The 57,671-nt window shown below is 72.7% G+C and carries 39 protein-coding genes and 1 rRNA gene (1 of these 40 running past the window's edge); 16 read left to right on the forward strand and 24 right to left on the reverse strand.

The features are described 5' to 3' along the window. Positions 1 to 8: 8 nt before the first annotated feature. Positions 9 to 125, forward strand: a 5S ribosomal RNA gene (gene rrf / locus FHS34_RS00005). A 110-nt stretch (positions 126 to 235) separates the two neighbouring features. Here the strand turns inward: rrf and FHS34_RS00010 are convergent. Genes FHS34_RS00010 through FHS34_RS00030 form a run of 5 tightly spaced genes read right to left on the reverse strand, consistent with a single transcriptional unit; the run spans position 236 to position 5,867 of the window. Continuing rightward, positions 236 to 1,546, reverse strand: coding sequence for a DUF58 domain-containing protein (locus tag FHS34_RS00010; RefSeq protein WP_184958094.1), 1,311 nt, complete (start codon positions 1,544 to 1,546; stop codon positions 236 to 238). Continuing rightward, positions 1,546 to 2,535, reverse strand: a complete 990-nt coding sequence (locus FHS34_RS00015) for an AAA family ATPase (RefSeq protein WP_184961229.1) — start codon at positions 2,533 to 2,535, stop codon at positions 1,546 to 1,548. Before FHS34_RS00015 ends, FHS34_RS00010 begins: the two co-directional genes overlap by 1 nt. Continuing rightward, positions 2,535 to 3,731 carry a DUF4350 domain-containing protein gene (locus FHS34_RS00020; RefSeq protein ID WP_184958096.1) on the reverse strand — a complete coding sequence of 399 codons (1,197 nt, stop codon included), beginning with the start codon at positions 3,729 to 3,731 and terminating at the stop codon, positions 2,535 to 2,537. The genes FHS34_RS00015 and FHS34_RS00020 overlap by 1 nt, the downstream gene beginning before the upstream one ends. Continuing rightward, the gene (locus FHS34_RS00025; RefSeq protein ID WP_372478646.1) at positions 3,728 to 4,507 is read right to left on the reverse strand and encodes a DUF4129 domain-containing protein; all 780 of its coding nucleotides are present in this window, start codon (positions 4,505 to 4,507) and stop codon (positions 3,728 to 3,730) included. The genes FHS34_RS00020 and FHS34_RS00025 overlap by 4 nt, the downstream gene beginning before the upstream one ends. Positions 4,508 to 4,511: 4 nt before the next feature. Next, a complete protein-coding gene (locus FHS34_RS00030; RefSeq protein ID WP_184958098.1) occupies positions 4,512 to 5,867 on the reverse strand; it encodes a glycerophosphoryl diester phosphodiesterase membrane domain-containing protein in 1,356 nt (451 codons plus the stop codon). Between the two features lie 140 nt (positions 5,868 to 6,007). On the opposite strand from FHS34_RS00030, the gene mtnA reads away from it, so the two are divergent. The 7 genes from mtnA (at position 6,008) to FHS34_RS00065 (ending at position 15,161) form a co-directional block, all read left to right on the forward strand. After that, complete coding sequence (mtnA, locus tag FHS34_RS00035) at positions 6,008 to 7,150, forward strand: S-methyl-5-thioribose-1-phosphate isomerase (RefSeq protein WP_184958108.1); 1,143 nt, start codon at positions 6,008 to 6,010, stop codon at positions 7,148 to 7,150. A gap of 304 nt (positions 7,151 to 7,454) precedes the next feature. After that, positions 7,455 to 8,144, forward strand: a complete 690-nt coding sequence (mtrA, locus tag FHS34_RS00040) for a two-component system response regulator MtrA (protein ID WP_187279108.1) — start codon at positions 7,455 to 7,457, stop codon at positions 8,142 to 8,144. Position 8,145: 1 nt separating this feature from the next. Next, positions 8,146 to 10,260 carry an MtrAB system histidine kinase MtrB gene (gene mtrB / locus FHS34_RS00045; protein WP_184958110.1) on the forward strand — a complete coding sequence of 705 codons (2,115 nt, stop codon included), beginning with the start codon at positions 8,146 to 8,148 and terminating at the stop codon, positions 10,258 to 10,260. Next, positions 10,250 to 12,106 (forward strand): LpqB family beta-propeller domain-containing protein, encoded by a 1,857-nt coding sequence (locus FHS34_RS00050; RefSeq protein ID WP_184958113.1) that lies wholly within the window; start codon positions 10,250 to 10,252, stop codon positions 12,104 to 12,106. The genes mtrB and FHS34_RS00050 overlap by 11 nt, the downstream gene beginning before the upstream one ends. A gap of 185 nt (positions 12,107 to 12,291) precedes the next feature. Further along, a complete protein-coding gene (locus tag FHS34_RS00055; RefSeq protein ID WP_184958117.1) occupies positions 12,292 to 13,206 on the forward strand; it encodes a ComF family protein in 915 nt (304 codons plus the stop codon). A gap of 312 nt (positions 13,207 to 13,518) precedes the next feature. Then, positions 13,519 to 14,211 (forward strand): ribosome hibernation-promoting factor, HPF/YfiA family, encoded by a 693-nt coding sequence (gene hpf / locus FHS34_RS00060; RefSeq protein WP_225817870.1) that lies wholly within the window; start codon positions 13,519 to 13,521, stop codon positions 14,209 to 14,211. A 203-nt stretch (positions 14,212 to 14,414) separates the two neighbouring features. Next, positions 14,415 to 15,161 (forward strand): response regulator, encoded by a 747-nt coding sequence (locus FHS34_RS00065; RefSeq protein WP_184958121.1) that lies wholly within the window; start codon positions 14,415 to 14,417, stop codon positions 15,159 to 15,161. A gap of 11 nt (positions 15,162 to 15,172) precedes the next feature. Here the strand turns inward: FHS34_RS00065 and FHS34_RS00070 are convergent, their stop codons facing one another. Both FHS34_RS00070 and FHS34_RS00075 read right to left on the reverse strand, forming a co-directional pair. Further along, the gene (locus tag FHS34_RS00070) at positions 15,173 to 16,348 is read right to left on the reverse strand and encodes a winged helix-turn-helix domain-containing protein (protein WP_184958133.1); all 1,176 of its coding nucleotides are present in this window, start codon (positions 16,346 to 16,348) and stop codon (positions 15,173 to 15,175) included. 188 nt (positions 16,349 to 16,536) lie between these two features. Continuing rightward, on the reverse strand, positions 16,537 to 17,106 hold the full coding sequence (locus tag FHS34_RS00075) for a GNAT family N-acetyltransferase (RefSeq protein ID WP_184958135.1): 570 nt from the start codon (positions 17,104 to 17,106) through the stop codon (positions 16,537 to 16,539). A gap of 252 nt (positions 17,107 to 17,358) precedes the next feature. Here FHS34_RS00075 and secA point away from each other — a divergent pair, with 252 nt between their 5' ends. Next, positions 17,359 to 20,169 (forward strand): preprotein translocase subunit SecA, encoded by a 2,811-nt coding sequence (secA, locus tag FHS34_RS00080; RefSeq protein WP_184958143.1) that lies wholly within the window; start codon positions 17,359 to 17,361, stop codon positions 20,167 to 20,169. Between the two features lie 302 nt (positions 20,170 to 20,471). Here the strand turns inward: secA and FHS34_RS00085 are convergent, their stop codons facing one another. Beyond that, positions 20,472 to 20,999 (reverse strand): Rv3235 family protein, encoded by a 528-nt coding sequence (locus tag FHS34_RS00085; protein ID WP_184958145.1) that lies wholly within the window; start codon positions 20,997 to 20,999, stop codon positions 20,472 to 20,474. A 331-nt stretch (positions 21,000 to 21,330) separates the two neighbouring features. On the opposite strand from FHS34_RS00085, the gene FHS34_RS00090 reads away from it, so the two are divergent. Beyond that, positions 21,331 to 21,843, forward strand: coding sequence for a DUF6912 family protein (locus FHS34_RS00090; protein ID WP_184958147.1), 513 nt, complete (start codon positions 21,331 to 21,333; stop codon positions 21,841 to 21,843). Positions 21,844 to 21,890: 47 nt separating this feature from the next. Continuing rightward, the gene (locus tag FHS34_RS00095; RefSeq protein WP_184958149.1) at positions 21,891 to 22,559 is read left to right on the forward strand and encodes an HAD family hydrolase; all 669 of its coding nucleotides are present in this window, start codon (positions 21,891 to 21,893) and stop codon (positions 22,557 to 22,559) included. Positions 22,560 to 22,899: 340 nt separating this feature from the next. Here FHS34_RS00095 and FHS34_RS00100 read toward each other — a convergent pair whose 3' ends face one another. Further along, positions 22,900 to 23,466, reverse strand: a complete 567-nt coding sequence (locus FHS34_RS00100) for a DJ-1/PfpI family protein (protein ID WP_184958151.1) — start codon at positions 23,464 to 23,466, stop codon at positions 22,900 to 22,902. Between the two features lie 601 nt (positions 23,467 to 24,067). Here FHS34_RS00100 and FHS34_RS00105 point away from each other — a divergent pair. Both FHS34_RS00105 and FHS34_RS00110 read left to right on the forward strand, forming a co-directional pair. Beyond that, positions 24,068 to 29,011, forward strand: coding sequence for an NAD-glutamate dehydrogenase (locus FHS34_RS00105; protein WP_184958153.1), 4,944 nt, complete (start codon positions 24,068 to 24,070; stop codon positions 29,009 to 29,011). Positions 29,012 to 29,094: 83 nt separating this feature from the next. Next, entirely contained in the window at positions 29,095 to 30,606 is a 1,512-nt protein-coding gene (locus tag FHS34_RS00110) for a hypothetical protein (RefSeq protein ID WP_372478647.1), read from the forward strand. Between the two features lie 180 nt (positions 30,607 to 30,786). Here the strand turns inward: FHS34_RS00110 and FHS34_RS00115 are convergent, their stop codons facing one another. The 4 genes from FHS34_RS00115 to FHS34_RS00130 form a co-directional block, all read right to left on the reverse strand. Beyond that, positions 30,787 to 32,433 (reverse strand): glycosyltransferase family 2 protein, encoded by a 1,647-nt coding sequence (locus FHS34_RS00115; protein ID WP_184958155.1) that lies wholly within the window; start codon positions 32,431 to 32,433, stop codon positions 30,787 to 30,789. Beyond that, on the reverse strand, positions 32,430 to 34,640 hold the full coding sequence (locus FHS34_RS00120; RefSeq protein ID WP_184958157.1) for a CDP-glycerol glycerophosphotransferase family protein: 2,211 nt from the start codon (positions 34,638 to 34,640) through the stop codon (positions 32,430 to 32,432). Before FHS34_RS00120 ends, FHS34_RS00115 begins: the two co-directional genes overlap by 4 nt. A 102-nt stretch (positions 34,641 to 34,742) precedes the next feature. Then, the gene (locus FHS34_RS00125; RefSeq protein ID WP_184958159.1) at positions 34,743 to 35,624 is read right to left on the reverse strand and encodes an ABC transporter ATP-binding protein; all 882 of its coding nucleotides are present in this window, start codon (positions 35,622 to 35,624) and stop codon (positions 34,743 to 34,745) included. Continuing rightward, positions 35,617 to 36,525, reverse strand: coding sequence for an ABC transporter permease (locus FHS34_RS00130; protein ID WP_184958161.1), 909 nt, complete (start codon positions 36,523 to 36,525; stop codon positions 35,617 to 35,619). The genes FHS34_RS00125 and FHS34_RS00130 overlap by 8 nt, the downstream gene beginning before the upstream one ends. Positions 36,526 to 36,731: 206 nt before the next feature. Between FHS34_RS00130 and FHS34_RS00135 the strand changes: the two genes are divergently transcribed. Beyond that, positions 36,732 to 37,370: a TetR/AcrR family transcriptional regulator gene (locus FHS34_RS00135; RefSeq protein ID WP_184958163.1), complete on the forward strand. Its 639-nt coding sequence runs from the start codon at positions 36,732 to 36,734 to the stop codon at positions 37,368 to 37,370. A gap of 65 nt (positions 37,371 to 37,435) precedes the next feature. Here FHS34_RS00135 and galE read toward each other — a convergent pair whose 3' ends face one another. Genes galE through FHS34_RS00150 form a run of 3 tightly spaced genes read right to left on the reverse strand, consistent with a single transcriptional unit; the run spans position 37,436 to position 41,453 of the window. Continuing rightward, complete coding sequence (gene galE, locus FHS34_RS00140; RefSeq protein ID WP_184958164.1) at positions 37,436 to 38,416, reverse strand: UDP-glucose 4-epimerase GalE; 981 nt, start codon at positions 38,414 to 38,416, stop codon at positions 37,436 to 37,438. 48 nt (positions 38,417 to 38,464) lie between these two features. Continuing rightward, the gene (locus FHS34_RS00145; RefSeq protein ID WP_184958166.1) at positions 38,465 to 40,138 is read right to left on the reverse strand and encodes a glycosyltransferase family A protein; all 1,674 of its coding nucleotides are present in this window, start codon (positions 40,136 to 40,138) and stop codon (positions 38,465 to 38,467) included. 40 nt (positions 40,139 to 40,178) lie between these two features. Beyond that, positions 40,179 to 41,453: a glycosyltransferase 87 family protein gene (locus FHS34_RS00150; RefSeq protein ID WP_184958168.1), complete on the reverse strand. Its 1,275-nt coding sequence runs from the start codon at positions 41,451 to 41,453 to the stop codon at positions 40,179 to 40,181. A gap of 252 nt (positions 41,454 to 41,705) precedes the next feature. Between FHS34_RS00150 and FHS34_RS42140 the strand changes: the two genes are divergently transcribed. Continuing rightward, positions 41,706 to 43,301 (forward strand): glycosyltransferase family 39 protein, encoded by a 1,596-nt coding sequence (locus FHS34_RS42140; RefSeq protein ID WP_225817872.1) that lies wholly within the window; start codon positions 41,706 to 41,708, stop codon positions 43,299 to 43,301. Here the strand turns inward: FHS34_RS42140 and FHS34_RS00165 are convergent. Continuing rightward, entirely contained in the window at positions 43,249 to 43,746 is a 498-nt protein-coding gene (locus FHS34_RS00165) for a MarR family winged helix-turn-helix transcriptional regulator (protein WP_225817874.1), read from the reverse strand. The genes FHS34_RS42140 and FHS34_RS00165 overlap by 53 nt on opposite strands. 125 nt (positions 43,747 to 43,871) lie before the next feature. Here FHS34_RS00165 and FHS34_RS00170 point away from each other — a divergent pair, with 125 nt between their 5' ends. Continuing rightward, entirely contained in the window at positions 43,872 to 44,285 is a 414-nt protein-coding gene (locus FHS34_RS00170) for an organic hydroperoxide resistance protein (protein WP_184958172.1), read from the forward strand. A 132-nt stretch (positions 44,286 to 44,417) separates the two neighbouring features. Here the strand turns inward: FHS34_RS00170 and FHS34_RS00175 are convergent, their stop codons facing one another. The 7 genes from FHS34_RS00175 to FHS34_RS00205 form a co-directional block, all read right to left on the reverse strand. Beyond that, positions 44,418 to 46,622 carry a bifunctional glycosyltransferase/CDP-glycerol:glycerophosphate glycerophosphotransferase gene (locus FHS34_RS00175; protein ID WP_184958177.1) on the reverse strand — a complete coding sequence of 735 codons (2,205 nt, stop codon included), beginning with the start codon at positions 46,620 to 46,622 and terminating at the stop codon, positions 44,418 to 44,420. A 6-nt stretch (positions 46,623 to 46,628) separates the two neighbouring features. Beyond that, positions 46,629 to 48,830 carry a bifunctional glycosyltransferase/CDP-glycerol:glycerophosphate glycerophosphotransferase gene (locus tag FHS34_RS00180; RefSeq protein WP_184958179.1) on the reverse strand — a complete coding sequence of 734 codons (2,202 nt, stop codon included), beginning with the start codon at positions 48,828 to 48,830 and terminating at the stop codon, positions 46,629 to 46,631. 125 nt (positions 48,831 to 48,955) lie between these two features. Continuing rightward, entirely contained in the window at positions 48,956 to 51,169 is a 2,214-nt protein-coding gene (locus FHS34_RS00185; protein WP_184958181.1) for a bifunctional glycosyltransferase/CDP-glycerol:glycerophosphate glycerophosphotransferase, read from the reverse strand. Between the two features lie 155 nt (positions 51,170 to 51,324). After that, entirely contained in the window at positions 51,325 to 52,233 is a 909-nt protein-coding gene (locus FHS34_RS00190) for a carbohydrate ABC transporter permease (RefSeq protein WP_184958183.1), read from the reverse strand. Further along, positions 52,230 to 53,510 (reverse strand): carbohydrate ABC transporter permease, encoded by a 1,281-nt coding sequence (locus FHS34_RS00195; RefSeq protein WP_184958185.1) that lies wholly within the window; start codon positions 53,508 to 53,510, stop codon positions 52,230 to 52,232. Before FHS34_RS00195 ends, FHS34_RS00190 begins: the two co-directional genes overlap by 4 nt. Before the next feature lie 70 nt (positions 53,511 to 53,580). Further along, on the reverse strand, positions 53,581 to 54,960 hold the full coding sequence (locus FHS34_RS00200; RefSeq protein ID WP_184958187.1) for an ABC transporter substrate-binding protein: 1,380 nt from the start codon (positions 54,958 to 54,960) through the stop codon (positions 53,581 to 53,583). A gap of 190 nt (positions 54,961 to 55,150) precedes the next feature. Further along, positions 55,151 to 57,671: the 3' portion of an FtsK/SpoIIIE domain-containing protein gene (locus FHS34_RS00205; RefSeq protein WP_184958189.1), read on the reverse strand. 1,340 nt of this gene lie beyond the right edge of the window; the window shows 2,521 of its 3,861 coding nt (coding positions 1,341-3,861); its start codon lies beyond the right edge, outside the window; the stop codon is at positions 55,151 to 55,153.

Consider the following 57,671-nt stretch of genomic DNA (forward strand, 5'->3'; position numbering starts at 1 on the left):
CATAGTGTTTCGGTGGTCATAGCGTGAGGGAAACGCCCGGTTACATTCCGAACCCGGAAGCTAAGCCTCACAGCGCCGATGGTACTGCAGGGGGGACCCTGTGGGAGAGTAGGACGCCGCCGAACAAATTTTGAGAAAACCCCCGCACCTCAGGTGCGGGGGTTTTCTGCGTTCAGGGCCTTCTGGAGCCCCCAAGGGGACAAGGCCTATAAGAACGGCCGGAGGCGCCGGCTCCTCAGAGCCGGCCCGCCGCTTTCAGCGCCAGATAGGCATCCGCGAGCGCGGGCGCCAACTCCTCAGGGGTCGCGTCCACCACCGTCACGCCGTGCCGACGGAGCTGCTCCGCAGTACGCCGGCGTTCGCTCTGGGCCTGAGCCGCTGCCGCCGCTTCGTACACGGCCTCCGCGTCGCCCCGGGCCTGCGCCATACGCGCGATGTGGGGATCGGCCACCGAAGCGATCAGAACCGTGTGACGTCGAGTGAGCTGCGGAAGCACCGGAAGCAGGCCCTGTTCCACCGGCGCCGCGTCCAACGTCGTGAGGAGGACGATCAGGGAACGCCGGGGGGCGGTGCGCAGAGCGGTGGCGGTGAGGCCGCGGGCATCGGTCTCGACCAGTTCCGGTTCGAGCATCGCCATCGCGTTGACCAAGGAAGGCAGTACATCGCCGGCCGAACGCCCCTGGACCAGGGCTCGTACCCGGCGGTCGTAGGCGAGCAGGGCCACGCGGTCGCCGGCGCGCGAGGCGAGGGCCGCGAGCAGCAGGGCCGCGTCCAGGGAAGCGTCCAGGCGTGGGGCGTCGTCGACTCGGCCGGCCGAGGTGCGGCCGGTGTCCAGGACCAGCAGGATGTGCCGGTCGCGCTCGGGACGCCAGGTGCGGACGGCGACGGCGGACTGCCGGGCCGTGGCTCGCCAGTCGATCGTGCGAGTGTCGTCCCCGGGGACGTACTCGCGCAGACTGTCGAACTCCGTTCCCTCACCCCGCGTCAGCACGCTGGTGCGGCCGTCGAGTTCACGCAGCCGGGCCAGCTTCGACGGAAGATGCTTGCGGCTGGTGAACGGAGGCAGGACCCGTACAGTCCAGGGCACCCGGTGGGCGCTCTGCCGGGCGAACAGGCCGAGGGGGCCGTAGGACCGGATGGTCACGCGGTCGGCATGGTGGTCGCCACGGCGGGTGGGGCGCAGTCGGGTCGTGACGCGGCGCCGTTCGCCCGGGGGGACGGTCAGCTGGTGCCGGGCGGCCTCGGTCTCGGTGCCCGGCTGTCGGCTGCTCGGTGGCCAGGCGTCCCGGAGCCGGGCTCGCAGCCGGCGGCGGGACGGGTTCGTGATCGTGAGAGTGATGTCCGCGCTGTCCCCGAGCCGGACCGAGGTGTCACCGGATCGGGTCACCCGCAGACGGCGTACCGGCGCGGCCAGGGCGTAGTCGCAGGCGCAGGCCAGCGCCAGGGAGCCGTTGACCGCGAGGATGCCCGTCCATCCCGGTTCCAGGACGCCGACGGGCACCGAGCCGAGGGCCGCGAGGAGGGCGGCGCGTCCGGTGAGCGCCATCAGCGGGGGACCGGGACGTGGGCAAGGATGGCGTTGATGACCGAGTCGGGGGTCACGCCCTCCATCTCGGCCTCGGGGCGCAGTTGGACCCGGTGCCGGAGTGTGGGGAGGGCCAGGGCCTTCACGTCGTCAGGGATGACGTAGTCGCGGCCGGTCAGCCAGGCCCAGGCGCGCGAGGTGGCGAGCAGGGCGGTGGCGCCGCGCGGGGAGACACCCAGGGTGAGGGAGGGCGACTCGCGGGTGGCCCGGCAGATGTCCACGACGTAGGCGGTGATCTCGGGGGACACGGTCGTCTCGGCGACCGCTGCGCGTGCCGCCTCCAGGTCCGTGGGACCCGCGACCGGGCGTACGCCGGCGGCGCGCAGGTCGCGTGGGTCGAAGCCGGAGGCGTGCCGGGTGAGAACGTCGATCTCGTCCTGGCGGGAGGGGAGAGGGATCGTCAGCTTGAGGAGGAACCGGTCCAGTTGGGCCTCGGGAAGGGGGTAGGTGCCCTCGTACTCGACCGGGTTCTGGGTGGCGGCGACCAGGAACGGCTCGGGGAGCGGGCGCGGGGTGCCGTCGACCGTGACCTGGCGTTCCTCCATGGCCTCCAGGAGCGACGACTGCGTCTTGGGCGGGGTGCGGTTGATCTCGTCCGCGAGCAGGAGATTGGTGAAGACCGGTCCGGGCTGGAAGGAGAACTCGGCGGTGCGCGTGTCGTAGACGAGGGAGCCGGTGACGTCGCTCGGCATCAGGTCCGGGGTGAACTGCACGCGTTTGGTGTCGAGTTCGAGTGCGGATGCGAGCGTGCGGACGAGCAACGTTTTGGCGACCCCGGGGACTCCTTCTAGTAGTACGTGTCCGCGGCAGAGGAGGGCGACGACGAGGCCGGTCACGGCGGGGTCCTGGCCGACCACGGCTTTGGCGATCTCGGCGCGCAGGGCTTCCAGGGAGGTCCGGGCGGCACCCGGATCCCCGCTCTGCCCGGCGCTGTCAGTGGTCGGGTCCATCATGAACGGCGTACCTCTCTTTCGAGGGCGTCGAGTTGGTCGGTGAGTGCGAGGAGGGCCGCGTCGTCGCCGGGCGGCGGTCCGAAGAGAAGGGGGTGCAGGGCCTGTCCGTCGCCGGGGAGGTGGGCGGACAGGGCGGGTAGCAGGGTCTCGGGTGTGTGCGCCTGGGCGAGGGGGACGCCGACGAGGGGGGCGAGGCGGGTGCGGGTGGCGGTGCGAAGAGCGGCGGCCGCGCGGTCGCGGGCGTTGGCCTTGCGGTAGAGGCGGGCGCGGCCTTCGGTGGCCTCGGAGGCGCGGATCGCGACGGGGAGTTTCTCGGCCACGAGGGGGCCGAAGCGGCGGGCCCGCCAGAAGGCGGCGAGGGCCGCCGCGATGAAGAGCTGCAGGGTGGCCCAGAGCCATCCGGAGGGGAGCAGGTCGAAGAAGCTCTTCCGCTCGCTGGTTCCGGTGGCGGAGGCGTCCGAGAGCGAGGGGAGGTACCAGACCAGATGGGGGCGGGAGCCGAGGAGTTGAAGGGCGAGCGAGGCGTTGCCCTGCTCGTCGAGGCGGTCGTTGTAGAGGATGTCGGGCGCGCCGAGCACGACGGTGTCGCCGCCGCCGGAGGCCGCGGGGATGCGCAGCAGAGTGGCCAGGCGCTTGCTGGGGTAGCAGGAGTCGGCGTCGAGATGGGTGGTGGTGTAGCGGACGCCGCCGGTGTCGGCGGTGCCCGCGCGCCGGGCTTCGGGGAGGGTGCAGTCCGGGGCGAGCGTGGAGTCGCCGCTGGTGGCGGGGTCGGCGGTGACCCCGGGGGCGAGGCGTTCGACGGACCGGCTGCCGGCCGCGACCAGGACGGTGCGGCCGCCGGCTGCCGCGGTGGCCGCGTGCAGCTGGGACTGCTGACGGTGGGTCAGCAGGTCGGGCACGGCGACCAGCAGAGTGGTTTCCCGGCCGGCGGCGGCGCGGGCCGCGCCGAGTGTGGTGACCACCCGTGTGGAGACGCCCCGTTCGGCGAGGAGTTCGGCGACGGCGCGGCTGCCGTAGGGGTCGGCGGAGCGCGGGTCCAGTTCGCCGTGCCGGGTGGTGGAGCGGACGGCGGCGATGGCGACGGCCGCCACCAGGATCAGTACGACGGCGAGCGCGATGCCCCGCGTCCGGGTCCACACCTGGCGGCCGGTGGGCGCGGTGGAGGTGCTCGTCGGCGTGGCCACGGTGGTCACTCGGCTGCCCCCTGGCGGGTGCTCCGGGCCGTGCCGGCTGTGCTGTGGGCGAGGGTCGGCCTGGTGCGTTCCAGGTCGCGGTCGAGCTCGGCGAGACGGTGGTACGACTGCTCGCCGGCTCTGCGGCCGCCGTATGTGACGTCGTCGAACTCGCGGGCCGCGGCGCGCAGCCGGTCCGTGTGCGCGGGGAGGACGCGGCCGGCTTCGGCCGCTGCTTCGTCGGCGGTGCGGCCGGGGCGTGCGTCGAGCAGGGCGCGTTCCTCCAGGGAGCGGACGATGGCGCGCATGCGCTCCTGGACGGCCTGGTTCCAGTGGCCCTGGGCCGCGTGCGCCTCGCTGGCCGCGCGGTGCTCGGCGGCGCTGCGGGGCCGTTCGTCGAACAGGACGGCGGCGGAGGTGGCCCGGCGGCGGGGGGTGCCGAGGCGCCACCAGAGGGCGGCCAGGACGGCGACGGCGAAGAGGATCACGACGATCAGGCCCACCGCGCCGCCGGGGGTGGCCGAGGCGGCCGTGCCGAAGAGCCGGCCGAGCCAGTCCCAGAACGCGTCGAGCGCGCGCTGGAACCAGCCGGGGTCGTTCTCGTGGTACATCCGCTTGGACAGCTCGCGCCGGGCCGCCTCCCGGGCGGGTTCGCGCGGGATGGTCACCGGCGGCTCGTCACCCGAGCCGCCGGCGGTCAGGACGGCCCGCTGCGTCGCGCCCGACAGCCGTCGTACGACCGTGGCGGCGGCGCCCGATGGGGCGGGCGCCGTGAGAACTCCCCCCGTGAGGCTCACCGCATCAGCTCCCGGTGACGGGACCGGAGGCGCCGGTGCCGTAGCCCTGGACACCGGCGGCGCGGGCCAGTTCGAGGTCGAGGGCCTCGCGGCGGATGCGCTGGTCGATGTAGAGGAGCACGGTGACGCCGGCGCTGATCGGAAGGGTCAGCGTGGTGCCGATCACGGAGCCGATGCCCCGGATGATCAGGAACGTCCAGCCGACGTTGCCGCTGTTGGCGGAGAGGAAGTCGGCCACGCCGTCACCGCTCACGGCGGCGCCGACGAGGGCGAAGGGGATGGCGATGACCGCCGAGACGATGCTCGTGATGAGCGCGGCGAGCAGCTGGATGCCGAAGATGCGCCACCAGGAGCCGCGCACCAGCTTGGCGGAGCGGCTCAGGGACTTGCCGATGCTCTGCCGTTCCAGCATCAGGGCGGGCGCGGCCAGGTAGTAGCGGACGCCCAGCCACACCGCGACGATGGTGCCGCCGAGGATGCCCAGGGCGAACAGCGCTGCTCCGCCGGCGTCGCTGCCGCCGCTGATCATGACCAGGAGGCCGGGCAGGGCCCCCGCGACGATCACGCCGATGACGATCAGGCCGAGGAGGAGGAGCAGGCCGCACAGCTTGGGCAGCTGTGGGCGGGATTCACGCCAGGCTTCGCCGGTGGTGACCGGCCTGCCGAGCACGGCGCGGCTGGTGATGGTCGTGATCAGGGCCGTCGTGACGATGATGGCGGCCGCGGAGATCACCGTGACGAGCCCGGTGCCGATCATGGTGTCGCGCAGCGCGCGGAACGCCTCGTCGGGTGTGGCGGTCCGGCTGTCGAGAGAGGTGCGGGAGAGGGCGTCGTCGAGGACGAAGCCCTGCAGGAGGACCAGGCTGATCTCGGTGAGCAGGGCGACCGCCAGCGAGATGCCGAGGACCGAGCGCCAGTAGGTGCGCATGGTGGAGACGGCGCCGTCGAGGATTTCGCCGACGCCGAGCGGGCGCAGGGGGATGACACCGGGTTTGGCGGCCGGTGGGGGGCCGCCCCAGCCGCCGCCCCAGGCCGGGTATCCGCCGGGGCCCGGGGGCGGGCCGCCGTATCCGCCGGGGCCCGGGCCGCCGGGGTGCTGACCGCCCCAGCCCGGGCCTGGCGGCGGGGGTGGAGGCGGCTGGTGGGGGCTGGGGGCACCGGTGGGCGCCGGCCACTGGCCGGGTGGAGGCTGCTCCTTGGACCATTTCACGCCGGGGCCCTGCGCGTCCTCGCCCGGCTGGGGCGTGGGCTCGGTGGGGCCGGGGCGGTCGGCGGGCTCGGCGGGGCCGGACGCACCGGGTTCCCGCCCCTCGGACGACGGGGAGGATCCGGGCGAGGCCCAGCCCGGAGTGTCTGTCATCGAAGCTCCTTCTCGGTGCCCGTCCGCGGTCGCGGCGGCAGTTTGGCAGCCATCGTGCCATGGGCTGATCACCACGGGACCGGCGACGGGGGAGGCCGGACGCCTTCAATTGTCCGCCGGATCCGGGGCAGACTGACGGCATGGCTGATCAGCAGGCGCGAACCGGCGGGGACAGGCGGCCGACCGAGATACCGGTGATCCGTTGGGAGGAACCACCAGAAGGTCCCGTAGTGGTCCTTCTTGATCAGACGAGGCTCCCGTCCGAAGAGGTCGAGTTGGTGTGCACGGACGCGCCGGCGCTGGTGGAGGCGATCCGTTCGCTCGCCGTGCGCGGGGCGCCGCTGCTCGGGATCGCGGGGGCGTACGGCGTCGCGCTCGCCGCCGCGCGCGGCTTCGACGTGGTGGAGGCGGCGCGGGCCCTCGAAGGGGCCCGGCCTACCGCGGTGAACCTGGCCGTCGGGGTACGCAGGGCCGAGTCCGCGTACCGGGCGGAGCTGGCCGGGACCGGCGAGCCGACGGCCGCGGCCGTGGCGGCGCTGGCTGCCGCGCGGGCACTGCACCAGGAGGACGCCGAGGCCAGCACCCGGATGGCGGCCCATGGCGTGGCCCTGCTGGACGAGCTGCTGCCCGGCGGCGGGCACCGGATCCTGACCCACTGCAACAGCGGATCGCTGGTCTCGGGCGGGGAGGGCACGGCCTTCGCGGTGGCCCTCGCCGCGCACCGGGCGGGACGGCTGCGGCGGCTGTGGGTGGACGAGACGCGTCCGCTGCTCCAGGGCGCTCGCCTCACGGCGTACGAAGCGGCCCGCACCGGCATGGCGTACACCCTGCTGACCGACAACGCGGCGGGCTCGCTGTTCGCGTCGGGTGACGTGGACGCGGTGCTGATCGGGGCGGACCGGATCGCGGCGGACGGTTCGGTGGCGAACAAGGTGGGGAGCTATCCGCTCGCCGTGCTCGCCCGGTACCACCATGTGCCGTTCATCGTGGTGGCGCCGGTGACGACGGTCGACCCGGAGACCCCCGACGGGGCGTCCATCGAGGTCGAGCAGCGCCCCGGCTTCGAGGTGACCGAGATCCTGGCACCCCAGGTGCCGGTGACGGGGGCCGGCGGCGGGATTCCGGTCGCGCCGCTGGGGACCCAGGCGTACAACCCGGCGTTCGACGTGACGCCGCCCGAGCTGGTGACGGCCATCGTCACCGAGGAGGGAGCCGTCTCGCCCGTGACGGCGGAGGCCCTCGCGGAGCTGTGTGCCAGGTCGCGCCGGGCGACGATCGGCTGAGGGGCGCTGCCGGGCCGGGCCGGCGGATACGGTCCCTCGCCTATGGTGATGTGTAGGGGAGGGACCGCCGGGGCCACTGTGGCTGAAGGGCCACTGTGGCCGGCTTCGGGGCGGGCGTGCCCCAGCCACCGGTCGCGGAGCGGGCGGACGGCTGAAGGCGCTCCGGGGGCCGGCTCGGCGGCGCCGGCGTCCGTCCATGAACCGACGCCGGCCGACAGGGGCAGACAGTGACGGCCCCATACGACTATCGTCACCGGCCAGTGACCTCCCTCACCAGGGCGCCTGTCGCTGTTATGAGAATGGGATGATGTCGTTTATGAAGGGACGAGTCCTTGTCGTCGACGACGACACCGCACTGGCCGAGATGCTCGGCATCGTGCTGCGTGGTGAAGGTTTTGAGCCGTCTTTCGTAGCCGACGGCGACAAGGCGCTGGCCGCGTTCCGTGAGAGCAAGCCCGATCTGGTGCTGCTGGACCTGATGCTGCCCGGACGGGACGGCATCGAGGTGTGCCGGCTGATCCGGGCGGAGTCCGGTGTGCCGATCGTCATGCTCACCGCCAAGAGCGACACCGTCGATGTCGTGGTGGGCCTGGAGTCGGGCGCCGACGACTACATCGTCAAGCCGTTCAAGCCGAAGGAGCTGGTGGCCCGGATCAGGGCGCGGCTCAGGAGGTCGGAGGAGCCGGCGCCGGAGCAGCTCACCATAGGTGACCTGGTCATCGATGTCGCCGGGCACTCGGTGAAGCGGGACGGGCAGTCGATCGCGCTGACCCCGCTGGAGTTCGACCTGCTGGTCGCTCTCGCCCGTAAGCCGTGGCAGGTGTTCACGCGTGAGGTGCTGCTGGAGCAGGTGTGGGGCTACCGCCACGCCGCCGACACCCGTCTGGTGAACGTGCATGTACAGCGGCTGCGCTCCAAGGTCGAGAAGGACCCGGAGCGGCCGGAGATCGTGGTGACCGTCCGTGGTGTCGGTTACAAGGCCGGACCGAGCTGAGATGTCCGGGGACAGTGCCGCTTCGGCTTCCGGCGGGCCCGGGACCCGGCCGGGGCGGCCTGTCGGCCGGGCGACGGCGGGTGCGCGGCTCAGAAGACTGTTCGAGGGCGGGTTGCTGCAGGGCGGTGTCCAGGGCAGCTCGGTCCTCCGCCTGTTCCTGCGCTGGGTGCGCCGGCCGCTGCTGCCGGTGATGCGGCTGTGGCGGCGCAACATCCAGCTCAGGGTCGTCGCCACCACCCTGCTGATGTCGCTGGGTGTCGTACTGCTGCTGGGCTTCGTCGTGATCGGGCAGGTGCGCAACGGCCTGCTGGACGCGAAGGTGAAGGCGTCGCAGAGCCAGGCCACGGGCGGGTTCGCTGTGGCCAAGCAGAAGGCCGACGAGGCGGCGTCCGGGACCGGCGCGGGCGGCGGGGCCGCCACCGGCGACGGCACGGCGACCGCGGACGGGCGGCAGTCGCAGAACGTCATCCAGTGGATGAGTGACCTCGTGGAGTCGCTGTCCAGCGGTGGCGCGGGCGCCTTCGACGTGGTGACGCTGCCCGTGGGCGACGACAGCGGCGGCGGGCGCAGCCCGCGCGGCTCCGGGAACGTCAACCCGACCTCCAGCGTGCCCGCCGCTCTGCGCGAGCGGGTCAACAGCGGGACGACGGCCGTACAGAGCAACACGCGGATCGTCTACTCCGGCGGCAAGGAATCGCAGCCGGGTCTGGTCATCGGCAAGCAGGTCAACGATCCCAACGGCCGCCCGTACGAGCTGTACTACCTCTTCCCGCTGACGCAGGAGGAGAAGTCCCTGAGCCTGGTCAAGGGCACCCTCGCCACCGCCGGGCTGTTCGTCGTCGTGCTGCTCGGCGCCATCGCCTGGCTGGTGGTGCGGCAGGTCGTCACGCCGGTGCGGATGGCGGCCGGGATCGCGGAGCGGCTGTCCGCCGGGCGGCTGCAGGAGCGGATGAAGGTCACCGGCGAGGACGACATCGCGCGTCTGGGCGAGGCCTTCAACAAGATGGCGCAGAACCTGCAGGTCAAGATCCAGCAGATGGAGGACCTGTCGCGGATGCAGCGGCGGTTCGTCTCCGACGTCTCGCACGAGCTGCGCACCCCGCTGACCACCGTCCGGATGGCCGCGGACGTCATCCACGAGGCGCGCGAGGACTTCGACCCGGTGACCGCGCGGTCGGCCGAGCTGCTCGCCGACCAGCTGGACCGGTTCGAGTCGCTGCTCGCGGACCTGCTGGAGATCAGCCGTTTCGACGCCGGTGCCGCGGCGCTGGAGGCCGAGCCGATAGACCTCAGGGAGGTCGTCCGCCGGGTGGTGAGCGGCGCCGAGCCGCTCGCCGAGCGCAAGGGCACGCACATACGCGTGATCGGCGACCAGCAGCCCGTCGTCGCCGAGGCGGACGCCCGGCGCGTGGAGCGTGTACTGCGCAACCTCGTCGTCAACGCCGTCGAGCACGGCGAGGGCAAGGACGTCGTCGTCAAGCTCGCCGCCGCCGGCGGGGCCGTGGCCGTCGCGGTGCGCGACTACGGCGTCGGCCTCAAGCCCGGTGAGGCGACCCGGGTCTTCAGCCGTTTCTGGCGGGCGGACCCGGCACGCGCGCGTACCACCGGTGGTACGGGCCTCGGGCTGTCGATCGCCCTGGAGGACGCGCGGTTGCACGGCGGCTGGCTGCAGGCCTGGGGAGAGCCGGGCGGCGGCTCCCAGTTCCGGCTGACGCTGCCCAGGACCGCCGACGAGCCGCTGCGAGGCTCGCCGATACCGCTGGAGCCCAAGGACTCGCGCCGCAACCGAGGCCTCGACGACGCGGGGCTGCCGCGCGAGACCGAGGAGAAGCGGGCGACCGTTCCGGTGCAGCAGCCCGGCGCCCAGGCGTCCGCGCTGCCGCCGCGGGCGTCGATCGCGCCGCGGCTGTCGCCCGCGACCCCCGCCGCCGACCCGGCCGCCCTGCCGGGCAACGGCAACGGCGCGCGCGTGGTGCCCCGGCCCCCCGGTGGCGGCGCACGGCGCCCGGGCGACGGGCCGGCCGAACGTCCGGCGCCCGACACGCAGCAGGGCCGGCCGGACGTAGCCGCGCCGGAGGATTCGACCGAGCCAGGGGAGGCATTTCGTGGTCGCTGACCGCGAGGGGGGCGCACGGCGGCGGCCGGCGCGCGCGGTGGCGTACGCCGCCTTGGGTGTCGTACTGCTGGCCGGGTGCGCCTCCATGCCCGACAGGGGGGACCTGCGGGATGTGGAGTCCACGCCGCGGCAGGACACCGGTGTCCGGGTGTTCGCCATGCCACCGGCCGACGGCGCGGGGCCCGGCGAGATCATGCAGGGTTTCCTTGAGGCGCTGACCAGCGACGATCCCGGGTACGACACGGCTCGCAAGTACCTGACGGCCGACGCGGCCCGCAGCTGGCGGCCGGAGCGGTCGACCACCGTCCTCGCGAACGGGCCGAGCATCGAGACCGACTGCGGTCCGGGCGCCCGGGAGGAGACCAACAGCGTCACCTGCGTGCTGGCCGGCAGCCGGGTCGCCACGGTCGACGCGCAGCAGGCCTACCAGCCCGCCGACGGCTCCTACCGCGAGAAGCTGCATCTCACGAAGGACGCCAAGAGCGGGCAGTGGCGCATCGACGGACTGCCCGACGGCGTCGTCATGGGCAACTCGGACTTCCAGCGCAACTACACGTCGGTCGACAAGTACTACTTCGCCTCCAACACGGCGGTCGGCGCGAGCGGGCAGCCGGTGGCGGTCGCCGACCCGGTGTTCGTGCGCAGCAAGGTGGACGCGATGACCCAGATGGTCCGCTCGCTGCTGAAGGGGCCCACCGCCTGGCTCGGGCCGGTGGTCAGGTCCAGCTTCCCGACCGGTACGGCGCTGCAGAAGGGCGTAACCGGGCTGGCGCCGGACGACCAGAACAAACTGACCGTGCCGCTGAACCTCAGGGCGTCCCGGGTCGCGTCGGGCAAGTGCACCGAGATGGCGACGCAGGTGCTGTTCACCCTGCGGAACCTTGCGCCGACGCTGGAGTCCGTCGAACTGCAGGGGACCGGCGGTGACCGGCTGTGCGAGCTGACCGACGAACGCGCCGAGTCCGCGGCCTGGCACGGGGCGTCGAAGCACCCCGAGTACGTGTACTTCATCGACGGCAAGCACCGGGTGGTACGGATGCCGACCGCGAGCACCGGTTCGGACTCCGGCTCCGGCTCGGGCACCGGCTCCGCTCCGGTGCCGGGTCCGATGGGCGAGGGCGGCAAGAGGCTGCAGTCGGTGGCGGTGTCGCGGGACGAGCACAACGCGGCCGGGGTCGCGGACGAGGGCAGGTCGCTGTACGTGACCTCGCTGGCGTCTGGTGGTTCCTTCGACGAGGCGCTGGTGAGCAGCGCCGGCGCGACCCCCGCCGACCGGCTGACCACTCCGAGCTGGGACGCCCGCGGCGACCTGTGGGTGGCCGACCGTGACCCGCACCGGACCCGTCTGTTCGTCCTGGAGCAGGGCGTCGGCAAACCGGAGCAGGTCGCCGTCCCGGACCTGTCCGGCCAGATCAAGGACGTGCGCGTGGCCGCCGACGGGGCGCGGATCGCGCTGGTCGTGGAGAAGGACGGCAAGCAGTCCCTGTTCATCGGCCGGATCCAGCGCGACGACGGGACCGGGCAGGGCATCTCGGTGGACGGGCTCCGCTCGGCGACCCCGGACCTGGAGAAGGTCAGCGCCATCTCCTGGGCCGGGGACAGCAGGCTGCTCGTCGTCGGGCAGGAACAGGGGGGAGTGCAGCAGATGCGGTACGTCCAGGTCGACGGGTCCACGCTCGACGGCCCGGCACCGGGCGCGCTCACCAGCGTCAAGGCCGTCGCCGCGTCCGAGGACGAGCGGGTCCCCCTGGTGGCCTACTCGGAGGACGGGATCGTACGACTGCCGTCCGGGGCGCAGTGGCAGAAGGTCGACAAGGACGGGTCGGCGCCGGTCTATCCGGGCTGACGGGCTGAGGGCCGTGGGCTGGGGGCAGGCGGGCCCCTGCCTCCCCGGCGGGGGTGCGCTCACGCCGGTGCTCCGCTGCACGCCCGTGCGCGACATGCCCCGCCCCGGGGCTCCCCGGGGACTTGTCCACAGGGCGTTGTCCACAGGGGTGGCCGGTCCGCGGTGACGTTGGCACAGTGGTGGTCATGCGGGGGTGGTGGCAGGACCTCACCGACCTGGTGCTGCCGGCCGACTGCGCGGGCTGCGGAGCACCTCGTACGGCGCTCTGCCCGCGGTGCCGGGCCATGCTGGACGGGGGCGTGGCGCGGCGGGCGCGACCGGTGCCGGAGCCGGCCGGGCTGCCGGTGGTGCACGCCGTGGCTCCGTACGCGGCGGAGGTGCGCGCGCTGCTGCTCGCGCACAAGGAGCGGGGTGCGCTGGCACTCGCGGGTGTGCTGGGCACGGCACTGGCGACGGCCGTGCGGGCGGGCCTCGGCGTAGGCGACGGTGCCGGTCCTGCTCTTGCTGCCGGTGCCGGTGCCGGTGCCGGTGCCCGTCCCGGGGCGGCCGGGGGGTCGTGGCCCGGGGCCGTGCTGCTGGTTCCCGTGCCCTCCGCCCGGTGGGCCGTGCGGGCGCGTGGGCACGACCCCGTACGGCGGATGGCGCTCGCGGCGGCCGGGGAGCTGCGGCGCACCGGCACGCCGGCCCGGGTGGCGGCCGTGCTGCGGCAGCGGCGGCCCGTGGCGGACCAGGCGGGGCTGGACGCGCGGCGGCGCCTGGAGAACCTCGCCGGGGCGCTGGAGGTGGCCGCGGGAGGCAGCCGGCTGCTCGGCACGGGCCGCGTCGTGCTCGTGGACGACCTCATGACGACGGGCGCCAGTCTCGCCGAGGCGGCACGGGCCCTGCGGGAAGCGGCCGTATCACGTCGTGATGGCGGAACGGTCGTGTATCGGGCGATAACCCGGGAAGGTAGGGAGGAACGACGGATCGGTGTACGGCCGGAGGGGAGGGAGTGGGTGCATCGTGCACGGGAAAAGAGGGCGGTGAACGCCCCTCGGCGGAGGCTCCATGCCGCCGTGATCGCCGCTCCTGGCGATTCTTTCGAAATAAACAGGAACTGACTATCAACTTGCGTCGTTGCAGGTAGTGAGAGGGGTAATTCACCTGAACGGAGGTACGCCGTAGTAGAGGGTGACGACATCCGTCCGGGCGAGATATGTTCGGTTGTGAGGAAAGGCGCAGGCCACACCTCGCTTATCCGAATGCCGCGCTGCGGGTTTTCCGCAATCACCCGCGCCGGTGGGGTGGAGCTCTCGCCCATGGGGGAGGAGGAGGTGGAAGTCACCGAGTCCGAGGTCCGGTGCTCACCGGACCTGGTGCGAAAGGGAGATGCTCCGCCGTTGGAGCGGAGCGATCCGGGAACGGAGTTCTGCGTGGACATCGTCGTCAAAGGCCGCAAGACCGAGGTGCCCGAGCGGTTCCGCAAGCACGTGGCCGAGAAGCTGAAGCTGGAGAAGATCCAGAGGCTCGATGCCAAGGTGATCAGCCTCGACGTCGAGGTGTCCAAGGAGCCGAACCCCCGACAGGCCGACCGCTGTGACCGAGTGGAGATCACGCTCCGCTCCCGCGGTCCGGTGATCCGGGCGGAGGCAGCGGCCAGCGACCCGTACGCGGCACTCGACCTGGCGGCGGAGAAGCTGGATGCCCGGCTGCGCAAGCAGCACGACAAGCGCTTCTCGCGGCGCGGCGCGCGCCGGATCCCGGCGGCGGAGGTCGCCGACCACGTCCCGGGCGCGGCGACGCTCAACGGCAACGGCCTCCCCGTCCACGAGGAGGAGGGGGACGGCGTGCCGACCAAGAAGATCGGCCCGCTGGAGGTCAAGGGCGAAGGCCCCCTCATCGTCCGCGAGAAGACCCACGTCGCCGCTCCGATGAGCCTCGACCAGGCCCTCTACGAGATGGAACTGGTCGGCCACGACTTCTACCTGTTCGTCGACTCCGAGACGAAGGAACCGAGCGTCGTCTACCGGCGACACGCCTACGACTACGGCGTGATCCACCTCAGCACGGACCCGATGGTCGCCCAGGGTGAGACCCCGGCGGCGGGTGGCACGCTGGGCGGCTGACCCGCCCGGCCGAAGCTGAGCCTGTGCCCCTGGAGCGCGTGTGCGCCCCCAGGGGCACCGGTGTGCGACCACTTCGCGCCCCGCACGTCACCCCGGTGTCGCCCGGGCATGGAATCATGGCCGCACCGGCCCAACCGGTGGGCCGCTGCCTTGGGTTGGCGATGGCACAGGACCACAGGCCACAGCCTTCAGGGGGAGGAACGATGGCGGACACCTTCGGACCGATGCGGGACGGGGGCGCCGGTGACGATGTCATCGGTACGGGCCCGGACCCGGGCTCTCCACGTAAGGAGCCGATCAGGGTCCTGGTCGTGGACGACCACGCCCTCTTCCGGCGCGGCCTGGAGATCGTGCTCGCGGCCGAGGAGGACATCCAGGTGGTCGGCGAGGCGGGCGACGGTGCCGAGGCCGTCGACAAGGCCGCCGACCTGCTGCCCGACATCGTGCTGATGGACGTCCGCATGCCCAAGCGCGGCGGGATCGAGGCCTGCACCTCCATCAAGGAGGTCGCCCCCAGCGCCAAGATCATCATGCTGACGATCAGCGACGAGGAGGCCGACCTCTACGACGCCATCAAGGCGGGCGCGACCGGGTATCTCCTCAAGGAGATCTCGACCGACGAGGTGGCCACCGCCATTCGCGCGGTGGCCGACGGGCAGTCGCAGATCAGCCCGTCGATGGCGTCCAAACTCCTCACCGAGTTCAAGTCGATGATCCAGCGCACTGACGAACGCCGGCTGGTGCCCGCGCCCCGGCTGACCGACCGGGAACTGGAAGTCCTCAAACTCGTCGCCACGGGCATGAACAACCGGGACATCGCCAAGGAACTGTTCATCTCCGAGAACACGGTGAAGAACCACGTCCGCAACATCCTGGAGAAGCTGCAGCTGCACTCCCGGATGGAGGCGGTGGTCTACGCGATGCGCGAGAAGATCCTGGAGATCCGCTAGCGCCTCACCCCCTAGCCGAGGAGACGGGCGAGTTCCCTGGTGAGGGGCTCGCGCAGCTCGGGGGTGTCCGCGCGCTCCACACGGACGTCCGTGCAGTCCACCCAGGTCGCCGCCTCGACCAGGGCCTGGGCGACCGCCGGGACCGCCTTCGGGCCGTCCAGCGTGACCTGCTTGGCCACCAGCGTCCGGCCTTCGCGCGCCGGGTCGACCCGCCCGACCAGCCGGCCGCCGGCGAGCACCGGCATCGCGAAGTAGCCGTGGATCCGCTTGGGCTTGGGCACGTACGCCTCCAGCCGGTGGGTGAAGCCGAAGATCCGCTCCGTGCGCGCCCGCTCCCAGATCAGGGAGTCGAACGGCGACAGCAGTGTGGTGCGGTGCCGGCCGCGCGGCGGCGTCGCCAGGGCGGCCGGGTCGGCCCAGGCCGGCTTGGACCAGCCCTCGACCTCGACCGGCACCAGGCCCGAGTCCGCGATCACCGCGGCGACCTGCTCGCCCTTGAGCCGGTGGTAGTCGGCGATGTCCGCGCGGGTGCCGACGCCGAGGGACTCGCCCGCCAGCCGGACCAGCCGGCGCAGACACTCGGTGTCGTCCAGCTCGTCATGCAGCAGAGCGCCCGGCACGGCGCGCTCGGCGAGGTCGTACACCCGCTTCCAGCCGCGCCGCTCCACGCACACCACCTCGCCGTACATCAGCGCCCGTTCCACGGCGACCTTGGTGCCCGACCAGTCCCACCATTCACTGGTCTTCTTGGCGCCGCCCAGCTCCGTGGCGGTCAGCGGGCCCTCCGCGCGCAGCTGCTTGACGACCTGGTCGTAGGCGCCGTCGGGCAGTTCGTGGTTCCAGTGCGGGCGGTTGCGGTAGGCGCGGCGGCGGAACGCGAAGTGCGGCCACTCCTCGATGGGCAGGATGCAGGCCGCGTGCGACCAGTACTCGAAGGCGTGTGTGTCCGTCCAGTACGCGGCCTCCACGGTCTTGCGGCCGACCGCTCCCAGCCTGGCGTACGGCACGAGTTCGTGGGAGCGGGCGAGGACCGAGATCGTGTCGAGCTGGACCGCGCCGAGGTGGCGCAGCACCCCTCGGACACCCGTGCGCCGGTCGGGGGCGCCGAGCAGGCCCTGGGCCCGCAGGACGATCCGGCGGGCGTCGTCCGCGGTGAGGGTGGTGGTGGGGCGCGGAAGGGTCGTCATGCGTCGGACGATAGAGGGTGCCACTGACAGCCCGCGACGAGCTGCGCGTTCACCGGGAACGAGCGGGGCGGGGCAGCGGCGGACGAGCCGGGCGGGGCACCGGAGACGGGGCACGGACGCGCCTCGCCGGACCGGCCGGTAAGGCCCTCGGGACGCCCGTGGCGCGGCCGGTCCCGGTCCCCCGTCGCTCAGGCACGCGCGGGCAGGTACGGGGCGGTGGACGGCAGTCCCAGATCCGAGGGGAGCAGGGAGCCGACCCAGCAGTCGCGGCGCACCCCTTTGTTGTTGATGCCGGAACGCAGGGTGCCCTCGACGGCGAAGCCCGCGCGTTCGGCCACCGCGCGGGAGGCGTGGTTGCCGACCTCGGCCCGCCATTCGACACGGTCGACACCGACCTCGGTGAAGATCCACCGGCAGGCGGCGAGCGTGGCCTCCACGATGTACCCGTGGCCGCGGTGCTCCACGGCCGCCCAGAAGCCGACCTCGGCCGTGCCCAGCGAGCGCATCGTGAGGGCGAGCATGCCGGCCAGCTTCCCGCCGGTGAGGAACACGCCGAAGGTGAACATCGACCCCTGCGACCATCCCCCGGGGACGATCTGCTCCGTGAAGCCGGTCGCGTGCTCGGGCAGATAGGGCGAGGGGACCGTCGTCCAGCGCTGGATGTCGGGGTCCTGCACGGCCTCGTACACCGCGTCGGTGTCGCCGGGGCCGACCGGGCGCAGCAGAAGACGGTCCGTGGTGAGCGTGACGGGTTCCATCGCCCGATTCTGCGCGGGACGACCCTCCTGAACCACGGGTTTTCGCGATGCGTGAGCGGGTGATCACATTTCGCTCAATTCCTCGCGCCGATGCGGCACTATCGGGATTCCCCGCCCGTTGTCCAGGGTGAAGCAGCCGCCGGGCCGCCAGGGCCTCCCGGCGTGGCCTGGTCCTCGCATACGATGGCCGTTGCTCAGTACGTCATGGAAAACCGACCGTCCCAGGCCCGACCGGCAAGGAGACCAGCCCCCGTGTCCGTCCTCTCGAAGATCATGCGTGCAGGCGAAGGCAAGATCCTGCGCAAGCTGCACCGCATCGCGGACCAGGTCAACTCCATCGAAGAGGACTTCGTCGACCTCTCCGACGCCGAGCTGCGGGCCCTCACCGATGAGTACAAGCAGCGGTACGCCGACGGTGAGAGCCTGGACGATCTGCTCCCCGAGGCGTTCGCCACCGTGCGCGAGGCCGCCAAGCGCGTCCTCGGCCAGCGCCACTACGACGTGCAGCTGATGGGCGGCGCCGCGCTCCACCTCGGCTATGTGGCCGAGATGAAGACCGGTGAGGGCAAGACCCTCGTCGGCACCCTGCCCGCGTACCTGAACGCGCTGTCCGGCGACGGCGTTCACATCGTCACGGTCAACGACTACCTGGCCGAGCGCGACTCCGAGATGATGGGCCGCGTCCACAAGTTCCTGGGCCTCGAGGTCGGCGTCATCCTCGCCAGCATGACCCCGGCCCAGCGCCGCGAGCAGTACGCGTGTGACATCACCTACGGCACGAACAACGAGTTCGGCTTCGACTACCTGCGCGACAACATGGCGTGGTCGAAGGACGAGCTGGTGCAGCGCGGCCACAACTTCGCGATCGTCGACGAGGTCGACTCCATCCTGGTCGACGAGGCCCGGACGCCGCTGATCATCTCCGGCCCGGCCGACCAGGCCACCAAGTGGTACGGCGACTTCTCCAAGCTGGTCACCCGTCTGAAGAGGGGTGAGGCGGGCAACCCGCTCAAGGGCCTCGAGGAGACCGGCGACTACGACGTCGACGAGAAGAAGCGCACGGTCGCCATCCACGAGAACGGTGTCGCCAAGGTCGAGGACTGGCTGGGCATCGACAACCTCTACGAGTCGGTGAACACCCCGCTCGTCGGCTACCTGAACAACGCGATCAAGGCCAAGGAGCTGTTCAAGCGCGACAAGGACTACGTCGTCATCGACGGCGAGGTCATGATCGTCGACGAGCACACCGGCCGTATCCTCGCCGGCCGCCGTTACAACGAGGGCATGCACCAGGCGATCGAGGCGAAGGAAGGGGTGGACATCAAGGACGAGAACCAGACACTCGCCACGATCACCCTGCAGAACTTCTTCCGCCTCTACAACAAGCTCTCCGGCATGACCGGTACGGCGATGACCGAGGCCGCCGAGTTCCACCAGATCTACAAGCTCGGCGTGGTCCCGATCCCGACGAACAAGCCGATGATCCGCAAGGACCAGTCGGACCTGATCTACCGCACCGAGGTGGCCAAGTTCGAGGCGGTCGTCGACGACATCGCCGAGAAGCACGAGAAGGGCCAGCCGATCCTCGTCGGCACGACGTCCGTCGAGAAGTCGGAGTACCTCTCGCAGCAGCTCAGCAAGCGCGGCATCCAGCACGAGGTGCTGAACGCCAAGCACCACGAGCGCGAGGCGTCGATCGTCGCGCAGGCCGGCCGCAAGGGCGCCGTGACCGTGGCCACCAACATGGCCGGCCGTGGTACCGACATCAAGCTCGGCGGCAACCCCGAGGACCTCGCCGAGGCGGAGCTGCGCCAGCGCGGTCTCGACCCCGAGGAGCACATCGAGGAGTGGGCCGCGGCCCTGCCCGCCGCCCTGGAGAAGGCCGAGCGCGCCGTCAAGGCGGAGAAGGACGAGGTCGAGGACCTCGGCGGTCTGTACGTGCTGGGCACCGAGCGGCACGAGTCGCGGCGGATCGACAACCAGCTGCGCGGCCGTTCGGGCCGTCAGGGAGACCCGGGTGAGTCCCGGTTCTACCTCTCCCTCGGCGACGACCTGATGCGGCTGTTCAAGGCGCAGATGGTCGAGCGCGTGATGTCCATGGCCAACGTGCCGGACGACGTGCCGATCGAGAACAAGATGGTCACCCGCGCCATCGCGTCCGCGCAGTCGCAGGTCGAGACGCAGAACTTCGAGACCCGTAAGAACGTTCTGAAGTACGACGAGGTGCTCAACCGGCAGCGCGAGGTCATCTACGGCGAGCGCCGCCGCGTCCTGGAGGGCGAGGATCTGCAGGAGCAGGTGCGGCACTTCACGGACGACACGATCGACGCGTACGTCCACGCCGAGACCTCCGAGGGCTTCCCCGAGGACTGGGACCTGGACCGGCTGTGGGGCGCCTTCAAGCAGCTCTACCCGGTGAAGGTCACCATCGAGGAGCTGGAGGAGGCGGCCGGCGACCGGGCCGGTCTGACCGCCGAGTTCATCTCGGAGTCCATCAAGGAGGACATCCGCGAGCAGTACGAGGCCCGCGAGGCGCAGCTCGGCTCCGAGATCATGCGTGAGCTGGAGCGCCGGGTCGTGCTGTCGGTCCTGGACCGCAAGTGGCGCGAGCACCTCTATGAGATGGACTACCTCCAGGAGGGCATCGGCCTGCGCGCGATGGCGCAGAAGGACCCGCTGGTCGAGTACCAGCGCGAGGGCTTCGACATGTTCACCGCGATGATGGACGGCATCAAGGAGGAGTCCGTCGGCTACCTGTTCAACCTGGAGGTCCAGGTCGAGCAGCAGGTCGAGGAGGTGCCGGTCGAGGAGGTCGAGCCGGTCGGCGAGGGTGTGCAGGACACGGTGCCGGCGCAGGCGGGCGCGCGTCCGGAGATCCGCGCGAAGGGGCTGGACGTTCCGCAGCGCCGGGATCTGCACTTCTCCGCGCCGACGGTGGACGGTGAGGGTGGCATCGTCGAGCGGGATCTGGAGGACGACGAGCCGGTGCGGTCCGAGTCCGACGGGCTGACGCGGGCGGAGCGGCGCAAGCAGGCCAAGGGTGGTCGGCGCCGCAAGAAGTAGGCACCAGAGCCAGTGCGAACAGGGCCGGGTCTCCCTTCGGGGAGCCCGGCCCTTCCGCGTTGCCCTCCGGGCCCCCCTTCCGCGTTGCCCTCCGGCCCCCTTGCGGGCCCCGGGCGGCGCCTGTGTCGGTGCCGGAGCCGGTGCTGGGTGTGGGTGGGATCGCTTGCCCGCGCCTGCGGGGTGCCGCTGCGCCCACCCGTGCCGCCCCAGCGGCCCGGCTGCCCGCAGCTACGGCGCGTGTGCGGCCCGCCCGCTGCGGCCACGGTGCGCCCGCACCCCCACCAGGTCGGTCGGCGGTGTCGTTATTTTGGGCCCGTTTCCACCGCTGTGCAGCGCCAGCGGAGGTCCTTGCCGAGTTCCAGGCGGAAGGCCATGGCGCGTAGCCGGTCTCCGGCGGCGATGCGGGCGAAGACCTCCAGGGTTCCCTCGCTGGGGACGTAGTAGCCGATGTCGTGGACGACCGGGCGGGTGCCGCGGGTCCGCAGGGGGCTGTGCTCGGCCAGGCGGGCCAGCTCGTCATAGGCGCGGCCCGCCGTGTGCCGGAGCATCCAGTGGACGGGCCGCTGGCCGCTCAGGACGGCCAGCAGACGGTCCGCGAAGACGTCGGTCGGCCGGGGCTGCCGTACGGCCGTCACCGGCGCCGTACGGGGCGCCTCGGGAGCCGGACGGGGCGTCTCCGGGGGCGTTCCGGGTTTCCCGGCGGGCGTCGTGGCGGCCGGCCTGCTGGGTGTGCGGGGTGGTGCGCCGCCCGGGCGGCGGGTGTCGCGACGGGTCGGCGGGCGGTGCCGCGGGCGGGGCCGGGCGGCGGTGCGGCTCATGACCTTGTTCATGGGAGTCCCCGTTCGGCGGGCCCGGAAAAATACCGGGCGGTAACCAACTGGTGGGGATCTTGTACGGGGCGCGGAAGGGGCTCGCAAGGAAGGGACGGCGGGCAGGAGGGGGTCCGGAATGTTCACCTATCCGAGCGGTGCGGAAGCCCCGGCCCCCGTGGGCAAGCGGCGGGGCAGGGTGAATCTCAGGCTCGGAGTTGACGCTTCCGCGGGCCCGGCCGGGGACCCGAAAGGGGACGGCCGCACGTATCCTGACAAGGCCCTCCGGAGACGCGCCAGCCGCTCTCCCCGGGGCCCCAGCGGAGTCTTTGACCAGGAAAGAGCGGCCAGCATGCGCGTCTACGTCCCCCTGACCCTCCCCGCTCTCGCCGAGGCGCACAAGACGGGTGAGCTGGGGAGCGGCCCGTTCGTCGCGTACGCCGTCACGCCCGCCCTGCGTGAGTGGTACGTCTCCGAGGACGTCGAGGAGCTGGAGTACGCGGCGCTCGGCCGGGCCGCGCTGGCCTCGCTGCGACTGCTGACGGCGGACCCGGGAGCGGTGCGGCGGCGGGTCGTGGTCGCCGTGGACGTGCCCGAGGGCGCCGCGACCGTCGGCCCGGACCGCGGGTCCGAAGCGGCCGCCCTCGGCGAGGTGACGGTGTCGGTGTCGGTGCCGCTCGCGAAGGCGGCCTCCGTGCACGTCGACGCCGGGGACGCGGAGCCGGACGTGGCCGCGGCGGCGGACGCGCTGGCGGCGGCGGACGGCGGGGACGACGACGCGCAATCCGTCGTGGACGGGGCGGACGACCACGAGCTGCTGTGGTTCGCCACGCAGGAGATCCCCCACCTGGTCGGACAGGGCTGACCCGGGCGGCGCCCTGGTTGTCAGTGGGGGCGGGTACGGTCTTGGACATGGGGATGCACGGAAGGGCGCACATCGTCTGGGACTGGAACGGCACGCTGTTCCACGACAATGACGCCATCATCGGGGCGACGAACGCGGCGTTCGCCGAGCTGGGGCTCGCGCCGATCACGCTGGAGCAGTACCGCACGCTGTACTGCGTGCCGGTGCCGAAGTTCTACGAGCGGCTGCTCGGCCGGTTGCCGACCGACGCCGAGTGGGAGCTGATGGACGGGGTCTTCCACCGGCACTACACCGAGCACCGGGTGCGATGCCGGCTCACCGAGGGGGCGGAGGAGCTGCTCGCGGGGTGGCGGTCGGCGGGACACAGCCAGTCGCTGCTGAGCATGTACGGGCACGAGGAACTGGTGCCGCTGGTCCGGGGCTTCGGCATCGAGGCCCACTTCATACGCGTCGACGGGCGGACCGGGCCGTCGGGCGGCAGCAAGGCCGAGCACATGGTCCGGCACCTGGAGGCACTGGCGGGGCTGGTGGAACCGGCGCGGACCGTGGTGATCGGGGACGCGGCGGACGACGCGCTCGCCGCCCGGCACGTGGGGGCGCGGGCCGTGCTGTACACCGGGGGATCGCACAGCCGGGCCAGCCTCCAGGACGCGGGGGTGCCGGTGGTGGACACGCTGGCCGAGGCAGTGGCGGAGGCCGGGAGGGTGGCGGCGTAGCGGACCCGCCCGGCACAGCTCCGCCCGGGCACCGGGAACCGCAGGACGGGCACCGGGAACCGCGGGACCCGGCTATGACGAACCCGCCCCCGGGGACGAGCCGGAGGACCGCGCCCGGCCACGGCTGACCCGACGCCACCGCCACGGCTGACCCGACCCACCCCGCCACGGCTGACCTGCCCCACCCCGCGGACGGATCGTGACCGGCTACGGCGAACCGGTCTCCGGCGACGGACCGCATGCCCGGCCACGGCCGGCCCGGCGCCCGGCCGCGGCTGCCGCAGCTCCGGGGGTGGGCCGTGGCCCCGGACGGTGTCGACGTTTCGGTGGTCCCGGACTCTCAGTCCGCCGGTGCCGTCGTGCGCAGTACCTTGAGGAACTCCCGCATCCACGCCGGGTGGTCCGGCCAGGCCCGGGCCGAGACCAGCGTGCCGTCGACGACCGCCTCGGAGTCCTGGAAGCCCGCTCCGGCCGCCTGCATGTCCGGCTCCAGCGCAGGGTAGGCCGTGACCCGGCGGCCCCGCAGCGAGTCGATCGCGGCGGTGAGCAGCGGCCCGTGACAGATCTGGGCGACGGGCTTGTCCGCGTCGAAGAACGCCTTGAGGATCTTGCGCAGTTCGGGATCGTTGCGCAGATACTCGGGGGCCCGGCCGCCGGGGATGACCAGGGCCGCGTACTCACCCGGGTCGACCTCGGAGAAGCCCAGGTCCGCGGGCCAGGTGTAGCCGGGCTTCTCGGTGTAGGTGTCGTAGCCGGGTTCGAAGTCGTGGACGACGAAGCGGAGCGTCTTGCGGGTGGGGGCCGCGATGTGGACCTCGTAGCCCTCCTCGCGCAGCCGCTGGTACGGGTAGAGGACCTCCAGGGACTCCGCTGCGTCGCCGGTGACGATGAGGATCTTCGTGGGCATGATCGGCTCCTCGGGGCAGACTCCGGGCTCGGCCGGAACGCTGGGCCGTGCGGGGGGAACTCTTGGGCACCGTGCCCCGGCCGGGCGCGCTTGCCAAGAGGGCCTGGTGCTTTTCAGGGTGCGACCGGCGGCCCGGGGGCGCGACCGGATACGCCACCCGCCCCCGGCCCGCCGCTGTGCAAAACGTCAAACTTCGCCCCCTGGTTTTGTACACATACGGCTCATGACGGACCCCGGGTGAGTGGCGATAGCCTTGTGGCGTGATCAGCGCGATATCTCGCGGGGGCGACGGCGCCCCTGCCCTGCGCCCGGGCCGCACGGAACACCTCCGTGACCGGGCGGCGGTCGCTGGTCTTCGCGGGCGGGACGGGGCCACCGAGGCCCCTGGTACGCCGAGGACGGTCCGGGCCGAGGCGATGCCGAGAGCAGCGTCACACCCGGCGGGCGTCCCCACAATGGCCGAAATCCCCCCCGCTCATCTCACCTCGCGGCATACCGTCGGAACCGACCGGACACCCCGGGTCGTGGCGTTGTGTCGCAAGGGAAGAGACCGTACTTCCTTCTACGTCACGCAACGGCGCGCGACAGGAGCCAGAGGACAATGCAGACCAAGCTGGACGAAGCCAAGGCCGAGCTGCTCGAGAGGGCCGCGAGGGTAGCTGAGAACAGCCCGGTCGGGGGGCACCTACCGACCGGGACGACGAGCGAGGGCACGCCCGGCACCCCGGACAGCGAATCGGTGCTCGCGTTCCTCCAGCGCTACTACCTGCACACCGCCCCGGAGGACTTCGCCGACCGCGACCCGGTCGACGTCTTCGGCGCCGCGGTCTCGCACTACCGTCTCGCCGAGAACCGCCCGCAGGGCACCGCGAACGTCCGGGTGCACACGCCCACCGTGGAAGAGAACGGGTGGACGTGCAGCCACACCGTCGTGGAGGTCGTCACCGACGACATGCCCTTCCTCGTCGACTCCGTGACGAACGAGCTGACCCGGCAGGGGCGTGGCATCCACGTCGTCATCCACCCGCAGTTCGTCGTCCGGCGTGACCTGACCGGCAAGCTGATCGAGGTCCTGCCCACCTCGCCCACCGCCGACCTCCCGCACGACGCGCACGTCGAGTCCTGGATCCACGTCGAGATCGACCGGGAGACCGACCGCGCCGACCTGAAGCAGATCACCGCCGACCTGCTGCGCGTCCTGTCCGACGTCCGCGAGGCCGTCGAGGACTGGGAGAAGATGCGGGACACGGCGACCCGGCTCGCCGACGGCCTGGAGAGCGAGCCCGCCCCCGAGGACCTGCCCCGGCCCGAGGTCGAGGAGGCCCGCGAGCTGCTGCGCTGGCTGTCCGCGGACCACTTCACCTTCCTCGGCTACCGCGAGTACCAGCTGCGCGAGGACGACACGCTCGCCGCCGTGCCCGGCACCGGTCTGGGCATACTGCGCTCGGACCCGCACCACGCCGAGGACGAGCAGCACCCGGTCAGCCCCTCCTTCGAGCGGCTCCCCGCCGACGCCCGCGCCAAGGCCCGCGAGCACAAGCTGCTCGTGCTGACCAAGGCCAACAGCCGCGCCACCGTGCACCGGCCGTCGTACCTGGACTACATCGGCGTCAAGAAGTTCGACGCGGACGGCAACGTCGTCGGCGAGCGCCGCTTCCTCGGCCTGTTCTCCTCCGCCGCCTACACCGACTCCGTGCGCCGGGTCCCGGTGGTCCGCCGCAAGGTCGACGAGGTGCTGCGGCGCGCCGGGTTCTCGCCCCACAGCCACGACGGCCGCGACCTGCTCCAGATCATGGAGACCTACCCGCGCGACGAGCTGTTCCAGACGCCCGTCGCCGAGCTGCAGTCGATCGTCACGAGCGTCCTCTACCTGCAGGAACGCCGCCGGCTGCGGCTGTACCTGCGCCAGGACGAGTACGGCCGCTACTACTCGGCCCTCGTCTACCTCCCGCGCGACCGCTACACCACCGGTGTCCGGCTGCGGATCATCGACATCCTGAAGGAGGAGCTCGGCGGCATCAGCGTCGACTTCACCGCCTGGAACACCGAGTCGATCCTGTCCCGGCTGCACTTCGTCGTCCGGGTCCCGCAGGGCACCGAACTGCCCGAGCTGTCGGACTCCGACAAGGAGCGCATCGAGGCCCGCCTGGTCGAGGCGGCCCGCTCCTGGGCCGACGCGTTCGCCGAGGCGCTGACCGCCGAGTGCGGCGAGGAGCACGCGGCCGAGGTGCTGCGCCGCTACAACCACGCCTTCCCCGAGGGCTACAAGGCCGACCACAGCCCGCGGGCCGCGGTCGCCGACCTGGTCCACCTGGAGCAGCTCAGCGAGGACAAGGCCTTCTCGCTGAGCCTGTACGAGCCGGTGGGCGCCGCGCCCGACGAGCGCCGCTTCAAGATCTACCAGAAGGGCGGCACGGTCTCCCTCTCCAAGGTGCTGCCGGTGCTGAGCCGCCTCGGCGTCGAGGTGACCGACGAGCGGCCGTACGAACTGCGCTGCGCGGACCGCACCACTGCCTGGATCTACGACTTCGGCCTGCGCATGCCGAAGTCGCTCGGCGGCGGCAACGGCGACTACCTGGGCGACGACGCCCGTGAGCGGTTCCAGGAGGCGTTCGCCGCGACCTGGACCGGCAAGGCCGAGAACGACGGCTTCAACGCCCTCGTGCTGAGCGCCGGGCTGACCTGGCGGCAGGCGATGGTGCTGCGCGCCTACGCCAAGTACCTGCGGCAGGCCGGCTCGACCTTCTCCCAGGACTACATGGAGGACACCCTCCGCAACAACGTCCACACCACCCGGCTCCTCGTCTCCCTGTTCGAGGCGCGGATGTCCCCGGAGCGGCAGAAGGCCGGCCTGGAGATCACCGACGCCCTGCTGGAGGAGCTGGACGCGGCCCTGGAGCAGGTGGCCAGCCTCGACGAGGACCGCATCCTGCGGTCGTTCCTGACCGTCATCAAGGCGACCCTGCGCACGAACTTCTTCCAGGAGACGCTCGGCGGCACGCCGCACGACTACGTCTCCATGAAGTTCGACCCGCAGGCCATCCCGGACCTGCCCGCGCCGCGCCCGGCGTACGAGATCTGGGTGTACTCGCCGCGCGTGGAGGGCGTGCACCTGCGCTTCGGCAAGGTCGCCCGAGGCGGCCTGCGCTGGTCCGACCGGCGTGAGGACTTCCGCACGGAGATCCTCGGCCTGGTCAAGGCGCAGATGGTGAAGAACACCGTCATCGTGCCGGTCGGCGCCAAGGGCGGCTTCGTCGCCAAGCAGCTGCCGGACCCGAGCGTGGACCGCGACGCCTGGCTGGCCGAGGGCGTCGCCAGCTACAAGACCTTCATCTCGGCGCTGCTCGACATCACCGACAACATGGTGGCCGGCGAGGTCGTGCCGCCGCAGGACGTGGTCCGCCACGACGGCGACGACACCTACCTGGTGGTCGCCGCCGACAAGGGCACCGCGACCTTCTCGGACATCGCCAACGGGGTCGCCGAGAAGTACAACTTCTGGCTCGGCGACGCCTTCGCCTCCGGCGGCTCGGCCGGCTACGACCACAAGGGCATGGGCATCACCGCGCGCGGCGCCTGGGAGTCCGTGAAGCGGCACTTCCGTGAGCTGGGCGTGGACACGCAGAGCGAGGACTTCACGGTCGTCGGCATCGGTGACATGTCCGGTGACGTGTTCGGCAACGGCATGCTCCTCTCGGAGCACATCCGCCTGGTCGCCGCCTTCGACCACCGGCACATCTTCATCGACCCCACCCCGGACGCGGCCACCTCCTACGCTGAGCGCCGCCGCCTGTTCGAGCTGCCCCGCTCCAGCTGGGCCGACTACAACACCGAGCTGCTGTCGGCGGGCGGCGGGATCTTCCCGCGCAGCGCCAAGTCGATCACGCTCAACAGCCACATCCGCGAGGCCCTCGGGATCGAGGACAAGGTCGCCAAGATGACCCCGGCCGACCTGATGAAGACGATCCTCGAGTCGCCGGTGGACCTGCTGTGGAACGGCGGCATCGGCACGTACGTGAAGGCGTCCGTCGAGTCGAACGCCGACGTCGGCGACAAGGCCAACGACGCCATCCGCGTCGACGGCGCCGCCCTCAGGGTCAAGGTCGTCGGGGAGGGCGGCAACCTGGGCCTGACCCAGCTCGGCCGCATCGAGTTCGCGACGCACGGCGGCAAGATCAACACCGACGCGATCGACAACAGCGCCGGCGTGGACACCTCCGACCACGAGGTGAACATCAAGATCCTGCTGAACGGCCTCGTCGCCGAGGGCGACATGACCGTCAAGCAGCGCAACAAGCTGCTCGCCGAGATGACCGACGAGGTCGGCGCGCTGGTCCTGCGCAACAACTACGCGCAGAACACCGCCCTGGCCAACGCCCTGTCCCAGGCCAACTCCATGCTCCACGCCCAGCAGCGGTTCCTCCGCCACCTGGTGCGCGAGGGCCACCTGGACCGGGCGCTGGAGTTCCTGCCGACCGACCGTCAGATCCGCGACCGTCTCGCCCAGGGCCACGGCCTGACCAGCCCGGAGACGGCCGTCGTCCTGGCGTACACGAAGATCACGGTCTCCGAGGAGCTGCTGCACACCTCGCTGCCGGACGACCCGTACCTGCGCGGCCTGCTGCACGCGTACTTCCCGACGGCCCTGCGCGAGCGCTTCGCCGAGGCCATCGACACCCACCCGCTGCGCCGCGAGATCACCACGACCGTGCTGGTCAACGACACGGTCAACACGGGCGGTACGACGTATCTGCACCGTCTGCGCGAGGAGACCGGGGCCTCCCTGGAGGAGATCGTCCGCGCCCAGACCGCGGCCCGCGCGATCTTCCGCTCGGCACCGGTGTGGGACGCGGTGGAGGCCCTGGACAACAGGGTCGACGCGGCCGTCCAGACCCGCATCCGGCTGCACTCGCGCCGCCTGATCGAGCGCGGTACCCGCTGGCTGCTCAACAACCGGCCGCAGCCGCTCGAACTCGCCGAGACGGTGGAGTTCTTCGCCGAGCGGGTCGAGCGGGTCTGGCAGGAGCTGCCGAAGCTGCTCAAGGGCGCGGACCTGGAGTGGTACCAGCACGTGTACGACGAGCTGTCCGCGGCCGGCGTCCCGGACGAGGTCGCCACACGCGTGGCCGGTTTCTCCTCCGCCTTCCCGGCGCTCGACATCGTGTCGGTGGCCGACCGCATGGGCAGGGAGCCGCTGGACGTCGCCGAGATCTACTACGACCTCGCCGACCGGCTGAACATCACCCAGCTGATGGACCGCATCATCGAGCTGCCCCGTGAGGACCGCTGGCAGTCCATGGCCCGCGCCTCCATCCGCGAGGACCTGTACGCGGCCCACGCGGCGCTCACGGCGGACGTCTTCGCCGCCGGCAACGGCACCTCGACGCCCGAGCAGCGCTTCAAGGCGTGGGAGCAGAAGAACAGCGCGATCCTGGGCCGGGCCCGCACCACCCTGGACGAGATCCGCGGTTCGGACTCCTTCGACCTCGCCAACCTGTCGGTGGCGATGCGCACGATGCGGACGCTGCTGCGCACGCACTCGTAGCCGTACGGCACGAAGAAGGCGCCCCGGACCGCGATGTGGTCCGGGGCGCCTTCCGTGTGCCCGGGCTGTAGGGTCGGTGAACGATGCACACCGTGCCGTCCGATACTGAACCCGAGCGCCGTACGGCACCGGCGCGTGGCACCGCGGCGGGGGCCGGCCGGGTGCTCGCGCGGGCCGCCGCCGTCCTCGTCGTGGCGCTGCTGCTCCTGGTCGTGGTCCATCTGCCGTGGGCGGGCGACCTCGGCATGCACGCGGCCACGGTCCAACGCCTGCGGCACAGCCTGCTGCACCCCGGCAACCCGCTGGTCGACGCCGACACCCCCAGCCCGTACTACTCACCGTGGATGCTGCTGCTCGGCACCGTCGCCAAGCTGACGGGCCTGTCGGTGTTCGTGGTCCTGCGCCTGGCCGCGCTCGCCGGACTGGGGCTGCTGGTGACCGGCGTTCGGGCCTACGTCCGTACGCTGAGCGCCCATCGTGCCGCCCCCGCCCTGGCCCTGCTGAGCCTGCTGCTCCTCTGGGGCCCCACGCTGTTCAACTGGAGCGGCTTCCTCGGGCTGAACTCCCTCGCGCTGACGGTGTCCTACCCCAGCGTGTTCGCGCTCGGCCTCGCCTTCCACTTCTGGGCGTGGCTGACGCGGGCGGCGCGCGGGCAGGCCGGGTGGGGGGTGTGGCTCGGGCTGGGGGCGCTGTGGGCACTGATCCTGCTGTGCCATCAGTTCACCGGTGTCGTGGCGTCCCTCGGCGCCCTCGCCACGCTGCTCGCGGCGCGGCCGGCCCGCACTGCGCTGCTCCGGCTCGGCGCCGGGCTGGTGCTGGCGCTGCTGGTGCTGTGGCTCTGGCCGTACTACGACTTCTTCGCGCTGTTCTCCGCGGGGGCGGACCTGGAGGCCATCCACCGGCCGCTGTACCAGGACCTGGCCGCGCGGTTCGGGCTCGTGCTGCTCGGGGTGGCGGCGCTGGGGCTGCGGTGGCGGCGGGACCGCCGGGATCCGCTGGTCCTCTTCTTCGTCCTCGGTGTGCTGGTGTTCGCGGCGGGGGGCCTGTCCGGGCACTACTCCTGGGGCCGCGCGCTGCCCGCCGCGCTCGTCCCGGCGCAGCTCGCGGCCGCGCTGGAGACCGTGTCGGCGGGGCGGCGGGCGGTGCGCAGGGGCTGGGCGTGCGTGCTGCTCGCCGCGCTTGCTGTGGGGGCGTGGACGCAGGCCGGGACGCTCGGGTACGTGGTGGAACGGGACGCGCTGCCCGGCGTGATCGCGGAGAAGTACCGGACGCCGTGGGCGGGGTACCAGTGGATCATGCGGGCGGGGGTGTCGTACGGGGACGTGGTGATGGCCGGTACGTGGCCGGCCCGGCAGATCCCCGCGTACGGGCCCTACACCGTGGCGCCGGGGTATCCGGACGTGTTCCTGAAGGACGCGGGGCGGCGGGAGGCGGCGGTGACGCGGTACTTCGCGGCGGACGCGTCCGACGAGGTGCGGCGGGGGATTCTGCGGGAGTACGGGGTGAAGTGGGTCGTGGGGGGCAGGCCGGCGCCGTGGCTGCGCAAGGCGGCCGCCGGGCCGGGCGGGAAGGTCCTGTACCGGGTGGTGCCCTGAGCCGCGTGGCGGGTGGGGGCGCTTGCCGGCGCTGCAGGGTGCCGCCGCGCCCACCCGTGCCGCCCCAGCGGCACGACTGCCCGCGGCTCGGTACAGCGGCATGACTGCCCCCGGCAGGGTACGACGGCGCCGCAGGCAGTTGTCCGTCTGCGGCGCGTCGGTGTTGAGGGGTGTCTGTTCCTACCTCAGGACGCTCGCCACCAGTCGCACGGCGTTGCGTACGCGGGGGCGGGCGATGCGGTGGACCACCGGGCGGATCACCCGGGCCGTCACACCGACCGGACGCCAGCGCAGTTGCAGGCGGCCGGGGTTGCGGCCCTCCGGTTCGAGCGTGAGCTCGTGGTGGCCGACCCGGGTCGTGCGGGTCGGGAAGTCGAGGGGGGCCAGGAGCAGGGCCGCGTTGGACAGGCCCTGCTGGTTCAGCCGGATCACGGGGTGCCGTACGCCCTCGAAGCCGTGGACGGGGAGCGAGGCGTCGGTCAGGTCGAGGCGGACGGTGCCCTCGAAGACACCGGGGCGCACCGGGTCCAGGCGGAAGGGCACCGTCATCCGGCGCTTGCCGGGAGTCAGGAGCAGGGACGCGCGCTGCGGCCCCACGGGCAGCCGCAGACCGGGGTCGTACGTGCGGATCGCGAGGGTCAGCGTCGCTCCCGCGCCGGGCGTCAGATCCGTGATCTCGTGGCGGAACTGGGCGGTGGGGAAGGGACGGGTGTCCAGCTCCAGGTCGGACACGTCCAGCTCGCGGCGGCCCCGGTCCGTGGACGGGACGCTGTCGCCCCAGTAGGTCGCGCCCGTGCCGTCGGTCGTGACCTGCCGCGGGGCCGCTCCCTGGCCCAGTCCGCGCGCGGCCAGCCGGGCCTCGGCCGTGCGGCCGTCCCGCAGCAGCTCCAGCACCACCCGCTCGGGCCGCGGCAGCCTCTCGTACGCGCCGGGGGACAGCGTGTCCAGATAGGGGTTCATGATGTCCGTGAAGGACGCCAGCCACTCCTCGTCCCGGTACGGCAGGTCACCGGCGTACATGCGGAAGTCGTGCTTGAGGAACTTGTAGTCCTTGTCCTCGCGCAGCCCCGCGTGCCCGCTGTCGACCAGGAACTCGTCGATCAGCCGCTGCACGTGCACGCGGTCGCGGACGTTGGAGATCTTGTGCCGCTGGTTGGAGATGGACGCGGAGGCCGCGGCGGCGAACGGTTCGATGTACCAGATGTACACCGGGTCCGGAATGATCGTGAACGCCTTCGCCAGGCAGTACGCCTGCGCCGAGAACAGCTGGTCCTCGTAGTGGATGCCCTCGGGGAAGCGGAGCTGGTGGCGGTCGAGGAAGGAGCGGGCGTACATCTTGCTGGTCGACAGGTGCTCGAACAGCAGTCGCGGGTCCGCCTCGATGCCCTCCACGGTGCGGCGCTCGGTGACCACGTGCGGCATCCAGGTCGAGCGGCGCCCGCTGTCCACCCGGATCCGGCGCACCGCGCCCATGGTGAAGTCCACCTCGCGCTCCCGGTGGGCGCCGAGCAGCAACTCCACCGCGCGCGGAGGGAGTTCGTCGTCGCTGTCCAGGAACATCAGGTACGGCGCCCGGGCGATCTCGATGGCCCGGTTGCGCGGGGCGCTGCAGCCGCCGCTGTTCTCCGGCAGCCGGATGTAGCGGACGCGGTGGTCCTGCGCCGCCAGCTCCCGTGCCACCGAGGGGGTGTCGTCCGTCGAGTGGTCGTCGCTGATGACGATCTCGATGTTCGCGTGGGTCTGCGCGCGCAGCGAGGCGACCGCGCGCGGGAGGCGGGCCGCGTCGTTGTAGACGATGACGGTGACCGTGACGTCGGGGGTGGTCATGCGGTGGCCTCCTCGGGGGTCGGGGCGGGGGTGCGGTCCTCGAGGGGGAGCACCGGCGGCAGCGATTCCTCCGGTTCGCCCAGGAACACCCGCCGGACGATCCGCTCGGCGGCGCGCCCGTCGTCGTACTCGCAGAACCGGCGCCGGAACGCGGTCCGCGCCTTGGCCGCGCTGTCGTCGCGCCAGGCACCGGAGAGGAAGATCTCCGCGAGCTCCTCCTGGGTGCGGGCGACCTGGCCGGGGTGCTCGGTCATGAGGTCGAAGTAGACGCCCCGGGTGGTCCGGTAGGTCTCCCAGTCGTCGGCGTAGACCACGATCGGGCGGTCGAGGTTGGCGTAGTCGAACATGATCGAGGAGTAGTCCGTGACCAGCGCGTCGGCGGCCAGGCAGAGTTCCTCGACGGGGTCGTAGGAGGAGACGTCGATGATCCGGCCGGAGCGGCGCAGTCCGGTCAGCGGGGAGGCGGCGCCGCCGTAGAAGTAGTGGGCGCGGACGAGGAGGACGGTGTTCTCGCCGAGGCGGTCGGCGAGGGCGGCGAGGTCGAGGCGGGGGGTGAAGCCGGCCTCGTAGTCGCGGTGGGTGGGGGCGTACAGGACGGCCGTCCTGCCCGGGGGGATGCCCAGGCGTTCGCGGGCGGCGCGGACCGCCTCGGCGTCGCTGGTGTAGTAGACGTCGTTGCGCGGGTAGCCGTGGTCGAGCGAGGTGTAGCGGGACGGGTAGGCGCGCTCCCACATGCGGGTGGAGTGGCCGTTGGCGCTGACGCTGTAGTCCCACTTGTCGACGCGGGCCAGCAGGGCGGCGAAGTCCAGGCCCTTGGCGGCCGCCGGGTGGTCCATCTGGTCCAGGCCCATGCGCTTGAGCGGCGTGCCGTGGTGGGTCTGGAGGTGGATGGCGTCCGGGCGCTTGATCACGCCGTTGGGGAAGTTGACGTTGTTCGTCAGGTACTTGGCGGTGGCCAGGGTCTCCCAGTAGCGGCGGGTGCCGGGGATCACGTGGTCCGTGCCGGGCGGCAGCAGGGCGGCGTTCGCCTTGTTCACCACCCACACCGGGTGGATGTGCGGGGCGAGTTCGGCGAGCTTCGCGGCGATCGCGGCGGGGTTGCAGGCCACTCCGCGGTCCCAGTAGGCCGAGAACACGGCGAGGTCCGGGTCCACCGGGCGGGTCAGGGCGCGGCGGTACTGCTGGTCGCGGACCTTGGCGCCCAGCTGCTGCTTGCGGGTCCGTACGGCCTTGCGGGCGGCGCGGCGGGTGCGGTTGGCGGCCTGGAACGCGCGGTACTTGGCGTACGCGCCCTCCTCCAGCAGCGCGTGCCGGACGCCTTCCAGGCCCGCCGGGCGCCGGTGTCCCTCGGGGCGCCAGCGGACCGCGGCCAGGGAGGCGCGGCGGAAGAACTCGCGGGCCGCCCGGTCGGGCAGGTCCTCGCCGGCGAAGGTGCGCACCAGGTCGCGGACCATCAGGTCGTACAAAACGGTGTGCGGGGCGCGGCGGTCCCGGGCGAGCGGGAGCAGGGACTCGTAGCGGTCGATGAGCGCGAGCCGGTCCTCGGGGGTGCCCGGCGGCAGGCTCTCGGGACGCAGCACGCGGTGGTCGTACGCCGTCTGGTTCAGGCAGGCGACGCGGCCGGCGAGGAGCAGGGCGGTGTGGGCGGCGAGGGGCTCGTCGTCGGTGGCCAGCTGCTCCTGGTGGGCCTGCCAGAACGCGGCGCGCAGGGCGCGGTTGCCGAGCAGCGGGGTGAGCCGCAGCAGGTCGGCGGCGTCCCGCAGGGGCAGGGCGGCACGGCCGACGGCGGCGAGGTGGCGGCCGTCGCGGGAGGGCGCGGCGGCGGTCTGCCAGGTGGTGGTGACGTGGTCGAAGAGCAGGACGTCGACGGGTTCCGGGGCGCCCGCCTCGTCCAGTTCGGCGGTCCGCTCGGCGATCAGGCGGGGCGCGCCGGCCGGCAGGCCGTCCTTGGCGTGGACGAAGTGCAGCCAGCGTCCGGACGCGCGGGCGGCGCCGGCCGCCCGGGCCGCCGCGTCACCGGTGCCGTCCGGCAGGGGCACGACGACGGTCTCGGGGGCGTGACCCTCGGCCGTCTCCCGCGCCCAGTCGCCGACCGCGGCGACGATCACCTCGGCGTCGGTGAGGGGGTGAGCCGCCAGGGAGTCCAGCAGCTCGGTCAGATGCCCCTGTGCGTTCGGCCCGTAGACGATCACGCTCAGCTGCGGCATCGCGGGGGACTCCTTCGGTTCGACGTCTTTCGGCACACCTTTCATAACATACTGTCACTAAGCAGATGAAAGGGATAATCACCGTTGGGGGTGAGAGTCGGCTCAGGAGGGAAGAGACGCTTCCGCTCCGGACGGTTGCGGCGTGTTCACTTTCGCCACAACTGCTTTTGGTGCGGGCTTCTTCGGGGCCGGTTTCTTGTCCCCGGTGAACGCCTCGTACTCCTTCATGACCTCTTCGGTCGGCCCGTCCATCCGCAGTTCCCCGCGCTCCAGCCACAGGACCCGCTCGCAGGTGTCGCGGATCGACTTGTTGTTGTGACTGACGAGGAAGACCGTGCCCGCGTGCTGCCGCAGCTCGCGGATGCGCGCCTCGGAACGCTTCTGGAAGGAGCGGTCACCGGTGGCCAGCGCCTCGTCGATCAGCAGGACGTCGTGGTCCTTGGCGGCGGCGATGGAGAAGCGCAGCCGGGCCGCCATGCCGGAGGAGTACGTGCGCATCGGCAGGGTGATGAAGTCGCCCTTCTCGTTGATGCCGGAGAAGTCGACGATGTCCTGGTAGCGCTCCTTGATCTGCTCCCGGGACATGCCCATCGCGAGACCGCCGAGATAGACGTTCCGCTCGCCGGTCAGGTCGCTCATCAGGGCCGCGTTCACGCCCAGCAGGGACGGCTGGCCGTCGGTGTGGATGTGCCCGCTCTCCACCGGGAGCAGCCCGGCGACGGCCTTGAGCAGGGTCGACTTCCCGGAGCCGTTGGTGCCGATGAGCCCGATCGCCTCGCCCTTGTACGCGACGAACGACACCTTCTTCACCGCGTGCACCTTGCGCACCCCGGCCGCCTTCTCGGCCTGCTTGCGGCGCAGGATGCGGTTGAGGGCGGCGGTGGCGGTGCCACGGCCGGCGCCGGTGCCGTTCACCCGGTAGACGATGTCGACGTCGTCGGCGATGACGGTGGGGATCTTCTCGGTGGGGGTCTGCTCAGCCACGGCCGTACGTCTCCTCAGCCTTCCAGAAGTAGATGAAGCCGCCGACGCCGGCGAGCAGGGCCCAGCCGGTGGCCGCCGCCCACACGTGCGGGGGCAGCGAGTCGGCGTGGAAACTGTCGATCAGGGCGAACCGCATCAGGTCGATGTAGACGGCGGCGGGGTTGAGCTCCAGCAGCACCCGGACGATGTGCGGCTCCTTCGTGGTCAGCTTGTCGATGCTCCACATCACGCCGGAGACGTACATCCACGTGCGCAGCACGAACGGCATCAGCTGGGCGATGTCCGGGGTCTTGGCGCCCAGCCGGGCCACGACCATCGACACGCCGGCGTTGAAGGTGAACTGGAGCACCAGGGCCGGGATCGCCAGTACCCACGAGGCGGCGACCGGCACACCGAAGCAGAGCAGGATGACGACCAGCGCGGCCATCGAGAACAGCAGCTGCTGCAGCTGCTGGAGCGCGAAGGAGATCGGCAGGGCGGCGCGCGGGAAGTGCAGGGCGCGGACCAGGCCGAGGTTGCCGGAGATCGCGCGGGTGCCCGCCATGATCGAGCTCTGGGTGAACGTCCAGATGAACACGCCCGTGACCAGGAACGGGACGTAGTCGGGCACGTTGTGCTTGGTGCCGAGCAGCACACCGAAGATGAAGTAGTAGACCGCCGCGTTCAGCAGCGGGGTCATGACCTGCCAGACCTGGCCGAGCTTCGCCTGGCTGTACTGGGCGGTGAGCTTGGCGGTGGCGAAGGCGCTGATGAAGTGGCGTCGGGCCCACAGCTGCCCGACGTACTCGCGCAGGGAGGGGCGGGCGCCGCTGACCGACAGGCCGTGCCGGGCCGCGAGTGCCGCGAGGTCTTCGGCGGCCGGGGCCGGGGTGGGGGGCGGTGTGTGGAGGACCTGACTCACATCCGCTGCTTTCGCTCGGGGGGTGGGGGTGCCGCGCCCGGCTCTCGCCGGGGCCGCCGCGCCGGCCGGGCCCGTCGTCCGGCGTTTCCTTACGCTTCTCTTCACGTTCTCTTACGTCGGGACGGGACCGTATCGTCGCAACGCGAGAGTAGGCCCAACGAACGTCGGAACGCAACCGTTTCGTCGTAGCGCCCTATGCTGGGGGCATGACGACGAACGCCGCCGAGTCCGCCGACGAGCCGCCGGCGCGTCCGCGCCGCCGGGCGCCCGCCGGGGCGGCCGTGCTCCGGGAGGACGTGACCGAGGCCATCCGGGCGGCCGTCTTCGAGGAACTGGCGGCCGTCGGCTACGCGCGCATGTCCATCGAGGGCATCGCCCGCCGGGCCGGGGTCGGCAAGACGGCGGTGTACCGGCGCTGGCGTTCGAAGCTCCACCTGGTCCTGGACGTCGTCTCCGCGATGGCCGTGACCGGCTTCCCGGTCCCCGACACGGGCTCCCTGGAGGGCGACCTGCGCCTCCTCTACGAGGTCACCTCGCGCGCCCTGCGCCACCCCGTCGCGTCCCAGATCATCCCCGACCTCCAGGCCGAGGCGGCCCGCAATCCCGACCTCGCGGAAGCGTTCCAGAAGGCTCTGCGGGACGGCCAGGAGGGCGTGGCCAGCAGGATCGTGGCGGCGGCCGAGAAGCGGGGCGAGGTCCGCGCGGGCGTCGATCCCGACCTGGTGCTGGACCTCGTCTCGGGCCCGCTGTACTGGCGCTCGGTGGTGATCCGCACCCCGAAACCGCCGAAGGGCTACCTGGAGCAACTGGCACGGGCCACGGCGGCGGCGCTCAAGGCGCTCTGACCCCGGCCGCCGCACCGGCCCGCCCGGCTCCGCCGGTGTCCCGCGGGCGCCGTGCGAGCGGGGTTCTACGAGCGTGCCGCCTCCGGGTGGAGCCGGATCCAGCCCTCCCAGGCCGACGTGATCATGTCCTGTACGTCGTACTTGGCCTGCCAGCCCAGCTCCGTGCCGATGCGGGCGGCGGAGGCGACCACACGGGCGGGGTCGCCGGGGCGGCGGGGGGTGACCGTCGGGGCGCGGTCGTAGCCGGTGACCGCGTTGATGCGGTCGATCATCTCGCGGACGGAGACGCCCTCGCCCCGGCCGATGTTCAGGGTCAGGCCGGTGCCGGGGGAGGAGCGCAGGGCGCGGGCGACGGTCACATGGGCCTCGGCCAGGTCCACCACGTGGATGTAGTCACGGACACAGGTGCCGTCGGGCGTGGGGTAGTCGTCGCCGAAGATACGCGGTGCCGCGCCCTCCGTGAACCGCTCGAAGACCATCGGGACCAGGTTGGACACGCCGGTGTCGGCCAGCTCGGGGGCCGCCGCGCCCGCCACGTTGAAGTAGCGCAGCGACGCCGTGGCGAGGCCCGTCGCCCGGGCCGTGGCCCGGACGAGCCACTCGCCGGCCAGCTTCGTCTCGCCGTACGGCGACAGCGGGTGGCAGGGCGTCTCCTCCGTCACCACGTCGACGTCCGGCATGCCGTAGACGGCCGCGGAGGAGGAGAAGAGGAACGAGGGGATCTCCGCCCTCGTCACCTCCTCCAGGAGGACGCGCAGACCCTCCACGTTCTCCCGGTAGTAGTGCAGCGGGCGGTCCACCGACTCGCCCACCTGCTTCTTCGCCGCCAGATGGACGACCCCGGTGATCCCGTGCCCGGCGAAGGTCCGGGCCAGCCGGTCCGCGTCCAGGACCGAGCCGCGCACCAGCGGGACCTCGGCCGGCACGCGCTCGGCGACCCCCGTGGACAGGTCGTCGTAGACGACCGTGCGCTCACCCGCCTCGGACATCGCCCGTACGACGTGCGCCCCGATGTATCCGGCGCCGCCGGTGATCAGCCAGGTCATGTGCGGCCGTCTCCTCCTCAGCTCGTCGGTCTCGCCCGTGCCCCCGTCTCAGTGAAGCAGGCGGCGGAGGCGCCCGCGGACCACCGTCAGCACTCCGCTCAGGCCCGTGGCCACGCGCAGGGCCAGCGCGCCGGAGTGCGTGGCGTACGGCTGCGCCAGGAGCACGCCGTGCACCGTGCTCGGGACGGCGCGCCGGCGCAGCCGGCCGTCGCCCCCGAGGGCGTGCGCCGTGACCTCCCGCCGTGTGCCGTCCGCGAAGCGGAGGGTCAGCCGGAGGTCCCAGGTGCCCGAGCCGAGCCGTGCCAGGTCGACCGGCACCACGGCCGACCAGGTGTCCGCGCCGGACGGCGTGAGTGCCACCGTCGCGCGCCCCCGCGTGTGCTCGTTCTCGCGCGCCTGCCACACCACGTCCACCTCGCGCGGGCCCGCCTCGGCCACCTTCCCGTACAGCTCGTGCAGCCGCAGGCGCAGCAGTGAGGCACGCGCGCGGGGGCGCAGTTCCGCGTCCACCGCGAGCGGGAGCGCGGCGGCGGCCCGGTCCGAAAGCGGGGCCAGGGAGACCTGGGGCAGGTCGGCGGACCAGACCGGGTCCCCGTCGGCGGTGCGGGCGTAGGGCGGGAGCAGCCGCGCCGGGCGGGCGGCGAGTTCACGCAGGCGGGCCAGGTCGCGCGGTTCGGGCGACGCCATCACCACCCGGGCGAGCAGGCGGCCGGGGGCGCCGGGGTTCAGCGCCCAGTCGGCCGCGTCGTAGTGCTCGAGGTACTCCCGGGTGCGCGCCCACCACGCGCGCTGGTAGTGCGCGTCGCGCAGCCCCAGTTCACGCGCGTACATGCGCATCTCGTGGTCGAGGAACTTGGCGCGCGTCGCCCGCGCCAGCTCCTTCTGCCCGGCGCTCAGCAGGATGTCGTACGCCAGCGTGCACGCCTCCAGGCGCGCCGTCCAGTTCGCGATGTGCCCCCGGTCCAGCGAGAGCGACAGCCGCTCGGCCGACCGGCGCACCTGCCACACGTACACCCGGTCGGGTACCAGCGCGACGCGCGGACCGGCGGCCAGCACGCGCGCGGTGAAGACGAAGTCCTCGTAGAGGAAGCGCCCCTCGGGGAAGCGGATGCCGTGCTCGCGCAGGAAGCCGGTGCGGTAGAGCTTGTTGACGCACAGCGTGTCGTTGATCAGACGGGGGTGCCGGGAGGGGTGCGCGAGGACGGTGCGCTCCGTGTAGAGGGGCACCTGCCAGGGCTGTTCGCTTCCCGAGGGCAGCTCCCGGCGCACGCACAGTCCGCTCGTGACCTCGGCGCCCGTCTCCGTGGCCGCGGCCAGCAGCGCGTCCACCGCGCCGGCCGGCAGTATGTCGTCGCTGTCCAGGAACATCACGTACGGCGTGGTCGCCGCGTCGATCCCGGTGTTGCGCGGACTGCCGCAGCCGCCGCTGTTCACGGCCCGGCGCACCACCCGCAGGCGCGGTTCACCGGCGGCCAGCCGGGCGAGCAACCTGTCGCTGCCGTCGGTGGAGCAGTCGTCGACGGCGATGACCTCGGCGACCGCGGGTCCCTGGGACAGCGCGGAGCGCACGGCGTGGGCCACGTGGGCGCGGTCGTTGTAGCCGATGACGACGACGGCGACCCGAGGCGCCGGTGCCGGTTCCGCACCGGGCTGCGGTGCCGGTTCCGGTGCCGGACTCGGGTCTGGCTGTTCTGTGTGCGGGTCGCGCGGTGTCGGTTGCATGGAGTCCACGGGCCGGGTGCGGAGAAAACTCAGTAATACCTCATCGGGAGACGCTCAAGGCTCGATCCGGTAGACGGCCGGAACCGGCCAGGGGTTGCGTCCCTCTTAGGGACTTTACGGTCGGTGTCCGGCCGGACCGCCACAGCCGTACGTAGGACAGTACGGCGGCGGCCGTCAGCAGCCCGTTGCGGGCCAGCATCAGCAGGCACCCGGCCCAGGTGCCGTCGATCACCTCGCGGTAGCACATCGGGTACGCCACGGTGCTCAGCGCGGACGCCGTGAGCACCAGCACCGCCACCGGCCGCTGGCAGGTGAACCGCGAGGTCAGGCAGACCGCGGCCAGCCCGATCAGCCAGATCAGGTACTGCGGGCTGATGACCCGGCTGGTGACCGTGAACAGCAGCACCGCGCTCAGCGCCGCGTCGTACGGCGTGGCCTCGTTCCAGCGCCGGGCCCGCACCCGCCACAGCACCAGCAGCCCGAAGGAGACCGCCGTCAGCACCAGGGAGGCGGTGGCGACGGCCCCCACGTGCGGGCCGGCCATCTCCATCGCGCCGTACCGGTAGCGGGTCCGGCCGGACCAGCCGGCGTGCCGGGCCAGGTTGAGCGCCGTGCCGCCCAGCGACTCGATCTGCACGCCGCGGCCGCCCTGCTCCCGCAGGAAGGCGAGCGGGTGGGTGAAGAGGGCCGCGAGCAGGGCGAGACACACCGCCCCGGCGCCCGCCGCCCCGGCCCACGCCCCGCGGGTCGGCCGCCCCCGGGGCATGCCCAGCAGCACCAGCGCGGGCCACACCTTCACCAGGGCGCCCAGTGCCCCGAACACACCGCCCGCGCGCGGGGAGCGCGCCGAGGCCAGCAGGGACAGCACGGCCAGGGCGGTGACCTGGACGTCGTACCGGGCGAGCGGCAGGTGCAGCAGCAGCGGCAGGCCGCCGGTCCACACGGCCGCGCCCAGCAGGCTGCGCCCGGGCCGGGTGCCCGCGCGGACCAGCACCGTCGCGGTCAGCGCGTCCGCGGCCAGCGTGAGCAGCACGAACGCCTGGAAGTACGTCAGGCCGGGCAGCAGCCCCGGCGCCAGCAGCACCGCGCCCGCGCCCGGCGGGTACTGCCACAGCGTGTCGTGCACCGGGAAGGAACCGTGTGCCAGCACGTCGTACCAGTGGTGGTACAGCCGCCACACCTCCCGGGTCACCGAACCCCCGCCCAGCAGCGGCCCTCCGCTGTGGGCGATCAGCCACAGCATCAGGGCGCGGGTGGCGAGCCACAGGGCGGTGAGGGGGAGGACCGGGCCGGGGGTGACACGGAGACGGTTCATCACATGGGAGCCTAAGCGGTGCGGATGGTGTATCCATGCTGATACGCCGTCAATGATCGCAAATATTGGCTAATCGCAAGAGATCGGGCCATGGTGAACGTCGGGCTTCGTGCGAAACCGCAGTCGCGCAGGGCGGCTGGAGCGACCACTGACGTGCCGACCGGTGCAACGAGCCACCCATCGCGTCGGACACCGGCGCACGTCCGGGAACGGCTGTGCCGGGCCGCCGCCGTGGGAGTGCCCGCGCTGGTGATGCTGACGCTCGGACTCTGGCGGCTGGACCGCGGCGGCATGTGGCGCGACGAGGCGGTCAGCTTCCAGGTCAGCCGCCGGACGGTGCCGCAGATCTGGAAGCTGCTGGGCGATGTGGACGCCGTGCACGGCCTGTACTACCTGGTGTTGCACGCCGTCCTCGCCCTCCACCCCGGCGAGGTCGTCCTCCGGCTGCCGTCGGTGTGCGCGGCGGCGGCAACGGCGGCCCTGGTGGCCGCGCTCGGCACCCGGCTGGCCCGCCCGCGCGTCGGCCTGTGGGCCGGTCTGCTCTACGCCGTCACGCCCATGGCCGGGCACTACGCGCAGGAGGGCCGCTCCTACGCCCTCGTCGCGGCCGGCGCCACCGGTGCGACCCTGCTGTTCGTGCGGGGCGTGCGGGGCGGCTCCTGGTGGCCGTACGGCGTCGTGCTCGGACTCACCTGCTGGCTGCACGAGTTCGCCGTCCTGCTGCTCCTCGCCCACGCGGTGTCGCTGGCGTCGGCCCGGGCCGGGAGGCGGGTGTGGCGGGGCTGGGGGTGTGCGGCGGCGGTGGTCGGGCCGGCGCTGCTGCCGATGGTGCTGGTGTCGCGGGCGCAGTCGGCGCAGGTGGCGTGGCTGCGGGAGCCGACGGTGGAGACGGCGGAAGGGCTGCTGCGCGGGTTTCTCGGGCCGACGGACGAGGTGTACGCGGTGTGCCTCGGGCTGGCCCTGGTGGGGCTGCTGGGTCTGGTGGGGCGGCGGGGGGAGGTCACGTGCGCGGGGGTGGGGCTGCCGCTGATGGTGGTGCCCCCGGTGGTGCTGATGCTGGTGTCGCAGATGTCGCCGCTGTACGTCGACCGGTACGTGCTCTACGCCCTGTCCGGGGCGTCGTTGGTGGTGGCCGCGGGCGCCGACCGGGTGGCGGTGACGGCGGCCCGCCTGCGACCGCCCGCCCGCCGCACCGCCACCCGCTGCACCCCGCCGAACGACCACCCCCCGAGAGCCGCTCCGCAGAAACGCCACTCCACCTCCCGGGACTGCGGTGCGGGTGGGGGTGGGCGGTCGCGGCGGGGGATCTTGTCGCGGGCCGGCTGCGTGGTCCTCGTCGGGGTGCTCGCCGTCGCCCTTTCCCTCCTGCATCAGTTCCCCCTGCTCCTGAGGGACCGGGACCCCGGGCGGCGGCCCGACGATCTCGCCGCCGTTTCCCGGGCGGTCGCGCGGGAGGTCGGCCCCGGTGATCCCGTCCTGTTCCTGCCGGCGCCGATGCGGAACACGGCGCTGACCTACCCGCGGGCGTTCCGGGGGACGCGGGACGTCGCGCTGGTGGCGGGGGCGGCCGAGTCCGGGACGCTGTACGGGCGCGAGGCCGGCGTGGCCGAGCTGCGCCGCAGGCTGGCGCGGCTGGACCGGGTGTGGGTGGTCGCGGACCGCAGGCTGCTCGGCGGTCGCTGGGCCCCGCGCAACCCCGTCGAACGCGCGAAGGCCGCCATCCTCTGGCAGGAGTTCAGCGGCCGGCGGCAGGCCGTGCGGGGCGGGGTGACCGTACGGCTCTATGTCCGCCCGGTCAGCGCCCGGCCCCGGCCTCCGTCCGCGCCGCCGCGTCCAGAGCGGTGGTGAGCTGGTCGAGCCGTGCGCGCAGCTCGCCGATCTCCGCCAGGTCGAACCCGGTCGCCGACATGATCCGGCGCGGCACCTCCAGCGCCCGCGCGCGCATCTGCGAACCCTCCTCGGTGAGGTGGACCCGGACCGACCGTTCGTCCTCGGCGCTGCGCTCACGCCGTACGAGACCGGCCGTCTCCAGCCGCTTGACCAGCGGGGACAGCGTGCCGGAGTCGAGGCGCAGCTGCTCGCCGAGGGCCTTGACCGGCAGGTCGCCCTGTTCCCACAGCACCAGCATCACGAGGTACTGGGGATAGGTGAGGCCGAGGTCCTTGAGGATCACGCGGTAGACGCCGTTGAAGGCGCGGGACGCGGCGTGCAGGGAGAAGCAGATCTGGCGGTCCAGCCGGAGCCAGTCGGCGTCGGGGGCCGGGGTGCCGGGGGCGGTGGGCGAGGCGGTCATGGTTCCAGAGTAGCTCGTGCGGACCATTTAGTTGTGCGCAACTGAATCGTGTGCTCTACTTGTGGTCGTGCGGCGGTCAGGACAGGGACCGCCGGAACACCCGACTTCCTCAAGGGATGGTCTTCATGGACGCGCTCTACACCGCCGTCGCCACCGCGACCCACGGCCGCGAGGGTCGTGCCGTCTCCTCCGACGGCAGGATCGACCTCAAGCTGGCCCCGCCGGCGGAGCTGGGCGGCAACGGCGAGGGCACCAACCCGGAGCAGCTCTTCGCCGCCGGTTACGCCGCCTGCTTCGGCAGCGCCCTCGGCCTGGTCGGACGCCAGGCGAAGGTGGACGTCAGCGAAGCCGCCGTGACCGCCGAGGTGGGCATAGGCAAGCAGGGCGAGGGCTTCGGGCTGCAGGTGACCCTGCGCGTCGAGCTGCCCGACACCGTGGACGCGGAGACCGGCCGCAAGCTGGTCGAGACCGCCCACCAGGTCTGCCCGTACTCCAACGCCACCCGCGGCAACATCGACGTCGACCTCGTCATCGAGTAGACGCGCGAGCGGGTCACCGAGTCACCGGGTGAGCAATGAGCGGTCCACCCGGTCGAGCGGGTGCGGACGGTCGAGCGGCCGTACCCGCGACGCAGAGGGGCCGGTCCCGGCGGGGACCGGCCCCCGCGCCGTCTACGCCGACGTCAGCGCGTCCGGAGCCGACGCCTGCCCCGGGATGCGGACCGCCGGCCAGGGCATCGGCTCGCCCAGCAGCAGCCCCCGTACGACCCGCTCCGCCGCCCGCCCGTCGTCGAACTCGCAGTACCGCTCCCGGAAGTCCGCGCGCAGCCGCGCCGACTCCTCGTCCCGCCACCCGCCCGAGGCGAACAGCCAGGCCAGCTCCCGGTACGAGTGCGCGACATGGCCCGGCGCCTCGGCCGTGATGTCGAGATAGGCGCCCCGGCTCGCCGAGAACGCGGGCCAGTCGTCGGCGTGCACCACGATCGGCCGGTCCAGGTTCGCGTAGTCGAACATGACGGACGAGTAGTCGCTGACCAGCACGTCCGCCGCGAGCAGCACGTCCGCCGCCCCCGGCTCGTCGGTCGCGTCGATCACGATCCCGCGCCGGGCCAGCTCCGCGAGCCCCATGCCCCGCGCGGGACCGTTCGCCAGCGACGGGTGCAGCCGGACCACCAGCGTGTGCCCCTCACCGAGGTCCGCCGCGAACCGGGCCAGATCGATCCGGTCCACGTGCCCGCCCCGGCGGTAGTCCCGGCGGGTCGGCGCGTACAGCACGACCGTGTGGCCGTCGGGGATGCCGTGCCGCTCCCGGAAGTCGCAGGCGCCGCCGTTCACCAGCACGTCGTTGCGCGGGCTGCCGGTGCGCACCGAAGTGAAGTGACAGGGGTAGGCCCGCTCCCAGACCAGCTCGGAGTGCCGGTTGGCGACCAGGCTGTAGTCCCACCGGTCGGCCCGGCGCAGCATCTGCGGCACGTCGAAGCCGAGCCGCGCGCCCGGCTTGTCCAGCAGGTCGGCGCCCAGGTACTTGAGCGGCGTGCCCTGGTGGGTGTGGATGTGCACGCTGCCGGGGCGCTTGGCCAGCGCGCCGGGCCAGTTGACGTCGTTGACGAAGAACTTCGCCCGCGCGGTCACCTCCAGATAGCGCCGGGAGCCGACGACCACGTGCTCGACATCGGACGGCAGCCGCGCGGCCGTCTCCGCGTCCCGCACCACCCACACCCCGCGCAGCCACGGCGCGACCTCCCGGGCCGCCGCGTACACCGCCGCCGGGTCGCCCAGCACGCCCCGGTGCGAGGACGCCGAGTACACCACCAGGTTCTCGTCCAGCGGGCGGTGCGCGTGCAGCCCCGCCCAGCCGGTGCGGGCCCGCGCAGCGGCCGCCCGGCGGGTCCGGTCCGCCCGGCGGGCCGCCTCCCGCCCCGCCCGCGCCGCCTGCCGCCGCAGCCGGTAGGCCGTCCAGGAGCCCGTCAGCACGGCGGTCTCACCGTCCACCGGGGTGCCCTCGGGCCGGTGCCGGCGGAACATCTCCGCCGTACGCCGGAAGAACTCGGCCCGGTCGGCGGGCGGCAGCCGGTCCGGCTTGGCGAGGATGTCCAGGCAGTGCTCGCCCATCTTGCGGTGCAGGTAGGGCCGCCAGTGCGCCAGCTCCGGCCGCTCGGCCACGAAGGCGAAGACCCGCTCGTACTGGTCGTGGATGTCGAAGTGCTTGCGGCTGGTGGTGGACAGGATGTTGCCCTGCCGGCGCTGCCGGTAGTTCAGGCAGATCCGGTCCAGGGCGGCGATCCGCCGGGCGCTGAGCAGCACCGGGAAGGTCCAGGGGGTGTCCTCGTAGTAGCCGGGCGGGAACGCGAAGCCGTGCTCCGCGACGAACTCCCGGCGGTAGACCTTGTTCCAGACCACCATCAGCAGGTCGAGGATCCGCGGGTACTCCGCGACGGTGAACGTGCCGGCCCCGGCCTCGCCCAGGACCTCGGCGAGGACGTTGCGCCGGGTGCCGCCCCACCAGTAGGTGCGCGCGTAGTCGAAGACGAGGACGTCCGGGGCGTCGGTCTCCGCGAGCCGGTCGGCGATGGCCCGCAGCGCGCCCGGGGTGAGGGTGTCGTCGCTGTCCAGGAAGAACAGGTAGTCGCCGGTGGCCTCGGGCATGCCCGCGTTGCGGGCCCGGCCCAGGCCCACGTTCTCCGGCAGGTGCAGCACCTTCACGCGCGGATCGCGCTCGGCGTACTCGTCCAGGATCGCGCCGCAGCCGTCCGGGGAGCGGTCGTCCACGGCGATCAGCTCGAAGTCTCCGAAGGACTGCCCGAGCACCGAGTCCAGGCACTCGCGCAGAAAGCCCTGCACCTTGAAACAGGGCACGATCAGACTGAAGCGGGGCACGGCGGGTCAGCTCCTCACGAGGGTCGCGGCGGCGGGGGCGGGGATGCGCTCCGCGAGCGGGATCACGGCCGGGATCGCCTCCGGCGGCTCACCGAGCAGCACCCGCCGCACCACCCGCTCGGCGGCCCGCCCGTCGTCGAACTGGCAGAACCGCTCCCGGAACGCGGCCCGCAGCGCAGCGGCCCCGGGGCCCGCGTACGAGCCGTCGCGGAAGACGGCGGCCAGTTCCCCGGGGGTCCGGGCGACCAGGCCGGGCGGCTCGGCCGGCAGGTCGAAGTAGACGCCCCGGGTCTCCCGGTAGACGTCCCAGTCGTCGGCGTACACGACGATCGGCCGGTCCAGGTTGGCGTAGTCGAACATGATGGACGAGTAGTCGGTGACGAGCGCGTCCGCGGCCAGGCACACGTCCTCCGCGGAGCGGTGCGCGGTGACGTCGATGATCCTCTCCGAGCCCCGGGAGCGGCCCCGGTCGTAGAAGTAGTGGGCGCGCAGCAGCACGACGACGTCCTCGCCGGCCGCCGCGCAGAACGCCTCCAGGTCCAGCCCGGCCTCGAAGCCGGTGTGGTGGTCGCGGTGGGTCGGCGCGTACAGCACGGCCGTCTTCCCCTCCGGGACGCCCAGCTCGCGCCGGATCCGGGCCACTTCGCGGGCGGTCGCCGTGTAGTAGACGTCATTGCGCGGATAGCCGTACTCCAGGTGCTCGTAGGAGCCGGGGAAGGCGCGCTCCCACATCTGGGTGGAGTGGCGGTTGGCGGAGAGGTTGAAGTCCCAGCGGTCGACCCGGCCCAGCAGCCGGGTGAAGCTGCCGGACTGCGCGGCCACCACCGGGTACGTCGACTGGTCCACGCCCATCGTCTTCAGCGGGGTGCCGTGCTGGGTCTGCACGTGGACGCTGCCCGGCCGTTTGACGACGCCCTCGGCGAAGTTCGCGTTGTTGATCAGGTACTTGGCGCGGGACAGCACCTCCCAGTAGCGCCGTGAGCCGATCACCGCGTACTCGACGTCCCGCGGCACGGCGTGTTCCTGGCCCGCCTCGACGAGGAACACCGAGCGGATGTGCGGGGCGAGTTCACGGGCCTTGGCGTGGATCGCGGCCGGGTTGCAGGCGTAACCGCGGCCCCAGTAGGCGCAGTACACGGCGAGGTTCTCGTCGAGCGGGCGGCGCAGGTCGCGGGCGTAGCGCAGCCGGGTGCGCAGCGTCCGCGGGCGGGGCAGCCGCCGGGCCGCGCCGTCGGCCGCCCGGTTGACGCCGCGCAGGCCGCGGAAGGCGGTGTAGGCGCCCGCCGCCAGCAGCCGGTGCTGCACGCCCAGGCTGCCGCCCGGCACCCGGTGCCCGGCCGGCCGGTGCCTGCGGTAGAGGCGGCCCGCGCGGCGGAAGAAGGCCCGGTGCCCGGAGAGCAGCCGCTCGGGCCGGGACGCCGTCTTCAGCACCACGGCGAACAGCTGGTCGAACAGGGGGCCGGTCCGCTCGGCGGGCAGGGCGCTCCCGGCCGCCCGCGACAGCACCCGCTCCACCTGGTCGAGCAGCGTGTGCTGGTGCGGCCCGGGCAGGTTGAGCCGGCTGCCCTGGCGGCGCGGACGGTGCCGTACGACGGTCCGGCGCAGCACCGCGATCCGCCCGGCGGCGACGCCGACCAGCCCGGCCCACCCGAGGTCCGTGAACAGGCCCTCGGGGAAGACGAGTTCCTGCTCGGTGAGGAAGGCCCGGCGGTAGACGGCGCTCCACGCCGGCAGCTGCACGCCGGTCAGCTCGGGCAGCTCGACGGGGGCGAAGGCGCCCTTCGGGGCACCCGCGAGCAGCGGCGCGGCCGGGTTCGTCGGCTCGCCCTCCCACCAGGGGGCGCGCTCGTGCTCGGCGTACAGCACATCCACGCCGGCGACCTCCGACAGCCGGGCGTCCAGCGCGGCCAGCGCGCCCGGCAGCAGCAGGTCGTCGCCGTCCAGGAACAGCAGATAGGCGCCGGTGGCCGCCCGCATCCCGGCGTTGCGCGCCCCGCTCAGACCGGCGGACGGCTGCGAGTGGACCGGGGTCACCCGGGGGTCCCGCTCCGCGTACCCGGCGGCCACCGCGGCGGCCGGGGCGTCGGGGGCGTCGCAGACCGGGATCAGCTGAAGGTCGCCGAAGGACTGGCCGAGGACCGAGTCCAGGGCCTGGGACAGCCGGCCGGCGACCCCGTGGGAGGGGACGATGATGCTGAAGCGGGGCATGTGGTTCTTTCTGTCGTCGTGCGGACGCGGCCGGGCCGTCCCGCCGGACGCCAGGTGGACGGCCGGCTCGGGGTGGGCCGCGTCGAGCCGAGGGGCATGGGAACTCCCGGTAGCACCAACGGTGTTCAGTGGCTCTCGGTGACGGGGAGGGGGCCGGAAGGTTGCGGCACGGTGGCCAGCGGGGAGCGCGTGCGGGCCGGCGGCGCCGGATCGCGGTCCGCGAGCGGCACCACCGGCGGCAGCTCCGTCTCGCCCAGCACCACCCGCCGTACGACCCGCTCGGCGGCGCGCCCGTCGTCCCACGGACAGAACCGCTCCCGGAACGCCGCCCGCAGCTGCGCCGAGCGCGAGCCGCGCCAGTGCCCGGTGGCGAAGATGTCGATCAGCTCGTCCTCGCTGCGCGCCACCGCGCCCGGCGGGAAGGCCCGCAGGTCGAAGTAGGCGCCACGGGCCGCCTCGTACGCTGCCCAGTCCTCGGTGTGCACCACGATCGGCCGGTCGAGGCCCGCGTAGTCGAACAGGACCGGCGCGTAGTCGGTGAGCAGCGCGTCCGAGGCCAGGCACAGGGCGGAGAGGTCCGGGTGGCCGGAGACGTCGATGACCCGGTCGCCCCGGGCGGGGGCGGGGGTGCGGGCCAGGACCACGAAGCGCGGGCCCAGGCGGCGCAGGATCCGCTCCAGGTCGAGCAGCGGACGCTGGGTGCGCCGGTGATCGCGGTGCGCGGGCGCGTACAGCACGGCGACCGCGTCCTGCGGAACGCCCAGTGAGGCCCGCAGCCGGGCCACGTCCGCCGTGGTCGCCCGCTGGAGGACGTCGTTGCGGGGCAGCCCGTACTCCAGCGTGGTGTAGCGGCCCGGGTGGACCCGTTCCCAGGTCAGGGTGGCGTGCCGGTTGCCGGACAGCACGTAGTCCCACTGGTCGACGTCCCGCAGCAGCCGGGCGAAGTCCGTGCCGTGGGCCGCCGCCGGGCGTTCCAGCAGGTCGAGGCCCACGTGCCCCAGCGGGGTGCCCTGCTGGGTCTGTACGACGACCTGTCCGGTCCGCTTCCGCAGCCGCCCCCCGAAGCCGGAGTCGCTGACCAGGTAGCGGGAGCGGGCCAGCGCCGACCAGTAGGCGGCCGTGCCGGGCCTCAGCCGGCGCGGACCCGGCGGCGCCGCCCGTTCCTGCCCGGCCGGGGTGATCCACGCCGTCCTCAGGTGCGGGGCGTGCGTCCGGAACGCCTCCTCCAGCGCGGCCGGGTCGCCGCGCCCCTCCTGGGCGGTGAACACCGCCCGGTCCGCGCGCAGCGGCAGCCGCAGCTGGACCCGGTAGTGCAGCCGGAGCGCGCCGGTGCGCAGGGCGCGGGCCAGCTTCACCGCGCACTTCAGCGCGCGCCGGCGGGCGGCCGCGGCCAGCCGGAGCGCCCGGAACGTGCGGTGCAGGCCGAAGCGGACCAGGGTGTGCCGCAGCCCGAGGCGCACCCCCGGCACGCGGTGGCGGCGGCAGTGGGCGCGGGCCCGGCGCAGGAACTCGCCGTGGCTGCCGCGCGGCAGCCGGCCCCGGTGGGTGAACACCACCGCGTAGTGGTCGATCATCCGCCGGAACAGCTCCGGCCGCCAGCGGGCCAGTTCCGGCCGTTCCCCGACGTAGGCGAAGACCCGGTCGTACTGCTCGAACAGATCGAAGTGGCGGCGGCTGGTGGTGCCGAGGATGCTGCCCTGGCGGCGCTGCCGGTAGTGCACGCACACCCGGTCCAGGGTGGCGACCGACCCGGCCGTCAGCAGCACCGGGAAGGTCCAGGGGGTGTCCTCGTAGTAGCCCGGCGGGAACCGGAACCCGTGGGCCCGCACGAACTCCCGCCGGTAGGCCTTGTTCCAGGCCACCATCAGCACCCGCAGCAGTCCGGGCCGGTCCGCCAGCCGGAACGGCGCCGGTCCCCGCTCGGTGAGCTGGGCGGCGAGCTGGTTGCGCACCTCCCGGCCGTCCCAGTAGGTGCGCGTGTAGTCGAAGACCAGGACGTCCGGGTCGCCGGTCTCCTTCAGCCGGTCGGCGACCGACCGCAGCGCGTCCGGGGTGAGCGTGTCGTCGCTGTCCAGGAAGACCAGGTAGTCGCCGGTCGCCTCGGCCATGCCCGCGTTCCGGGCCCGGCCCAGCCCCCGGTTCTCGGGAAGGTGCACGGCCTTCACGCGCGTGTCACGAGCCGCGTACTCGTCGATGATCGTGCCGCAGGCGTCGGGCGAGCAGTCGTCGACGGCGATCAGTTCCAGATCGGAGTACGACTGCGAGAGCACCGAGTCCAGGCACTCGGAGAGGTACGCCTGGACCTCGTACGCGGGGACGATGACACTGAACCTGGGCAAGGGACATCCAAGGGTCGGTCGGCGCGGGGGTTCTGCCCGGGAACGGCCGATGGGGTGACTTGGTTACGGGCCCGTACGGCATTCGGGCTACTCCAGGTGAACGCGAAAGGGCGGGCCCCTTAAGACCCGCCCCGCGAAAGGTGTCCGCTTTGTGGCTACTTGACCGCGCCCGCCATCACTCCGGACACGAACTGCCGCTGGAAAGCGAAGAACACGGCCAGCGGGATCACCATGGAGATGAACGCGCCGGGAGCCAGCACGTCGATGTTGTTGCCGAACTGCCGTACCTGCGTCTGCAGGGCGACCGTGATCGGCTGCGTGCCCGACTTGGTGAACACCAGCGCGACCAGCATGTCGTTCCACACCCACAGGAACTGGAAGATGCCGAGCGAGGCGATCGCCGGGCCGCCCAGCGGCATCACCACCCGGACGAACAGGCGCAGTTCACCCGCGCCGTCCAGCCGGGCCGCCTCCAGCAGCTCACGCGGGATCTCGGCGAAGAAGTTCCGCAGCAGGAACACCGCGAACGGCAGACCGAACCCGGTGTGGAACAGGATCACCCCGAGGATCGTCCCGAACAGCCCGATGTTGCCGAACAGTTCGGCGATCGGGATGAGCGCCACCTGAACGGGCACCACCAGCAGGCTCACCACGCCCAGGAACCACCAGTCCCGGCCCGGGAACTCCATCCACGCGAACGCGTACCCGGCCAGCGCCCCGATCACCACGACGAGGACGGTCGCCGGGACCGTGATCAGCACCGTGTTCACCAGGGAGTTGGTGATGTCCGAGTTCTCCAGCAGCTTCTGGTAGCTGTCCACGGTGAGCTGGGACGGCTTGGAGAACACCGTCCACCAGCCGCTCGCGTTCATGTCCTGGGGCGTGCGCAGCGAGGAGACGAGCAGGCCGATGGTCGGCACCAGCCAGAACAGGCCCACGACGATCAGCACCACGCGGACCAGCCCGCCGCTCAGCTTCTCGGCGATCCGGGAACCGACCGACCGCCTGGCCCCGGCCGTCCGGACCGGCTCGGTCTTCCCGACGCTTTCGGCGGTCGTCGTCATCGCCGCACCTCCCGCCGCAGCCGACGGATGTTGAATGCCATCACCGGGATCACCAGCAGCAGCAGGAACACCGAGATCGCGCTCGCGATGCCCGGCTGGCCCTCCGCGAAGCCCTTGCGGTACAGCTCCAGCGCCAGCACGTTCGCATCGTCCTGGGAGGAGCCCGGCGCGATGATGAACACCAGGTCGAACACCTTCAGGACGTTGATCATCAGCGTGACGACGACGACCGCCAGCACCGGGGCCAGCAGCGGCACCGTGACCTTGCGGAACACCTGCCACTCGGTGGCGCCGTCCACCCGGGCCGCCTCCAGCAGCTCCCGGGGCACACCGGCGAGACCGGCCGCGATCAGCACCATCGCGAAGCCCGCCCACATCCACACGTACGACCCGATGATCGCCGGGGTGACCAGCGCCGGGCCGAGCCAGTCGACCCCGTTGTACGGCTCCTTGAAATTGCCCGCGGGCAGCCTGAGCCGGGCACCGTCGGCCGACGCGGGGAGGGTGAACGTGCCGTCGCCGGCCGCCTCCGTCGAGGCGACCACCTCGCCGTCCTTCACCGCCTCGATCCGCATCCCGGCATAGCCCACCTCGGACGGATCGGGCGCGCCGAGCTTGCCGACACCCTTGCCGCGGGTGAAGTCCTGCCAGGTGCTGCCCGTGACCTTCCCCGGCTCCGGGCGGGCGGCGACGGCCTTCTTCACACCGTCCGGCAGCTGGTCCGGGGCGACGCCGACGAGCGGCAGGGTGACCGGCTGCCCGGCGTGCACGGCGGCCTTGGTGACGAAGCCGCCGTCCTCGGCCACCAGCGGCGACTCCCGGCCCGGGTGGGCCTTGGGGAACGCCGACGACTGCGCGAACGTGTCGTGCACGCCCACCCACACCGCGTTCGCGACCCCCTTGTCCGGGTCCTGGTCGTACACCAGCCGGAAGATGATGCCGGCGGCCAGCATGGAGATCGCCATCGGCATGAAGACGACCAGCTTGAACGCCGTGCCCCAGCGCACCCGTTCGGTCAGCACCGCGAAGACCAGACCGAGCGCGGTCGAGACGGTCGGCGCGAACACCACCCAGACGACGTTGTTCTTCAGGGCGGTCCGGATGCTGTCGTCCGTGAAGAGGGCCGAGTAGTTGTCGAAGCCGGCGAAGCCGTCGCCGGAGGCGTTGTAGAAGCTGCGGACGAGCGAGTACCCGATCGGGTAGACCACGAGCGCGCCGAGCAGCACCAGCGCGGGCAGCAGGAACAGGGCTGCCACGGTCTTCCGGGTGCCGGTCACGCTCTTGCGACTGCGGGGGGCGGCGGGGCCCGGTGGGGCCCCGGCCGCCGCTGCCGACGCCATGGCCGGATCAGCCCCCGTTCCCGTAGGCCGCCGCCGCGTCCTTCTCCAGCTTCGCCTGGGCGCCCGCGACGTCCTTCGGGTTCTTCAGGAAGTCCTGGAGGTCCTTCCACTCACCCTTGCCGGGCGTCCCGCCGAAGGCCTGCGGGGCCTGGTCGGACATGTCGAAGCGGAAGTCGTCGCCGGACGCGATCAGCGCCTTGGCGATCTTCTGCTGCACCGCGTTCGGGTACGCCGACACCGGCACGTTCTTGTTCGGGGAGAGGTAGCCGCCGAGCTTCGCCTGGATCGTGGCCGCGTCCGGCGAGGCGAGGAAGGTGATCAGGGCCTGCGCCGCCTTGGAGTCCTTCAGGATCACGGCCGCGTCCCCCCCGGACACCACCGGCGCGTCCGAGCCGACGGCCGGGAACGGGAACACCTTCGCGTCCGTGCCCACCTTCGCCTTGGTCTCACCGATGTTGACCTGCACGAAGTCGCCCTCGTAGACCATCGCCGACTTCGGCTGGTCGCCGCCGGTGAAGGTCTGGGTGACCGACTGCGGGAACTCCGTCTGGAGGGACCCGTCCTGGCCGCCCGCCAGATAGTCCTTCTTGCCCCACACCTGCGCGAGGGTGGTCAGCGCCTGTTTCACCGACGGATCGGTCCACTTGATCTTGTGCTGGGCGAGCTGGTCGTACTTCTCCGGGCCCGCCTGGGACAGATAGATGTTCTCGAACCAGTCGGTCAGCGGCCAGCCGTCCGCGCCGGCCACCGAGAACGGTGTGACCCCGGAGTCGTACACCGCCTGCGAGGCGGTCAGCAGGTCCTGCCAGGTCTTCGGTTCCTTGGCGCCCGCGTTCTCGAAGACCTTGGCGTTGTACCAGATCAGCGACTTGTTGGCGGCCTTGTAGTAGACGCCGTACTGCTTGCCGTCGACCTTGCCGATGTCCTGCCAGCCCTGTGAGTAGTTCTTCGCCAGCTCCTTCAGGCCCTCCGCCCCGACCGGCTTGGCCCAGCCCTTCTGCACGGCCTGCTTGATGGCGCCGGGCTGCGGCAGCAGCGCGACGTCCGGCGGCTGGCCGCCCGCGATCTTCGAGCCGAGGAAGTTGATGATCGGGTCCTGCGCGGGCACGAAGGTGACCTTCGCGCCGGTGCGGTTCTCGAACTCGGCGAGGACCTTCTTGAAGTTGGCCTGCTCGCCGCCGGTCCAGACGGCGGCCACCTCCAGATGGGCGCCGTTCAGCTTCGGCAGGGTGACGGAGGGGCCGGTGGTCCCGCCGCTCTTCTCCCCGTTGTCCTTCTTGTCGTTGTCACCGCTGGAGCACGCGGAGAGCGCGAGGGCTCCCGCGAGCAGGGCGGCGCATGTGGTAACGGCCCTGTGTGTCCGGAACGTGCTGCTCTTGCTGCGCATCACTTCCCCGTTCGTCGTTCTCCGTTGAACGTCGTTGAACGTCAGAACTCTGTCCCGTGCGGTCCGGTCTACGCCGGGCCGCTCCGGGCGGGCAAGAGCGCCTGCGGTGTCAACCGGCGCATCGTGACCGGCTCGTGACCAGGGCCGTATGCGCGCCGCTTGCAAGCGGCCGGGGAGACGGCGGGATCACTCAGAGGAGGGAGGGCACCTCCGCCGCCTCGACCTCCCGGGCCGCCCGTTCCACCGCGCTCGCCAGCAGGGCCAGGTCGGTCGGGCCGTTGCCCAGCTCCCGCACGGGCCGGCGGGCCGGCGGGTCACCCATGCGCTGCCAGTCCAGCGCGACGACCGTGGGCCGCTGGGTCGCGGTGCGCGGGATGCGCCCGGTCACCCGGCCGCCCTGGAAGCCCACGGCCCGCCCGTCCGCGTACGCCAGCCGTCCCCGTCCCGGCGCCGGCTGGTCCGGCCCCGGCTGCGGGGCGTCCAGCACGGCCCGCAGGGTCGCCCGGAGCGCCGGCTCCGACTCCGCCGTACGGCCGCCGGCCGCGGCCGCCGCCACCAGATGCACTCCGAGCCGCTCGCCCTCCCGGGCCACCGCCTCCAGCGCCCGTATCACCGAGCCGGCGGCGGGCCGGCCCGGCGAGCCGAGTGCGGGGGAGACCAGTGCGTCCAGGTCGTCGACGACGACCACCAGCCGGGGCAACGGCGGAGCCGCCCCGGCCCGCCGCCGGGCCGCCGCGCCCGGCCGCAGCCGCAGGGTGGAGCTGGGCGGCGCCTCTATGTCGCCGGAGGAGGAGGCGGACGCGCGCTGCCCGAGCGGGTCCCCGGAGGCGGAGGTGCGCTGTGCCACCATCCGGCCGGACACCTCCCGCCCCGTGTGCCACCGGGCGAAGTCCGTGCGGCCCAGCAGTTCCGCCCGGCGCTTCAGCTCGGCGGCCAGCGACTGGGCGAACTCCCGCATGCGCACAGGGTCGTTGGCGATCAGGTGGGTGGTGACGTGCGGTATGTCCGTGCACACGCGCAGGCCCTCGCCGCGCCCGGCGCCCGTGCCGACCCCGTCCCGGCCGTCGAGCAGCACCACGGCCAGCCGGTCCGGCCGCTCGGCCGCGGCCAGCGAGGCGACCATGGTCCGCAGCAGCTCGGTACGGCCACTGCCGGCCGGCCCCTCGACCAGCAGATGCGGCCCGTCGGCCACCAGGTCGGCGGTGACCGGACCGCGCGGCCCGGCGCCCAGCACCGCCCGCGCCCGCCCGCCCAGCGACTCCGTGTCGTCGGCCGCGTCCGCCCAGCGCGCCATCAGCGACGCCGGGGTGGCCCGGGCCAGACCCAGCTCGTCCAGCAGCCGCGCCGACTGCGGCAGCGGCGTGGACACGCGCGCGAGCGGCCCGCCGGACGGGCCGTCCGGGCGCAGCGGCGCCAGCGCCCGCGCGAACCGCTCCGCCCAGGCGGCGGACACGGCGTCGACGGCGGCCTGCGCACCGGGACCGGCCGGACCGCCCGGCGCCACCCGCAGCAGCTGCAGCCCGGCGGCGACGTCCCCGCTGAGCAGCGCCACGGCACCGCAGTGCCGGAACGTCGGTGTCACCGTGCACGCGGCCTCGTACGTCCGCGTCACGGGGGAGGCGGGCGAGGCGGGCTCGGTCTCGGCGAGACACACCACGTGGATCCCGGCCCGGGGCCCGGCCACGGCCAGCCGCGCGAGCGCGTCCCGCAGCGCCGAGCCGCCCGGATCCCCGTCCACGACGACGACGGTGTACGGCCCCGGGTAACCCCCGGGGCCGGCGTCCTGCCTGGCCCAGGCGGGGCGGCGGGCCGGGTTCTCGCCGTAGGGGTAGGAGGAGGCGTGCGCGGCGGGGCCGGCGAAGGTACCGGTTCCGTGGGTCGTGGGGCCGGCGGAGAGGGACAGCGGCTCCGTGGCGGGAGCGGCCGGCGCGGTCGGACCGGGGACGTGCGCGCCCGACGGGCCGGGAACGGCGCCGTCGGCGGGCACGCCCGGGGTGCCGGGACGCGCGCCGGCCGCGAAAGTGCGGGGGCCCGCGGGGTGCGGGACGGGTGCGGGACCGCCGGGGCCTTCCGGGCGGGCGCCGGGGGCGGGGAGGCCGGGCGCCGGGGAGGAGGGGTCCGGCGCGGGTGTGCCCGGTGCCGGCAGTCCGGCCGGGCCCGTCGCCGCGCCCCGGACCGGGACACCGGGCGGGCCGGACGGTGCGGTCGGGCCCTGGGCGCCGCCCGCCGCCGGGTCCGCGCCGCGCGCCGCGGCGGAGTGGGCCGTCGTCCGGCCCGTCGCCGCGTGGTCCTCCACCCGGCGCAGCAGTTCCTCCGTGCGGGCCGCCGCCTGTTCGCGGTCGTAGGCCAGCAGCAGACGGCAGTCCTGGCCGTGGCCCGGCCGGACATGCGGGAGCCAGCCCAGCCAGGCCCACTCGGCCGTACGGTCCGCCACCGGACGCGTGTGGTCGGCGCTGATCAGCACGATCTCCAGCAGCTCTGGGGAGTGCAGCGCGGCGAGCTGGGCCAGCACCGCGCGGGCCAGCCCGGACAGCCGGGGGCGCGGACCGGCCAGGCCCAGCGCGCCCGCCTCGCGCAGCGCGGCCGTCACCGGCACCGCCGGCAGCAGGCCCGAGCCGTCCGGTGTGCTCCGGTCGGCCGTGCCGAGCCGCACGGTCAGCGCCTCGGGGTGACCCGGCCCGCGCTCCCACAGCCGGGGCCCGGGGCCCAGC

This window comes from Streptomyces echinatus, from assembly GCF_014203595.1.
Classification (GTDB): Bacteria; Actinomycetota; Actinomycetes; order Streptomycetales; family Streptomycetaceae; genus Streptomyces; species Streptomyces echinatus.

Coding starts and splice junctions, on each gene's coding strand:
- FHS34_RS00010 (WP_184958094.1), bottom strand. CDS start 1,546: ATGGCGCTCACCGGACGCGCCGCCCTCCTCGCGGCCCTCGGCTCGGTG.
- FHS34_RS00015 (WP_184961229.1), bottom strand. CDS start 2,535: ATGGACCCGACCACTGACAGCGCCGGGCAGAGCGGGGATCCGGGTGCC.
- FHS34_RS00030 (WP_184958098.1), bottom strand. CDS start 5,867: ATGACAGACACTCCGGGCTGGGCCTCGCCCGGATCCTCCCCGTCGTCC.
- mtnA (WP_184958108.1), top strand. CDS start 6,008: ATGGCTGATCAGCAGGCGCGAACCGGCGGGGACAGGCGGCCGACCGAG.
- mtrA (WP_187279108.1), top strand. CDS start 7,455: ATGATGTCGTTTATGAAGGGACGAGTCCTTGTCGTCGACGACGACACC.
- mtrB (WP_184958110.1), top strand. CDS start 8,146: ATGTCCGGGGACAGTGCCGCTTCGGCTTCCGGCGGGCCCGGGACCCGG.
- FHS34_RS00055 (WP_184958117.1), top strand. CDS start 12,292: ATGCGGGGGTGGTGGCAGGACCTCACCGACCTGGTGCTGCCGGCCGAC.
- FHS34_RS00065 (WP_184958121.1), top strand. CDS start 14,415: ATGGCGGACACCTTCGGACCGATGCGGGACGGGGGCGCCGGTGACGAT.
- FHS34_RS00070 (WP_184958133.1), bottom strand. CDS start 16,348: ATGACGACCCTTCCGCGCCCCACCACCACCCTCACCGCGGACGACGCC.
- FHS34_RS00075 (WP_184958135.1), bottom strand. CDS start 17,106: ATGGAACCCGTCACGCTCACCACGGACCGTCTTCTGCTGCGCCCGGTC.
- FHS34_RS00085 (WP_184958145.1), bottom strand. CDS start 20,999: ATGAACAAGGTCATGAGCCGCACCGCCGCCCGGCCCCGCCCGCGGCAC.
- FHS34_RS00090 (WP_184958147.1), top strand. CDS start 21,331: ATGCGCGTCTACGTCCCCCTGACCCTCCCCGCTCTCGCCGAGGCGCAC.
- FHS34_RS00095 (WP_184958149.1), top strand. CDS start 21,891: ATGGGGATGCACGGAAGGGCGCACATCGTCTGGGACTGGAACGGCACG.
- FHS34_RS00100 (WP_184958151.1), bottom strand. CDS start 23,466: ATGCCCACGAAGATCCTCATCGTCACCGGCGACGCAGCGGAGTCCCTG.
- FHS34_RS00105 (WP_184958153.1), top strand. CDS start 24,068: ATGCAGACCAAGCTGGACGAAGCCAAGGCCGAGCTGCTCGAGAGGGCC.
- FHS34_RS00110 (WP_372478647.1), top strand. CDS start 29,095: ATGCACACCGTGCCGTCCGATACTGAACCCGAGCGCCGTACGGCACCG.
- FHS34_RS00115 (WP_184958155.1), bottom strand. CDS start 32,433: ATGACCACCCCCGACGTCACGGTCACCGTCATCGTCTACAACGACGCG.
- FHS34_RS00120 (WP_184958157.1), bottom strand. CDS start 34,640: ATGCCGCAGCTGAGCGTGATCGTCTACGGGCCGAACGCACAGGGGCAT.
- FHS34_RS00135 (WP_184958163.1), top strand. CDS start 36,732: ATGACGACGAACGCCGCCGAGTCCGCCGACGAGCCGCCGGCGCGTCCG.
- galE (WP_184958164.1), bottom strand. CDS start 38,416: ATGACCTGGCTGATCACCGGCGGCGCCGGATACATCGGGGCGCACGTC.
- FHS34_RS00145 (WP_184958166.1), bottom strand. CDS start 40,138: ATGCAACCGACACCGCGCGACCCGCACACAGAACAGCCAGACCCGAGT.
- FHS34_RS00150 (WP_184958168.1), bottom strand. CDS start 41,453: ATGAACCGTCTCCGTGTCACCCCCGGCCCGGTCCTCCCCCTCACCGCC.
- FHS34_RS42140 (WP_225817872.1), top strand. CDS start 41,706: ATGCTGACGCTCGGACTCTGGCGGCTGGACCGCGGCGGCATGTGGCGC.
- FHS34_RS00165 (WP_225817874.1), bottom strand. CDS start 43,746: ATGACCGCCTCGCCCACCGCCCCCGGCACCCCGGCCCCCGACGCCGAC.
- FHS34_RS00170 (WP_184958172.1), top strand. CDS start 43,872: ATGGACGCGCTCTACACCGCCGTCGCCACCGCGACCCACGGCCGCGAG.
- FHS34_RS00180 (WP_184958179.1), bottom strand. CDS start 48,830: ATGCCCCGCTTCAGCATCATCGTCCCCTCCCACGGGGTCGCCGGCCGG.
- FHS34_RS00190 (WP_184958183.1), bottom strand. CDS start 52,233: ATGACGACGACCGCCGAAAGCGTCGGGAAGACCGAGCCGGTCCGGACG.
- FHS34_RS00200 (WP_184958187.1), bottom strand. CDS start 54,960: ATGCGCAGCAAGAGCAGCACGTTCCGGACACACAGGGCCGTTACCACA.